Origin of the sequence: Pseudomonas sp. SWRI22, from assembly GCF_014268395.2 — a bacterium.
In the GTDB taxonomy this organism is placed as follows: Bacteria; Pseudomonadota; Gammaproteobacteria; order Pseudomonadales; family Pseudomonadaceae; genus Aquipseudomonas; species Aquipseudomonas paracarnis.
On sequence record NZ_JABWQK020000003.1, the window covers coordinates 113,444 to 168,461 of the forward strand.

Annotated in this window: 55 protein-coding genes, 1 pseudogene and 1 riboswitch (2 of these 57 cut by a window edge); of the genes and pseudogenes, 33 read left to right on the forward strand and 23 right to left on the reverse strand. The window is 61.4% G+C overall.

Annotation, left to right across the window (positions count from 1 at the left end):
* From HU730_RS23455 to madM, 12 genes and pseudogenes are all read left to right on the forward strand, one after another.
* Positions 1-125 carry the 3' portion of an Hpt domain-containing protein gene (locus HU730_RS23455; protein ID WP_186527464.1) on the forward strand. Its footprint begins 5,695 nt before the window's first position, so 125 of the gene's 5,820 nt are visible here — the last part of the coding sequence; its start codon lies beyond the left edge, outside the window; its stop codon occupies positions 123-125.
* Positions 118-573 carry a chemotaxis protein CheW gene (locus HU730_RS23460; RefSeq protein ID WP_003195048.1) on the forward strand — a complete coding sequence of 152 codons (456 nt, stop codon included), beginning with the start codon at positions 118-120 and terminating at the stop codon, positions 571-573. The genes HU730_RS23455 and HU730_RS23460 overlap by 8 nt, the downstream gene beginning before the upstream one ends.
* 130 nt (positions 574-703) lie before the next feature.
* A pseudogene (locus HU730_RS23465) lies at positions 704-882 on the forward strand (chemotaxis protein CheW); the annotation flags it as partial.
* A gap of 275 nt (positions 883-1,157) precedes the next feature.
* A complete protein-coding gene (mdcA, locus tag HU730_RS23470) occupies positions 1,158-2,828 on the forward strand; it encodes a malonate decarboxylase subunit alpha (protein WP_186527463.1) in 1,671 nt (556 codons plus the stop codon).
* Positions 2,829-3,662, forward strand: coding sequence for a triphosphoribosyl-dephospho-CoA synthase (locus tag HU730_RS23475; RefSeq protein WP_186527462.1), 834 nt, complete (start codon positions 2,829-2,831; stop codon positions 3,660-3,662). It begins immediately after the preceding gene.
* A complete protein-coding gene (locus tag HU730_RS23480) occupies positions 3,662-3,961 on the forward strand; it encodes a malonate decarboxylase subunit delta (protein WP_014720312.1) in 300 nt (99 codons plus the stop codon). Before HU730_RS23475 ends, HU730_RS23480 begins: the two co-directional genes overlap by 1 nt.
* Positions 3,954-4,796 (forward strand): biotin-independent malonate decarboxylase subunit beta, encoded by an 843-nt coding sequence (locus tag HU730_RS23485; RefSeq protein WP_186527461.1) that lies wholly within the window; start codon positions 3,954-3,956, stop codon positions 4,794-4,796. The genes HU730_RS23480 and HU730_RS23485 overlap by 8 nt, the downstream gene beginning before the upstream one ends.
* A complete protein-coding gene (mdcE, locus tag HU730_RS23490; protein ID WP_186527460.1) occupies positions 4,793-5,563 on the forward strand; it encodes a biotin-independent malonate decarboxylase subunit gamma in 771 nt (256 codons plus the stop codon). The genes HU730_RS23485 and mdcE overlap by 4 nt, the downstream gene beginning before the upstream one ends.
* On the forward strand, positions 5,557-6,153 hold the full coding sequence (locus tag HU730_RS23495; protein WP_089041469.1) for a malonate decarboxylase holo-ACP synthase: 597 nt from the start codon (positions 5,557-5,559) through the stop codon (positions 6,151-6,153). Before mdcE ends, HU730_RS23495 begins: the two co-directional genes overlap by 7 nt.
* A complete protein-coding gene (gene mdcH, locus HU730_RS23500) occupies positions 6,150-7,049 on the forward strand; it encodes a malonate decarboxylase subunit epsilon (protein WP_186527459.1) in 900 nt (299 codons plus the stop codon). Before HU730_RS23495 ends, mdcH begins: the two co-directional genes overlap by 4 nt.
* Before the next feature lie 67 nt (positions 7,050-7,116).
* Entirely contained in the window at positions 7,117-7,509 is a 393-nt protein-coding gene (gene madL, locus HU730_RS23505; protein ID WP_032894763.1) for a malonate transporter subunit MadL, read from the forward strand.
* Positions 7,510-7,514: 5 nt separating this feature from the next.
* A complete protein-coding gene (gene madM, locus HU730_RS23510) occupies positions 7,515-8,279 on the forward strand; it encodes a malonate transporter subunit MadM (RefSeq protein WP_032897715.1) in 765 nt (254 codons plus the stop codon).
* Positions 8,280-8,403: 124 nt separating this feature from the next.
* Here the strand turns inward: madM and HU730_RS23515 are convergent, their stop codons facing one another.
* On the reverse strand, positions 8,404-9,318 hold the full coding sequence (locus HU730_RS23515; RefSeq protein WP_014720307.1) for a LysR substrate-binding domain-containing protein: 915 nt from the start codon (positions 9,316-9,318) through the stop codon (positions 8,404-8,406).
* 145 nt (positions 9,319-9,463) lie between these two features.
* On the opposite strand from HU730_RS23515, the gene HU730_RS23520 reads away from it, so the two are divergent.
* Positions 9,464-10,081, forward strand: coding sequence for a hemolysin III family protein (locus HU730_RS23520; RefSeq protein ID WP_003195019.1), 618 nt, complete (start codon positions 9,464-9,466; stop codon positions 10,079-10,081).
* Positions 10,082-10,112: 31 nt separating this feature from the next.
* Here the strand turns inward: HU730_RS23520 and HU730_RS23525 are convergent, their stop codons facing one another.
* Positions 10,113-11,015: a LysR family transcriptional regulator gene (locus HU730_RS23525; protein ID WP_186527458.1), complete on the reverse strand. Its 903-nt coding sequence runs from the start codon at positions 11,013-11,015 to the stop codon at positions 10,113-10,115.
* 107 nt (positions 11,016-11,122) lie between these two features.
* Between HU730_RS23525 and HU730_RS23530 the strand changes: the two genes are divergently transcribed.
* Genes HU730_RS23530 through HU730_RS23540 form a run of 3 tightly spaced genes read left to right on the forward strand, consistent with a single transcriptional unit; the run spans position 11,123 to position 13,653 of the window.
* Positions 11,123-12,364, forward strand: coding sequence for a D-amino acid dehydrogenase (locus tag HU730_RS23530; RefSeq protein WP_186527457.1), 1,242 nt, complete (start codon positions 11,123-11,125; stop codon positions 12,362-12,364).
* Between the two features lie 10 nt (positions 12,365-12,374).
* Positions 12,375-12,725 (forward strand): RidA family protein, encoded by a 351-nt coding sequence (locus tag HU730_RS23535; RefSeq protein ID WP_034128923.1) that lies wholly within the window; start codon positions 12,375-12,377, stop codon positions 12,723-12,725.
* A gap of 25 nt (positions 12,726-12,750) precedes the next feature.
* Complete coding sequence (locus tag HU730_RS23540) at positions 12,751-13,653, forward strand: transporter substrate-binding domain-containing protein (RefSeq protein ID WP_054897561.1); 903 nt, start codon at positions 12,751-12,753, stop codon at positions 13,651-13,653.
* Between the two features lie 74 nt (positions 13,654-13,727).
* On the opposite strand, the gene HU730_RS23545 is transcribed toward HU730_RS23540, so the two are convergent.
* A complete protein-coding gene (locus HU730_RS23545) occupies positions 13,728-14,447 on the reverse strand; it encodes a 16S rRNA (uracil(1498)-N(3))-methyltransferase (RefSeq protein WP_060763964.1) in 720 nt (239 codons plus the stop codon).
* 137 nt (positions 14,448-14,584) lie between these two features.
* A complete protein-coding gene (locus HU730_RS23550; protein WP_034128920.1) occupies positions 14,585-15,991 on the reverse strand; it encodes an adenosylmethionine--8-amino-7-oxononanoate transaminase in 1,407 nt (468 codons plus the stop codon).
* 272 nt (positions 15,992-16,263) lie between these two features.
* On the opposite strand from HU730_RS23550, the gene HU730_RS23555 reads away from it, so the two are divergent.
* Positions 16,264-16,815, forward strand: coding sequence for a cytochrome b (locus tag HU730_RS23555; protein ID WP_014720299.1), 552 nt, complete (start codon positions 16,264-16,266; stop codon positions 16,813-16,815).
* Positions 16,816-16,847: 32 nt separating this feature from the next.
* The gene (locus HU730_RS23560) at positions 16,848-17,447 is read left to right on the forward strand and encodes a YceI family protein (protein ID WP_014720298.1); all 600 of its coding nucleotides are present in this window, start codon (positions 16,848-16,850) and stop codon (positions 17,445-17,447) included.
* Positions 17,448-17,589: 142 nt separating this feature from the next.
* Here the strand turns inward: HU730_RS23560 and HU730_RS23565 are convergent, their stop codons facing one another.
* From HU730_RS23565 to ahcY, 5 genes are all read right to left on the reverse strand, one after another.
* Positions 17,590-19,473, reverse strand: a complete 1,884-nt coding sequence (locus HU730_RS23565) for a DEAD/DEAH box helicase (protein WP_034128919.1) — start codon at positions 19,471-19,473, stop codon at positions 17,590-17,592.
* A gap of 222 nt (positions 19,474-19,695) precedes the next feature.
* Positions 19,696-20,499 (reverse strand): transporter substrate-binding domain-containing protein, encoded by an 804-nt coding sequence (locus HU730_RS23570; RefSeq protein WP_034128918.1) that lies wholly within the window; start codon positions 20,497-20,499, stop codon positions 19,696-19,698.
* A gap of 63 nt (positions 20,500-20,562) precedes the next feature.
* Positions 20,563-21,645, reverse strand: coding sequence for a hypothetical protein (locus HU730_RS23575; RefSeq protein ID WP_034128917.1), 1,083 nt, complete (start codon positions 21,643-21,645; stop codon positions 20,563-20,565).
* A 79-nt stretch (positions 21,646-21,724) separates the two neighbouring features.
* Complete coding sequence (gene metF / locus HU730_RS23580; protein ID WP_034129073.1) at positions 21,725-22,570, reverse strand: methylenetetrahydrofolate reductase [NAD(P)H]; 846 nt, start codon at positions 22,568-22,570, stop codon at positions 21,725-21,727.
* A 178-nt stretch (positions 22,571-22,748) separates the two neighbouring features.
* Positions 22,749-24,158, reverse strand: a complete 1,410-nt coding sequence (ahcY, locus tag HU730_RS23585) for an adenosylhomocysteinase (RefSeq protein ID WP_034128916.1) — start codon at positions 24,156-24,158, stop codon at positions 22,749-22,751.
* Between the two features lie 21 nt (positions 24,159-24,179).
* A riboswitch (S-adenosyl-L-homocysteine riboswitch) is annotated at positions 24,180-24,286 on the reverse strand.
* Positions 24,287-24,474: 188 nt separating this feature from the next.
* On the opposite strand from ahcY, the gene HU730_RS23590 reads away from it, so the two are divergent.
* Together HU730_RS23590 and HU730_RS23595 are read left to right on the forward strand one after the other, a co-directional pair.
* On the forward strand, positions 24,475-24,879 hold the full coding sequence (locus tag HU730_RS23590; RefSeq protein ID WP_034128915.1) for a hotdog domain-containing protein: 405 nt from the start codon (positions 24,475-24,477) through the stop codon (positions 24,877-24,879).
* A gap of 76 nt (positions 24,880-24,955) precedes the next feature.
* The gene (locus HU730_RS23595) at positions 24,956-25,843 is read left to right on the forward strand and encodes a formate/nitrite transporter family protein (RefSeq protein WP_034128914.1); all 888 of its coding nucleotides are present in this window, start codon (positions 24,956-24,958) and stop codon (positions 25,841-25,843) included.
* Here the strand turns inward: HU730_RS23595 and HU730_RS23600 are convergent.
* Positions 25,837-27,096: a sodium:proton antiporter gene (locus tag HU730_RS23600; RefSeq protein WP_034128913.1), complete on the reverse strand. Its 1,260-nt coding sequence runs from the start codon at positions 27,094-27,096 to the stop codon at positions 25,837-25,839. The genes HU730_RS23595 and HU730_RS23600 overlap by 7 nt on opposite strands.
* Positions 27,097-27,199: 103 nt before the next feature.
* Here HU730_RS23600 and HU730_RS23605 point away from each other — a divergent pair, with 103 nt between their 5' ends.
* Positions 27,200-28,033, forward strand: coding sequence for an EamA family transporter (locus tag HU730_RS23605; RefSeq protein ID WP_034128912.1), 834 nt, complete (start codon positions 27,200-27,202; stop codon positions 28,031-28,033).
* Positions 28,034-28,062: 29 nt separating this feature from the next.
* Positions 28,063-28,449: an MAPEG family protein gene (locus HU730_RS23610; protein ID WP_034128911.1), complete on the forward strand. Its 387-nt coding sequence runs from the start codon at positions 28,063-28,065 to the stop codon at positions 28,447-28,449.
* Positions 28,450-28,573: 124 nt separating this feature from the next.
* Here the strand turns inward: HU730_RS23610 and HU730_RS23615 are convergent, their stop codons facing one another.
* Complete coding sequence (locus HU730_RS23615) at positions 28,574-29,767, reverse strand: MltA domain-containing protein (protein WP_186527456.1); 1,194 nt, start codon at positions 29,765-29,767, stop codon at positions 28,574-28,576.
* Between the two features lie 128 nt (positions 29,768-29,895).
* Between HU730_RS23615 and HU730_RS23620 the strand changes: the two genes are divergently transcribed.
* Positions 29,896-30,345 carry a cytochrome c gene (locus HU730_RS23620; RefSeq protein ID WP_034128909.1) on the forward strand — a complete coding sequence of 150 codons (450 nt, stop codon included), beginning with the start codon at positions 29,896-29,898 and terminating at the stop codon, positions 30,343-30,345.
* A 6-nt stretch (positions 30,346-30,351) separates the two neighbouring features.
* On the opposite strand, the gene HU730_RS23625 is transcribed toward HU730_RS23620, so the two are convergent.
* The 5 genes from HU730_RS23625 to HU730_RS23645 form a co-directional block, all read right to left on the reverse strand.
* On the reverse strand, positions 30,352-30,747 hold the full coding sequence (locus tag HU730_RS23625; protein WP_034129072.1) for a DUF1090 domain-containing protein: 396 nt from the start codon (positions 30,745-30,747) through the stop codon (positions 30,352-30,354).
* Between the two features lie 37 nt (positions 30,748-30,784).
* A complete protein-coding gene (ligB, locus tag HU730_RS23630) occupies positions 30,785-32,449 on the reverse strand; it encodes an NAD-dependent DNA ligase LigB (protein ID WP_186527455.1) in 1,665 nt (554 codons plus the stop codon).
* A gap of 95 nt (positions 32,450-32,544) precedes the next feature.
* The gene (locus tag HU730_RS23635) at positions 32,545-32,895 is read right to left on the reverse strand and encodes a DUF1090 family protein (protein ID WP_014720281.1); all 351 of its coding nucleotides are present in this window, start codon (positions 32,893-32,895) and stop codon (positions 32,545-32,547) included.
* 212 nt (positions 32,896-33,107) lie between these two features.
* A complete protein-coding gene (metK, locus tag HU730_RS23640) occupies positions 33,108-34,298 on the reverse strand; it encodes a methionine adenosyltransferase (RefSeq protein WP_003194964.1) in 1,191 nt (396 codons plus the stop codon).
* Positions 34,299-34,317: 19 nt separating this feature from the next.
* Positions 34,318-35,313 (reverse strand): metalloregulator ArsR/SmtB family transcription factor, encoded by a 996-nt coding sequence (locus HU730_RS23645; protein ID WP_054899040.1) that lies wholly within the window; start codon positions 35,311-35,313, stop codon positions 34,318-34,320.
* Positions 35,314-35,572: 259 nt separating this feature from the next.
* Here HU730_RS23645 and tkt point away from each other — a divergent pair, with 259 nt between their 5' ends.
* The 6 genes from tkt to fba all read left to right on the forward strand — a co-directional run bounded on the left by tkt (position 35,573) and on the right by fba (position 41,786).
* Positions 35,573-37,570 (forward strand): transketolase, encoded by a 1,998-nt coding sequence (tkt, locus tag HU730_RS23650; RefSeq protein ID WP_034128906.1) that lies wholly within the window; start codon positions 35,573-35,575, stop codon positions 37,568-37,570.
* A gap of 138 nt (positions 37,571-37,708) precedes the next feature.
* Positions 37,709-38,764, forward strand: a complete 1,056-nt coding sequence (epd, locus tag HU730_RS23655) for an erythrose-4-phosphate dehydrogenase (protein WP_003194958.1) — start codon at positions 37,709-37,711, stop codon at positions 38,762-38,764.
* 17 nt (positions 38,765-38,781) lie between these two features.
* Positions 38,782-39,945 (forward strand): phosphoglycerate kinase, encoded by a 1,164-nt coding sequence (locus HU730_RS23660; RefSeq protein WP_003194956.1) that lies wholly within the window; start codon positions 38,782-38,784, stop codon positions 39,943-39,945.
* A 31-nt stretch (positions 39,946-39,976) separates the two neighbouring features.
* Positions 39,977-40,204, forward strand: coding sequence for a hypothetical protein (locus tag HU730_RS23665; protein WP_003194953.1), 228 nt, complete (start codon positions 39,977-39,979; stop codon positions 40,202-40,204).
* A 60-nt stretch (positions 40,205-40,264) separates the two neighbouring features.
* Complete coding sequence (locus HU730_RS23670) at positions 40,265-40,597, forward strand: MliC family protein (protein WP_186527454.1); 333 nt, start codon at positions 40,265-40,267, stop codon at positions 40,595-40,597.
* A 124-nt stretch (positions 40,598-40,721) separates the two neighbouring features.
* Complete coding sequence (gene fba / locus HU730_RS23675) at positions 40,722-41,786, forward strand: class II fructose-bisphosphate aldolase (RefSeq protein ID WP_003177554.1); 1,065 nt, start codon at positions 40,722-40,724, stop codon at positions 41,784-41,786.
* 312 nt (positions 41,787-42,098) lie between these two features.
* Here fba and HU730_RS23680 read toward each other — a convergent pair whose 3' ends face one another.
* On the reverse strand, positions 42,099-42,764 hold the full coding sequence (locus HU730_RS23680) for a polysaccharide lyase family 7 protein (protein ID WP_003194947.1): 666 nt from the start codon (positions 42,762-42,764) through the stop codon (positions 42,099-42,101).
* A gap of 312 nt (positions 42,765-43,076) precedes the next feature.
* Between HU730_RS23680 and HU730_RS23685 the strand changes: the two genes are divergently transcribed.
* From HU730_RS23685 to HU730_RS23695, 3 genes are read left to right on the forward strand one after another with little or no spacing between them, the layout of a single operon-like run.
* Positions 43,077-45,182 (forward strand): EAL domain-containing protein, encoded by a 2,106-nt coding sequence (locus HU730_RS23685; protein WP_186527453.1) that lies wholly within the window; start codon positions 43,077-43,079, stop codon positions 45,180-45,182.
* Between the two features lie 42 nt (positions 45,183-45,224).
* Positions 45,225-45,725 carry a M48 family metallopeptidase gene (locus HU730_RS23690; RefSeq protein WP_186527452.1) on the forward strand — a complete coding sequence of 167 codons (501 nt, stop codon included), beginning with the start codon at positions 45,225-45,227 and terminating at the stop codon, positions 45,723-45,725.
* Between the two features lie 17 nt (positions 45,726-45,742).
* Positions 45,743-46,039, forward strand: a complete 297-nt coding sequence (locus tag HU730_RS23695) for a winged helix-turn-helix domain-containing protein (RefSeq protein ID WP_014720272.1) — start codon at positions 45,743-45,745, stop codon at positions 46,037-46,039.
* 113 nt (positions 46,040-46,152) lie between these two features.
* Here the strand turns inward: HU730_RS23695 and HU730_RS23700 are convergent, their stop codons facing one another.
* Complete coding sequence (locus tag HU730_RS23700) at positions 46,153-46,605, reverse strand: GNAT family N-acetyltransferase (RefSeq protein ID WP_186527451.1); 453 nt, start codon at positions 46,603-46,605, stop codon at positions 46,153-46,155.
* Between the two features lie 197 nt (positions 46,606-46,802).
* On the opposite strand from HU730_RS23700, the gene HU730_RS23705 reads away from it, so the two are divergent.
* Entirely contained in the window at positions 46,803-47,540 is a 738-nt protein-coding gene (locus HU730_RS23705; RefSeq protein ID WP_034128902.1) for a transporter substrate-binding domain-containing protein, read from the forward strand.
* Positions 47,541-47,646: 106 nt separating this feature from the next.
* Here HU730_RS23705 and yccS read toward each other — a convergent pair whose 3' ends face one another.
* From yccS to HU730_RS23730, 5 genes are all read right to left on the reverse strand, one after another.
* Positions 47,647-49,830, reverse strand: coding sequence for a YccS family putative transporter (gene yccS / locus HU730_RS23710; protein WP_186527450.1), 2,184 nt, complete (start codon positions 49,828-49,830; stop codon positions 47,647-47,649).
* Between the two features lie 207 nt (positions 49,831-50,037).
* A complete protein-coding gene (locus HU730_RS23715) occupies positions 50,038-51,216 on the reverse strand; it encodes an NAD(P)/FAD-dependent oxidoreductase (RefSeq protein WP_034129071.1) in 1,179 nt (392 codons plus the stop codon).
* A gap of 145 nt (positions 51,217-51,361) precedes the next feature.
* The gene (gene dbpA / locus HU730_RS23720; RefSeq protein WP_229999345.1) at positions 51,362-52,699 is read right to left on the reverse strand and encodes an ATP-dependent RNA helicase DbpA; all 1,338 of its coding nucleotides are present in this window, start codon (positions 52,697-52,699) and stop codon (positions 51,362-51,364) included.
* 197 nt (positions 52,700-52,896) lie between these two features.
* On the reverse strand, positions 52,897-54,324 hold the full coding sequence (gene mdtD / locus HU730_RS23725; protein WP_034128900.1) for a multidrug transporter subunit MdtD: 1,428 nt from the start codon (positions 54,322-54,324) through the stop codon (positions 52,897-52,899).
* A gap of 36 nt (positions 54,325-54,360) precedes the next feature.
* Positions 54,361-55,018, reverse strand: partial view of an alpha/beta hydrolase gene (locus HU730_RS23730; protein ID WP_096143754.1) — the 3' portion only. Its footprint extends 233 nt past the window's final position; 658 of the gene's 891 nt are visible here — the last part of the coding sequence; the start codon falls outside the window, past its right edge; its stop codon occupies positions 54,361-54,363.

Here is a 55,018-nt window from a genome sequence, read left to right on the forward strand (position 1 = left end):
CACGCACCGGCCAGAAACACCGCGACCGCGCCATGGCCATTGGCGTCAACGACTACCTCGGCAAGCCGTACCAAGAGTCGGTGCTGCTGGAAAGCATCGCCTATTGGAGCAAGTCCCATGCTTGAACACCGCACCAGCCAACTCACCGGCTTGCTACTGCCCCTGGCCGACCGCCACCTGGTGCTGCCCAACGTTGCCGTGGCCGAACTGATCGATTTCCAGCGTGGCGAACCGGCCAGCGATGCGCCGCCGTGGTATCTGCGGCAAGTGACCTGGCGCGATCGGCAAATTCCGTTGATCAGTTTTGAGGCTGCCTGCGGTGAAGCCAGCATGACGGGAGAACGCTCACGCATAGTGGTGTTGAATGCACTGGGCGGGCGACCGACCTTGAAGTTCATTGCCCTGGTGATCCAGGGTATTCCCCGCTCGTACAAGCTCGACAGCGAATTGAGCTACGTGGACGTCCCCCTGTGCCCGCTGGAACTGGCGGCAGTGCAAGTGGGGGAGCAGGTGGCGAAGGTGCCGGACTTGATGGGGCTTGAAGCGCTGCTGGTAGAGTCCGGCCTGGCCTGACTGATCGTTCCCACGCTCCGCGTGGGAATGCCGCCGGGGACGCTCCGCGTCCCGCCAGTCAGCATAAGGGTGACGCAGAGCGTCACAGGATGCATGCCCACGCGGAGCGTGGGAACGATCAGTTATGTGCCGCCAGGTCACGTGGCGCGATCGGCAGATTCCGCTGATCAGCTTTGAAGCGGCCTGCGGCGAAGCCAGCGTGACGGGCGAACGCTCGAGGAGGCGGCGGTGCAAGTGGGGGAGCAGGTGGCGAAGGTGCCGGACTTGATGGGGCTTGAAGCGCTGCTGGTAGAGTCCGGCCTTGCCTGACTGATCGTTCCCACGCTCCGCGTGGGAATGCCGCCGGGGACGCTCCGCGTCCCGCCAGTCAGCATAAGGGTGACGCAGAGCGTCACAGGATGCATGCCCACGCGGAACGTGGGAACGATCAGTTATGCACGACCTACCATCAACGCAGGCAAGCCAGCTCCCACAGTTTGATCTTCGTTACTCCAGGCGTAACGGTTCGTCCTCCAGCTTGATTGATGCCTTAACGCTTCACTCCTAAGGTAAGCCCCACGACAGCAACCCCCCGTGGAGCGACCATGACAACAACCATCACCCCCGACTCGCGCTGGACGCGGCGGCGCGACGAGAAGCAGCGGCGGCTCGGGCTGGTCAAAAAATACGCAGACGGGGCGGTGTTGCCCAGTGACAAGATCGTCGAGGCCCTTGAAGCCTTGATCCTCCCCGGCGACCGCGTAGTGCTGGAGGGCAACAACCAGAAGCAGGCCGACTTCCTCTCGCGCTCCCTGGCCCAGGCCGACCCCGCCAAGCTCCACGATTTGCACATGATCATGCCCAGCGTGGGCCGTTCCGAGCACCTGGACCTGTTTGAAAAGGGCATTGCCCGTAAGCTGGATTTCTCTTTCGCTGGCACCCAATCCCTGCGCATCAGCCAGTTGCTGGAAGACGGCATGCTGGAGATCGGCGCGATCCACACCTACATCGAGCTCTATGCGCGGCTGGTGGTGGATCTGATCCCCAACGTGGTGCTCTCGGCCGGTTTCATGGCCGACCGTGCCGGTAACATTTACACCGGCGCCAGCACCGAAGACACCCCGGCGCTGATCGAACCCGCTGCCTTCAGCGATGGCATCGTCATCGTGCAGGTCAACCAGTTGGTGGACGACGTTACCGACTTGCCTCGCGTCGACATCCCCACCAGTTGGGTGGATTTCGTGGTGGTGGCCGACAAGCCGTTCTACATCGAGCCGCTGTTCACCCGCGACCCACGCCATATCAAGCCGGTGCATGTGTTGATGGCGATGATGGCGATCCGGGGCATCTACGAAAAACACAATGTGCAGTCGCTCAACCATGGCATTGGCTTCAACACCGCCGCCATCGAATTGATCCTGCCCACCTACGGCGAATCCCTGGGCCTCAAAGGCAAGATCTGCCGCAACTGGACCCTCAACCCGCACCCCACATTGATCCCGGCGATTGAAAGCGGTTGGGTAGAAAGCGTGCATTGCTTCGGCACCGAACTGGGCATGGAAAACTACATTGCCGCACGCCCGGATGTGTTCTTCACCGGCCGCGATGGCTCGATGCGCTCCAACCGCATGTTCTGCCAACTCGCCGGCCAATACGCCGTGGACCTGTTTATCGGCGCCACCCTGCAAGTGGATGGCGACGGGCATTCCAGCACCGTGACCCGTGGCCGCCTCGCCGGTTTCGGTGGCGCGCCGAACATGGGCCACGACCCACGCGGCCGCCGTCATGGCACACCGGCCTGGCTGGATATGCGCCACGACGATGCGCCTGAGGCCTTGCTTGAACGCGGCAAAAAACTCGTAGTGCAGATGGTCGAGACCTTCCAGGAAGGCGGTAAACCCACTTTCGTCGACACCCTGGACGCGGTGGAAGTGGCCCGCAAAAGCGGCATGCCCCTGGCGCCCATCATGATCTACGGCGACGACGTCACCCACTTGCTCACCGAAGAAGGCATCGCCTACCTGTACAAGGCGCGCTCCCTGGAAGAACGTCAGGCAATGATCGCCGCCGTCGCCGGGGTGACCGCCATCGGTATGCGCCACAACCCCAAGGACACTGCGCGCATGCGCCGCGAAGGCTTGATTGCCTTGCCCGAAGACTTGGGTATTCGCCGCACCGACGCCACCCGCGAGTTGTTGGCCGCCAAGAGCGTGGCCGACCTGGTGGACTGGTCTGGTGGCCTCTACAACCCGCCCGCCAAATTCAGGAGCTGGTAAATGCGCGCGCTCAAACAGCATGAACTGAGCCTGGCCGATCGCCTGGCGGATATGGCCGTGGATGCGCTGATCGACGAAGCGGATTTGTCGCCTAAACCCGCTCTGGTAGACCGGCGCGGCAACGGCGCTCACAGCGATTTGCACCTGGGGCTGATGCACGCCTCGGCGCTGTCGCTGTGGCCGATGTTCAAGGAAATGGCCGAGGCCGCGCTCGACATCGGCGAAGTCGGCCTGCCCCTGCGCGAAGCGCTCGGTCGTATTGGCCGGGAAGGCGAGCAGGCCATGCTCGCCACCACCCAGGGCGTGAACACCCATCGCGGTGCGATCTGGGCGCTGGGTTTGCTCACTGCTGCGGCGGCCCTGGAGCCCCGCACCATAACCCTGACCGCCGCCAAGCTGGCCCTGCTCAACGACCGCTTCGCCCCGCAGCCCATGAGCCATGGCGCCCAGGTTGCCCAGCGCTACGGCGCACGCGGCGCCCGTGAAGAAGCCCAGCTCGGCTTCCCTTCAGTGACGCAACGCGGCCTGCCGCAACTGCACAAGAGCCGCCGCGAAAACGCCGGTGAGCAGAACGCCCGGCTGGATGCTTTGCTGGCGATCATGACGGACCTGGCAGACACCTGCGTGCTCTACCGCGCCGGTACCGAAGGCCTGGCCACCATGCAACAGGGCGCCCAGGCCGTGCTCGACGCCGGTGGCAGCGCAACCCTGGCCGGACGCCGCCAACTGCATGAACTGGACCTGCAACTGCTGGCCTTGAATGCCTCCCCCGGCGGCGCCGCCGACCTGTTGGCCGCCTGCCTGTTTATCGACCGCCTCGACGGAGCGTTGTGATGGAAACCTTATCCTTTGAATTCCCCGCCGGGCAGCCCCCCAAAGGCCGTGCGCTGGTGGGTTGCGTCGGCTCGGGCGACCTGGAAGTGCTGCTGGAGCCGGGCACGCCCGGCACCTTGACCATCCAGGTGCAAACCTCGGTCAATGGCGCGCAGCAACGCTGGCAGCACCTGTTCGAACGCATCTTCCAGGAGCAGACGCCACCGGCCCTGAACATTGATATCCACGACTTCGGTGCCACACCCGGTGTGGTGCGCTTGCGCCTGGAGCAAGGTTTCGAGGAGATCGGCCATGACTGACTTACTCGCTAAACACAGCTTTGTCGAACTTGGCGCCCGGCAGCGCGCCAAGGCGCTGTTGGATGCAGGCACCTTCCGCGAGTTGATCGACCCGTTCCAGCGGGTCATGTCGCCGTGGCTCAGCCGCCAAGGCGTGGTGCCCCAGGCCGATGACGGTGTGGTGATCGCCAAGGGCAGCCTCGGCGCCAAGCCTGTGGTGATTGCCGCGATCGAAGGTAATTTCCAGGGCGGCAGCCTGGGTGAAGTTGGCGGTGCGAAAATCGCGGGCGCCTTGGAACTGGCCGCCGAAGACAACCGCAACGGCGTCCCCACCTGCGCGGTGCTACTGCTGGAAACGGGTGGCGTGCGCTTGCAGGAAGCCAACCTGGGCCTGGCTGCCATTGCCGACATTCACGCGGCGATTGTCGACCTGCGCCAGTACCAGCCAGTGATCGGCGTGGTGGCCGGCAGTGTCGGTTGCTTTGGGGGCATGTCCATCGCGGCTGGCTTGTGCAGCTATCTGGTGGTGACTCGCGAAGCACGTCTGGGCTTGAACGGCCCCCAAGTGATCGAGCAGGAGGCTGGCCTGGAGGAATATGACTCCCGCGACCGCCCGTTTATCTGGAGCCTTACCGGCGGCGAGCAGCGCTTCAACAGTGGCTTGGCCGACCGTTATGTGACGGACGATGTGGCGCAGATCCAGCAGACTGTCAGCGCACTGTTGCAGCAGGGCGTGCCCGCACAACCGCGCAGCCGGCGCGCTGATTTTTACCTGGCGCGCCTGGCCGAACTGGACGCGAGCGCGCAAATCGAGCCGGCGACGGTTCGCGCGCTGTATCAGGGAGAACGCCCATGAGAGGCTTGCAGTGGTTCAACGCATTGAGCGCCAACGCAACGCCGGTCGAAGGTTTGCCGGGCTCATTGAAAGTGGCTGATGGTGTGTTGGGTGAACAGGCGGTGCGCTATATCGCCGTGGTCCCCGACCCGCACAACCGCTTCCCCCGCGCCCGCAATGGCGAAGTCGGCCTACTGGAAGGCTGGGGCTTGGCCAAGGCGGTGGACGAAGCCATCGCCCGGGGTGACAAGCGCCCCATCATCGCTATCGTCGACGTACCCAGCCAAGCCTATGGTCGTCGCGAAGAAGCTCTTGGCATTCATCAGGCCTTGGCCGCCGCCGCTGACAGCTACGCTCGCGCTCGGCTCGCCGGCCACCCGGTGATCGCCCTGTTGGTGGGCAAGGCCATGTCGGGGGCGTTCCTCGCCCACGGCTACCAGGCCAATCGCCTGATCGCCCTGCGCGACCCTGGCGTGATGGTGCATGCCATGGGCAAAGCCTCGGCCGCCCGGGTGACCTTGCGCAGCGTCGAGGAATTGGAAACCCTGGCCGCCAGCGTGCCGCCGATGGCCTATGACATCGACAGCTATGCCTGCCTGGGATTGCTGTGGGAGACGTTGTCCGTCACCCGGATTGAACAACCTACGACGGATGACGTGGCGCGAGTCAGCGATTGCCTGGTGCGGGCAGTCAAGGATATCGGCAGTACCGACTTGAGCTCACGCCTCGGCGCCACCAACCGAGCCGCCTCCAGCCGAGTGCGCCAGCTGTTGCGGGAGCAATGGTGAACGCCCACGACTTACTCTGGGGCATGACCCTGGCGCATCTGCCTGCCGATGCCCCGGCCTGGGTGCGGGACGCGATCCGTGCCGGGCATCCGGTAGTGGTGCGGCGTGCCATCGCCGAGCCGGGCCATGTGGCGGTCGGTGTGCGTGGGCGTTTGCGTGAGCAGCGTTTTGCCGCCCAGATGCCCGTGGCGGCGGTGCAACGGCGGGTGGCGCCGCAAGCTTTGCGAGCGGCGGTCTCACCACGGGATTTACCGGCGCTGCGGGCCCTCGATCAACTGCGGCCGGTGCTGGCGCCGCAAGATTGGGGCGTCAGCGGCAGTGCCGGGTTTGAATTGGCCAGTGGCATTGAAGCGCTGCATGCCAACAGTGATCTGGATTTGATCCTGTGCACGCCCAAGCCCCTGGATCGTAGCGAGGCGCGAGCGCTGTTGGCGATCCTGGACACCGCGCCTTGTGCCGTCGACCTGCAACTGCAAACCCCTTTCGGTGCCGTCGCGTTGCGCGAATGGGCCGGCCCCTCACGCCGTGTACTGCTCAAGACCGTCAGCGGTGCGCACCTTGTGCTCGACCCTTGGCAGGCCGTGGCATGAGCAGCCTTCTGGTGTTTCCGGGGCAGGGCGCCCAACGCAGCGGCATGCTCCAGGTGTTGCCGGCCGACATTCTGCAAGAGGCCAGCGATGCCCTGGGTGAAGACGTTCGTCGGCTCGACTCGGCGCAGGCGCTTGAATCGACGCGGGCTGTGCAACTGTGCCTGTTGATCGCCGGCGTGGCCCATGCCCGGCGATTAGAGTGCACGCCGGATTATGTGGCGGGCCTGTCCATCGGCGCCTACCCAGCCGCGGTGATGGCCGGGGCCCTGGACTTCGCTGATGCGATAAAACTGGTCAGCCTGCGGGGCGAACTGATGCAGCAGGCTTATCCACAGGGCTATGGCATGACGGCGCTGATCGGCCCTGATCTTTCCAGCGTCGAGGCCTTGCTGGCGGATATCCACAGCCCGCAAACGCCGGTGTACCTGGCCAATATCAATGCCGACAACCAGACCGTCATCGCCGGCAGCAACGAGGCGATGAAGCGAGTTGCCGAGCGCATCACAGGCAACGGTGTCGCCAAGCGCCTGGCCGTCAGCGTGCCGTCTCACTCCCCGTTGCTGGAGCAACCCGCCCAGGCACTGTTCCAAGCCTTCGTCCCACTCAAGGCGCCGCGCATTACTTACCTGAGCAGCACCCGCGCGCGACCTATCCACAACCCCGAACAACTGCGTGACGACCTGGCCTTCAATATGTGCCGCGTCGTCGATTGGCGCGGCACCGTGCAAAGCGCCTACGAGCGTGGTGTGCGCCTGCAAATCGAGCTGCCTCCGGGCGCGGTGCTCACCGGTCTGTCACGCCGTGTTTTTGAACAAGGCACGGTGATCGCCTGCGAAGGCGCCCGCCTGGACACCTTGCAGGCCCTGCTGCAAGAGGAGGAACGCCGCCACCGATAACGCAGTACCCAAGGCTTTCGAAGCACAAAAACAACAATTTCGAACGAGCACTTTGAGGACAACAACCATGATTATCTACGGTGTGGCTTTTTTGGCGTTCTGCACGCTGGCAGGGCTGTTTGTGGGTGAACTGCTGGGCAAGCTGTTGGGTATTCCGGCCAACGTCGGCGGGGTGGGTATTGCCATGCTGCTGTTGATCGGCCTGGGCAGCTACTTGAGCAAACGCGGCCTGTTTACCGGCAAGTCAGAGCAAGGCGTGAGTTTCTGGGCGGCGGTGTATATCCCGATTGTGGTGGCGATGGCTGCCCAGCAAAACGTGTATGGCGCCATCAGCGGTGGGCCTATGGCGATTCTGGCCGGGACCCTCGCCGTGGTGCTCGGCTTTGCCCTGGTGCCCGTGCTGGTGCGTATCGGTAACCGCGAGCCGGTTGCTCCTGTTCCCACCAAAGAAGCCGGGTGATCGCCATGTACGAATCGATGATGAAAGTGATCACCGGCTACGGCTTGATCAGTGGTTTCGCCGTGATCGGCCTGACCATGTGGGTGTCTTATTGGATCTCCGATACCTTCACCAAGGGCCGCCTGCATGGTTCGGCCATTGCCATTCTGCTGGGGTTGGCGCTGTCGTATGTGGGCGGTGCGTTTACGGGTGGTTCCAAGGGCGTGGTGGATATTCCACTGTTGTCGGGCATCGGCCTGCTGGGCGGTGCGATGCTGCGCGACTTTGCCATTGTCGCCACGGCCTTTGGCGTGAGTGTCGATGAGCTCAAACGCGCCGGCTTCGTGGGGGTGCTGGCGCTGTTTGTCGGCGTGGGCTCGTCGTTCGTTGCCGGGGTAGGGGTGGCGATGGCGTTCGGGTACACCGATGCGGTGAGCCTCACCACCATCGGCGCCGGGGCCGTGACCTACATCGTCGGCCCGGTGACCGGCGCGGCGATTGGGGCCAGCTCCGAGGTGATGGCGCTGTCCATTGCCGCGGGGTTGATCAAGGCCATTCTGGTAATGGTGATGACGCCGTTCGTGGCGCCGCTGATCGGGCTGAACAACCCACGCAGCGCGGTGATCTTCGGTGGCTTGATGGGCACCTCCAGCGGTGTGGCGGGCGGCCTGGCGGCGACTGATCCGAAGCTGGTGCCTTATGGGTGTTTGACGGCGGCGTTCTATACGGCGCTGGGGTGTTTGTTGGGGCCGTCGTTGTTGTTTTTGCTGATGCGTGGGTTGGTGGGCTGATAGGGGATGATCGTTCCCACGCTCCGCGTGGGAACGCCTCTTGTGACGCTCTGCGTCACGGTCAAAAAGCGGACGCGGAGCTTCCTAAGCTGCGCTCCCACGCAGAGCGTGGGAGCGATCGTCCTCAGCTTTGGCGATTGGCGTACATCCGACACTCCGCCAACAACGCCAGCAAGTTCGGATCGCGCTCCTTGGCTTTCAGGAACACCACACCGATCTGCTGTTGCAAGCGATACCTGGGCTGCAACGGTATCAGCTTCACGCGGTTCTCATACACCGCTGCGATACGTCCTGGCAGCAGCGCATAACCCACCCCTGAACTGACCATGCTCAGCAAGGTGAAGATATCGTTCACCTGCATCGCCACCTTCGGCTCGAACCCGGCCTGATGGAATACCCGGTTGCCGTCCTGATGCGTGGCGAAGCCCTGGGTGAGGGTGATGAAGGTGGCATCGCGCACGTCGGCCAGGTCGATTTCCTGATCGCGGTCCAGGGGCGAATCGGCCGGGGTGGCGAGGAAGATGTCATCGCTGAACAGCGCGATCTGCTCGCAGTCGGGGTCGTGGGCGTGTTCGTCGAGGGAGATGAGGATCGCGTCCACTTCCATGTTCTTGAGCTTATAGAGCAGGTCGAAGTTGGAGCCCAGGATCAGGTCGATATTCAGTTCGCTGCGCCGGATTTTCAGGCCCATGATCAACTGTGGCACGGTCTTGACCGTCAGCGAATACAGCGAGCCGAGCTTGAAACGTTCGGCCGAGAACCCAGCGGCTTCGCGGGTCAGGCGCACGCTGTCGACCACGTCGGCCACCAGTTTCTGCGCACGCTCTTCGAGCACGTAGGCGCTTTCCAGCGGAGTGAGGTTGCGCCCCTCGTGTTTGAACAGCGGGCAGCGCAGGGCACTTTCCAGGGAGTGAATGGCGCGGTGCACGCTGACATTGCTGGTTTGCAGCTCGGCGGCCGCGCGGGCCAGGTTGCCGGTGCGCATGAACGCCAGGAAGATCTCCAGCTTCTTGAGGGTGAATTCTTCGTCGATCAGCATGGCCTTGGGCTCTTGTTCGATTGCACTCGATTGTGCCCGTAAACGCGGCTGTCGTCGCCGGAACGTCACGTGCCGCTTGCACTCTGATGCGCAAGGCTGGACGCTTGTCCGCCTGTTCTTGAGGGTTACGGGAGGTCAGTGACAGATGTACCACGGGGAACGATTCAACGCCTGGAGCCATTTGCTCGGTGCAGTCGCGGCCTGTATTGGCGCCGTGTGGATGTTGGTAGTGGCGAGCCTGGACGGCAGCCCCTGGAAGATCGTCAGCGTGGCGATTTATGGCTTTACCCTGATGGTGCTTTACAGCGCGTCGACGGTGTACCACAGCGTGCGAGGCCGGCGAAAAGCGATCATGCAGAAGGTCGATCACTTTTCCATTTACCTGTTGATAGCCGGCAGTTATACGCCATTCTGCCTGGTGACCCTGCGCGGGCCGTGGGGCTGGACGTTGTTCGGGATTGTGTGGGGGCTGGCGGTGATCGGCATCCTGCAGGAGATCAAGCCGCGTTCGGAGGCGCGGATTTTGTCCATCGTGATCTACGCCGTGATGGGCTGGATCGTACTGGTAGCGGTCAAGCCGCTGATGGCGGCGTTGGGTACGGCAGGGTTTATCTGGTTGGCGTCCGGTGGGGTGCTGTACACCGTAGGCATTATCTTTTTTGCCCTGGAGGATCGCTTGCGCCATTCCCACGGCATCTGGCATTTGTTTGTGATTGGCGGCAGCCTGCTGCATTTCGTGGCGATCATGCATTACGTGCTCTGATTGTGGGAGGGGGCAAGCCCGGCTCCCACACTTAAAGGCGTTCCAGTAGCACCTGGGCGCGGCGACCAAAAATCTCTAGCAACTTGGCCAGCATATGCGGTGGAGGTTCGTTGGCACGGGTCAGCGCGTAGAGGGTGATCGGCAGCGGCGGGGTGAGCGTTCGGATATGGGTGGTGGCCGTTGAAGCACCCAATGCTGTGAACGGATCGATCACGGTCAGGCCCGCGCCGGATTCGACCATCGCGCGGGCCAGTGAATAGGTCTGCACCGAGATCGTCACGCGTGGTGGCGGGTCGACGCTTTCCAGATAACTCTCCAGCTTGGCGGCCAGCGGGTCAGCGCTGGAGAGGCCGATCAAGGGCGCGCCGGCCAGTTCGGCCAACGGCAGGGGCTGATGCCGTTCGGCATCGGGCCAATAGCCTTTGGACGCCAATGCCACCAACACCCCGTTGGCCAATACTTGAGTGGTAAGCCCCGGATGCCCGGAAAAGTTGAGCGTCAGCGCCAGGTCGATCTCGCGCATCAACAGCTTTTGCACCAGCTCGTAGCTATGGTCACTGGACAGTTCACAGGCAATGTCCGGGTAATCGCGCTTCCATTCCAGGACCGCCGGCGGTAGCAGCGCCAGCGCCAGCGCCGGGATTGCGCCGATGCGAATGCTTTGTCCCGGTTCGCGGCGCAAACTTTTCGCCAGGCGCCGCACGCCTTGCAGGCTTGCGCTGACTTTCTCGACTTCGCGTTCCAGCGCCAGGGCTTCCGGGGTGGGTTGCAATTTACCCCGTACCCGCAGGAATAACGCAAAGCCCAACTGCAGCTCGGCGTGCTGCAGCACTTTGGTCACCGCCGGTTGCGAGACGTGCAGCAACTGCGCGGCGGCACTGATGGAGCCGGTCTGACGGATGGCCTGGAAGATTTCGATATGACGCAAGCGCATGGCGAGTCCCATAACCTTTGTTTATAGGTGAGCCATCTTTATTCATTGTCGGTGACCTGTCACCTGGCTCTACGCTGAGCGCTCTTAATCAACGGTTGGGGGCTGGGATGGCCAGGCAGGTTTGCATCATCGGCGGTGGGGTTATCGGCTTGGCCAGCGCTTATGCGTTGGTGCGGGCTGGCCATGAGGTCACGCTGATCGATGCCCGTGGCACCTTGGGCAGCGAAACCAGTTTTGCCAACGGTGGGCAACTGTCCTATCGCTATGTTGCGCCACTGGCTGACGCGGGCGTGCCCTTGCAGGCAATCGGGTGGTTGCTGCGGGGCGACTCGCCCTTGAAGTTGCGACCTCGCCTCGACCCACAGCAATGGCGTTGGATGGCGGCCTTTATCGGCGCTTGCCGGGGTTCGGTCAACAGGCGTAACGGTGCCCATCTTCTGCGCCTGGCTACCCTGAGCCAGGGCACGTTACAGCAGTGGCGCGAGGATGATCGCCTGGGCGGCTTCGACTGGCGGCGCAACGGCAAGCTGGTGATGTTTCGCAGCGCCAGCACCTTTGAACATGCCCGCGCCAAGGTCACAAATTTCCTGCAGCAACAAGTGTTGTCGTCTGTTGAGTGCGCTCGCCTGGAGCCCGCACTGGCGGCCGGTGGCTTTGTCGGCGGCATCTACACGCCGAACGAGGAAGTGGGGGATTGCCATGCTTTTTGCCAGCAATTGGCGGCCCGGCTTGAGGCGTCGGGGCGTTGCAGGTTCTTGCTCGGGCGCAAGGTCACCGGGCTGCGCCATGCTGGCGGTGCGGTGCAGGCCATCGAACTGGGTGATGAGGTGATGCCAGTCGAGCAACTGGTCCTGGCGGCCGGTTATCGCAGCGCTGAGTTGGCACTGCCGGGGCTGTCACTGCCCTTATACCCGCTCAAGGGCTACAGCCTGAGCGCGCCGATTGGCCCGCAACACAAGGCGCCGAATGTAAGCATCACCGACTACGACCGCAAGATCGTCTACGCGCGCCTCGGCGAGCAACTACGGGTCGCGGCCATGGTGGATATTGTGGGATTCGATGCTGGCCTTGAGCCTTCGCGCCTGGCGTTGATAAAGCGCCAGGCAGTAGAGACATTTCCCCATGCAGCTGACTACGTACACGCGCTCGAATGGGCTGGCATGCGCCCGGCCACGCCAACGGGCGTGCCGCTGATTGGCGCCAGTCGCTATCGCAACCTGTGGCTGAACCTGGGCCACGGCGCGCTTGGCTTTACCCTGGCCTGCGGCAGCGGCCAATTGCTGGCCGAATTGATCGACCAGCGCACCCCTTCCATTGATATGCAGGGCCTGACGCCCCGCGCCGCTTGAGGATGCAGCCGTGACCATTACCCGAATCAACAGCAACGAACGACTCAGCGGTGCCGTGACGTTCAAGGAACTGGTGTTCCTTTCGGGCCAGGTGCCCGGCGACGGCCTGGATGTGGCCACCCAGACCCGGGAAGTGCTGGCCAGGATTGATACGCTGTTGGCCGAGGCGGGCAGCGATAAGGACCACTTGCTCAACGCGACGATCTACCTGAAGGACATCGCTGCCGGTTTTACGCCGATGAATGAAGTCTGGTCCGCATGGCTCTCGCCAGGCATGGCGCCCACGCGCACTACCTTGCAAGCAGAGCTGGCGCGGCCGAGTGTGCTGGTGGAAATCAGCGTGATTGCAGTCCGTAAATAACCTTAAAGACCCACGGAGAATAACAATGAAAACAATCCTGTTGACCGGCTGCGCGCTGGGGCTTTTGTTGAGCGCACAGGCCCATGCAACCGAAGCGCCACTGGAGGGCACTTTGAGCAAGATCGCCAGCGCCAAGTCCATCACCCTTGGCTACCGCGATGCGTCGGTGCCGTTTTCCTATGTGGGGGATAACAGTGGTAAACCGATGGGCTACTCGGTGGACCTGGCAAACAGGATTGTCGAGCGTATTCAGCAGAAAACCGCAGTGGGCGACCTCAAGGTGAAGTACAACCTGGTGACGTCCCAAACTCGCATCCCGCTGGTGCAGAACGGCACTGTCGACCTGGAGTGCGGCTCCACCGGCGTGACGGCTGAGCGCCAGAAGCAGGTGGCATTCTCCTACGGGTTTATCTATGTAAAGGGCCAGTTGCTCACGGCCAAGGACAGCGGGATCAAAGGCTTTGCCGACCTTGCGGGCAAGAATGTGGTGACCACTGCCGGCACCACCAATGAGCGCTTTCTCAAAAGTTATAACGCTGAACACAAAGCCAATATGTTCGTGATCAGCGCCAAGGACCATGGCGAAGCGTTCAAGATGCTCGAGACTGGCCGGGCCGTAGCGTTCTATATGGACGACGCGTTGCTCTACGGCGAGCGCGCCAAGGCCAAGGACCCGCATCACTGGGTGGTCGTCGGCGAGGAGCAGTCGCGGGAGATCTACAGCTGCATGGTGCGCAAGGATGACCCGCAGTTTCTGGCGGTGGTCAACGAAACCCTGGGCGAGCTGTACCGCTCGGGAGAGATCAACGGGATTTACCAGCGCTGGTTCGAGCAGCCGATTCCGCCCAAGGGCTTGAACCTGGAGTTCCCGATGACCAGCGAGTTGAAAGCGATCATCGCCAAGCCGGTGAGTGACCCAGTGGAGTAAGCCTGGGGTAACCCGATAAAACTGTGGGAGCAGGCAAGCCAGCTCCCACAGTTGATTGGGTTTACAGGGTGAGGTTAGAAGTCGCCCCAGAGTTGTTGGGCGACGGAGAGTGCGACGACGGGCGCGGTCTCGGTACGCAACACCCGCGGGCCGAGGCGAGCGGCGTGGTAGCCGGCGCCCTGGGCGGTCTCGACTTCATTGTCGGTGAGCCCACCCTCGGGGCCGATCAAGAACGCCAGGCTCGATGGCTTGGCGTGGCTGATCATCGGTTCTGCCACCGGGTGCAGCACCAGCTTCAAATCCGCCTCGGTTTGCTTGAGCCAGTCTGCCAGCAAGAGCGGGGGGTGAATCACCGGCACCGTCGAACGCCCACATTGCTCACACGCACTGATTGCCACCTGGCGCCAGTGCAGCAAGCGCTTGTCGGCGCGTTCGTCTTTGAGGCGCACTTCGCAGCGCTCGCTGAAGATCGGTGTGATGGCATTGACGCCCAGTTCAGTGGCCTTCTGGATCGCCCAATCCATGCGCTCGCCCCGGGACAGGCCCTGGCCGAGGTGAATATGCAGGGGCGATTCGGCCTGGCCGGCAAAGCTATCCGTGAGTTGCACGGTGACGCGTTTTTTACCGACTTCCAGCAAGATGCCACGAAACTCCTGGCCGGAGCCGTCGAACAATTGCACGGCATCGCCTTCACTCATGCGCAGCACACGGCTGATGTAATGCGCCTGGGCTTCGGGCAGTTCGTGGTCACCGAGACTCAGCGGGGTGTCGGTGAAAAAGCGGGACAGTCTCATGTCTGTTCTCTGAAGAGGTTGTTTATGTAGGAGCGAGGGGGACGCCTAGTTCCTGCTCGCGAAAAATGTACATCCGACGCAGCAGTGCGCCTGGAATGCCTTCGCGAGCAAGCTCGCTCCTACAAGGATTTCGGCAATCAACCCGGATCACGGAAGCCCGGGTGAAAGTCTTTGGGCACCGCCACACTGACCTTGCTGTTGGTGGCGATATCTATCCCCTCGCTGGCCACCTCGGCCAGGAAGTCGATCTGCTCCGGGGTAATCACATACGGCGGCAGGAAATACACCACGCTGCCCAACGGCCGCAACAGCGCACCGCGTTCCAGTGCGTGTTCGAATACCTTCAGGCCACGGCGTTCCTGCCATGGGTAGGCGGCCTTGGTGGCTTTGTCCTGCACCATCTCGATGGCCAGCACCATGCCGGTCTGGCGCACTTCGGACACGTGAGGATGGTCCACCAAGTGCGCGGTGGCGGTCGCCATGCGCTGGGCCAGGGCCTTGTTGTTTTCGATGACGTTGTCTTCTTCAAAGATATCCAGCGTCGCCAACGCCGCCGCACAGGCCAGCGGGTTGCCGGTATAGCTGTGGGAGTGCAGGAAGGCACGCAGGGTCGGGTAGTCGTCGTAGAAGGCGCTGTAGACCTCTTCGGTGGTGACCACGGCTGCCAGCGGCAGGTAACCGCCGGTGAGCGCCTTGGACAGGCACAGGAAGTCCGGGCGGATGCCGGCCTGTTCACAGGCGAACATGCTGCCGGTGCGGCCAAAGCCCACGGCGATCTCGTCGTGGATCAAGTGCACGCCATAGCGGTCGCAGGCTTCGCGCAGCAGCTTGAGGTACACGGGGTGGTACATGCGCATGCCACCGGCACCCTGGATCAGCGGCTCGACGATCACGGCAGCGACGGTGTCGTGATGCTCGGCCAGGGTCTGCTCCATCGCCAGGAACATGTTGCGCGAGTGTTCTTCCCAGCTCATGCCTTCGGGGCGCAGGTAGCAGTCCGGGCTCGGCACCTTGATAGTGTCGAGCAGCAACGCCTTGTAGGTCTCGGTAAACAGCGGCACGTCGCCCACCGACATCGCGGCGATGGTTTCGCCGTGGTAGCTGTTGGTGAGGGTGACGAAGCGCTTTTTGTTCGGCTGGCCGCGGTTGAGCCAGTAGTGGAAGCTCATCTTCAGCGCCACTTCGATGCAGGACGAACCGTTATCGGCGTAGAAGCAGCGGGTCAGCCCTTCGGGCGTCATCGCGACCAGGCGTTCGGACAGCTCGATCACCGGTTGATGGCTGAAACCGGCGAGGATCACGTGCTCCAGCTGATCGACCTGATCCTTGATACGCTGGTTGATCCGTGGGTTGGCGTGGCCGAATACGTTGACCCACCAGGAACTGACGGCATCGAGGTAGCGCTTGCCTTCGAAGTCTTCCAGCCATACGCCTTCACCGCGCTTGATGGGCACCAGGGGCAATTGCTGGTGGTCTTTCATCTGGGTGCAGGGATGCCACAGCACCGCGAGGTCGCGTTGCATCCACTGGTTATTCAAGCCCATCGGTGATCTCCTCGAAGCGGTCCTGCGGCGGGCGCAGGCGAAACAATCGCGCAAGCCTATGCAATGGTGGCTTGGGTCACAAGCCATTGTGGGGAAATTCGCGGTAAATGCAGGACGGTCTGTCACGTTTCCCAGGGATAGTCTTAATCCCTTGTTAATTTATGATGCCTAGCCTCGTTATCGTATTTTTCGATATTTCAAAGCAAAATTTTCCGCTTTAATTCGATAGGTAAAGCGCTAGTCTTGGGCACAGTTCTTACGGGATTAAGTACATGCAGCTACGTAATTCGCCGGCCCGCTATGGTTGGGTCAGCATGGTTCTGCACTGGGGTGTAGCCCTGGTGGTGTTCGGTTTATTTGCCTTGGGCTTGTGGATGGTCGGACTCGATTACTACAGCGCCTGGCGCAAAGATGCGCCCGACTTACACAAGAGCATTGGCATCACGCTGTTCGCCATCATGCTGGTACGGATCGTCTGGCGCCTGGTCAGCCCGCCGCCGCCACCGCTGGCCAGCTATAGCCGCATGACGCGGATCGGTGCCGCATTTGGGCACGCATTTCTTTATGTTGGGCTGTTTGCCGTGATGATTGCCGGTTACCTGATTTCCACCGCAGACGGTGTCGGTATCCCGGTGTTTGGCCTGTTTGAAATTCCTGCCGTGGTTTCCGGTCTACCGGACCAGGCAGATACCGCCGGTTGGGTGCACCTGTACCTCGCCTGGGTGTTGGTGGTCTTCGCTGGCTTGCACGGCGTGGCGGCACTGAAACACCATTTTATCGATCGTGATGCGACCCTTGCGCGAATGCTGGGACGCAAAGCCTGATGTTCAACCTCGACTCACAAGGAATAGAAAGCATGTTGAAAAAAACACTCGCTGCGCTGGCAATCGGTTCTGCCCTGCTGTCCGCAGGTTCGGCGATGGCCGCTGACTACGTGATCGACAAGGAAGGCCAGCACGCCTTCGTCGATTTCAAAATCAGCCACCTGGGTTACAGCTACATCACCGGTACCTTCAAGGACCTGGATGGCAAGTTCAGCTTTGACGCCGCCAAGCCCGAAGACGCCAAGATTGAAGTCAACGTGCGTACTGCCAGCGTGTTCTCCAACCACGCCGAGCGCGACAAGCACGTCAACAGCAAGGACTTCCTGGAGTCGGGCAAATTCCCTGATGCCAAGTTCGTTTCCACCAGCGTCAAGCCAACTGGCAAAAATGCTGATGGCAAGCTGACTGCTGATGTGACCGGGGACCTGACCTTCCACGGCGTGACCAAGCCGATCCTGGTCAAAGCCACGTTCCTGGGCGAAGGCAAGGATCCATGGGGCGGCTACCGTGCCGGCTTCGAAGGCACCACCAACATCAGCCGCAAGGAATTCAACAAAGACGGCATGGACGTAGGTCCACAGTCTGACAACGTGCAGTTGTACATCACGTTTGAAGGTGTGAAAGCGAAGTAATGCTTCGTATGTAGGAGCGAGCTTGCTCGCGAAGGCCGCAAGGACACCGCGTTAAACCAGGATGCCCGCGTTATCGTTGACGACCTTTGCGAGCTAGCTCCTACAGGCAAAAAAAACCCGTATCTCACGATACGGGTTTTTTTTATGCTTCGCGGTTGCGAGTCAGCAGCGCTGGTTTCTCACCACGAGGGCGGCCTGGCAGTTGATCCAACTGCTCAGGTGTCGGGAAGCGATCCGCTTTCGACTCCTTGTGGATGATCTTCGGCGCCGGGCCACCCCGTGGGTTTTGTACTGCAGGCTCGGACGAGCGAGGCTGATCGTCACGGGCAGGGCGGCGGTTGTTGCTGCGTGAATCTTCGCGACGGGCCTGGCCGTCACGCGGTGCGCCATTGCGCGGGCCGCTGCGCTTGGCAGGCGGGGTACCGGTGGTGCCGCCGCTGCTGTTGCGCGGGGCGTTCTGGCGACCGCCCTGTGGCTGGCCGCTACGTGGAGCGCCTGTGCCCTGGGCAGGAGCCCCTGGACGACGGCCACGGCCCTGGGCCGGTTTGGCCTGGGGCACGTAGTCGACGCGGTTACCGAAGTTATCGATATCGTCGTCAAGGAACTCGTCCGGGGCGCGGTCGGCCGCGGCGCGTGGCGGCTGGCTCGGCTGGCGCTGTTCGCGGGCCGGGGTGCCTTCACGGGGCTTCTGCTCACGGGCCGGGCGTTCGCCACGGCTGCTGGTCGCGGATTTTTCCTTGCCCTTGTCCTTGCCTTTGTCGCGACGACCACCGCCACCACCGCCGCCGTTCGGGCCATCGCCCTTCGGACCCCGTGGGTTGCGAGGGTTGCGCACATCCGGACGCTCGCGCGCTTCTGGCTTCTCGGCCTCCACGGCGCTGGCATCGAAGCCCATCAGGTCGCCATCGGCGATTTTCTGCTTGGTCATGCGCTCGATGCTTTTCAGCAGTTTTTCTTCGTCCGGCGCGACCAGCGAAATGGCCTCGCCCGAACGACCGGCACGGCCCGTACGGCCGATACGGTGCACATAGTCTTCATCGACGTTTGGCAGCTCGAAGTTGACCACGTGTGGTAACTGGTCGATATCCAGGCCGCGTGCGGCGATATCGGTGGCCACCAGGATACGCACGCTGCCGGCCTTGAAGTCGGCCAGGGCTTTGGTGCGCGCGTTCTGGCTCTTGTTGCCGTGGATGGCGACGGCGGTGAGGCCGTGCTTGTCCAGGTACTCGGCCAGGCGGTTGGCGCCGTGCTTGGTGCGGGTGAATACCAGCACCTGTTCCCAGGCACCCTGGGTGATCAGGTGCGCTAGCAGCGAGCGCTTGTGGCTGGCGGCAAGGCGGAACACGCGTTGCTCGATACGCTCGACCGTGGTGTTGGGCGGCGTGACTTCGATGCGCTCCGGGTTGTGCAGCAGCTTGCCGGCCAGGGCGGTGATGTCGTTGGAGAACGTTGCCGAGAACAGCAGGTTCTGACGTTTGGCCGGCAGGCGGGCGAGGACCTTTTTCACGTCATGGACAAAGCCCATGTCGAGCATGCGGTCTGCTTCGTCCAGCACGAGGATTTCCACGTGGGACAAATCGACGCTGCCTTGGCCGCACAGGTCGAGCAAGCGACCCGGGCAGGCCACCAGTACATCGACGCCACGGGACATGGCCTGAACCTGAGGGTTCATGCCGACGCCGCCGAAGATGCAGGCGCTGACGAACTTCAGGTCGCGGGCATACAGCTTGAAGCTGTCGTGCACTTGAGCGGCGAGTTCGCGGGTTGGGGTCAGGACCAGTACACGCGGTTGGCGCGGGCCGTGACGTTGGGATTTGTCCGGGTGACCGTTGGGAAACAACCGCTCCAGGATCGGGAGGGCGAAACCGCCGGTTTTACCAGTACCTGTCTGAGCCGCGACCATCAGGTCGCGACCTTGCAACACGGCGGGAATGGCCCGCTGTTGCACCGGAGTAGGCTCGGTATAGCCCGCTGCCTCGATGGCGCGGACTAAAGCCTCGGAGAGACCGAGGGAAGCAAAGGACATGAGTAATCCTGTTTTAGTTAGGGCTTGGCCCAAAGGGATAATCTTGCCGGGCGTGAATGGCGCTTAGGGGAGCGCAACCCCGTCCGGTCCTGCTGCGTCTGGCGGGCACTCCACCGGCTCGCGCGGGCTGCAAAGCTGCGCAGTAGCTGGGTTGGGTGCCGTTTTCAAGACCCGAGCGGCCGGGCGTAAGCCTGGCGGAAAGGCCGCAGTATAACAGAGCAATCACTGCGCGCTGCTTTCCTGCTGCTCAACGGCGTGTTCGGGGGCTGGTATGGGTGCCGTTTGCTCGTGCATCCGGCCATATTTGGCGCTCAATGTGGCATAGGCGGGCTCTTGCTTGAAGCGCTTGAGCTCGGCGGCAAAGCGTTGCACCAGCAGGTCCATGCCTGCGCCACGGCGTACCGCAAGAAATTGCTGCTGGCGGCTGACCACCACCGATGCCTGGCTGACTTTACCTTCCAGGCCCAGGGCCTTGAGCACGTGGTGCCCCACGCGCCGGTCAGTCACCACCATATCGACGCGCCCCAGCATGAGTTTGCCAAAGTTGGCTTCATGGCTGGGGGCGGGTTCGCGCTGGAAGGTGTTGGACTTACTGAACGCGTCGCCATAAAGGTAGCCAGGGGAAACGCCAACGGTCAGGCCGCGCAGGTCGTCGAGCGTGGCGGCGGGGTGAGGGCGTTCGTTGGCATAGAACAAGACAAATTCGACTTCCGACAACGGCTCGCTGGGATAGAGCAGCAACGCGTCGCGCTCCTGGCTGTGAAAGATATCCAGCGCGCCGTCGGCGTGGCCCTGCTCGAGCATCGCCAAGCAGCGCTTCCAGGGCAGGAACTGCCATTGCACCTCCACCCCCAGGCGCTGGAACACGATCAGGGTGGTTTCATAATCCAGGCCGGCCATGGTGCCGTTGTCTTCGTAGACATAGGGCGCCCAGGGTTCGGTGACAATGCGCAGTTTCTCGCCATGAGCGGCCAGGCTCAGGCAAGAAAACAGCACAGCGGTCAACAGCTTGAAGAGGACGGGCATACCCTGAGGTTACGACGCTCCCCGAAGAAAGAGAAGCTCTGGCACGCGCATTGGCGGGCGGTCTTACTTCGCGGGAGCGTTCAGCAGGTGTTCGTGGATCGCGGCCCGGCGCTCACCCAGAATCAAACGCACCACGGGGTTGGCGAACCAGTGTTCCAACTGGTGGGCATCAATCGGGCGCTTCTGGCGTTCTTCCTGGTTTTGTCGGGCCTTGTCCCACCAAACCGGGCCGCACGCCTGGTCGAACTCGTTTTCGTGTTCGTAGCAGCCGTAGAGAATCTCGCGGATGAACTGTTGCTGATGCTTGGGCAGCAGCAGGGTGATCAGCTTGTACATCAAACGCTGCAAACGCGGCGGGCGCGGCAGGTGCGAGGAGACTTGGCGCGTATCGGCCAGGGCTTGCACACTGGTGGGCGCGCTGGCGTGCTTGGCGATCCACGCCTTGACCTTGGCCCGGAACAGCTGTTTGCGGCTCCAGTAGTGGTGGATCAGGTCCGGGCACTCGCGCACCTTGAGGGTACGGTAGGCGGCGATGGACAGGCAGAACTCTTCCAGGGTGTAGGCGCCCTGGGCGTGGGGGAACAGTTCATCCATCAACTCGATGGAGTGGTCGAGGATGTGCGCATCCTGTTGGGTCAGGCCCATGACGCCGGAGTTGAGGGTCATCATGTCATCGTCGGCCACGCCCATGTCCAGCAGGCGCTGGCGCAGGGCGGTGTAGAGGATGCTTTCGTGATTGTCGCCGTACTTGGTGTAGAAAGCGTTGCACAGCAGGGTGCCGGGCTGTACGCGTTCGAACAGGGCCATGGGCGAATGATGGAAGAAGGTGTCGGTGTCGATGAGCAATGCTACCGGGGATTCTTGCAGCACCTGGCGCAGCACCACGTGTTTGGTGCGAAAGTGATAGCCGTGGGGCTCGCTCCAGCGTTTGCGGGTGGCCTCGTCCAGCGGGCGGACGCGCACCGGCAGCAAGCGATAGGGTTCGGGGTTGTCGCTGAATACCTGAATGTCGATGTTCGCGTCCGGCGTGTCCTGCAGGAATGCCAGTGCGCTGGCGATGCTGAATACGGCTTCCTGATGGTAGGTGTCGGCGCCGAAGACCAGGTAGACCAGTTGCGGGCGGGACGTCGAGGGCACTGTATTCATGGACTGCGGGGTTCCGTGGGTAACGTAAAACGACAAAGGCCCTCGTCAGAACGAGGGCCTTGGTACAACCGGTCAAGCGTTAACGTGGCAGCTTGAGGTTGTTCCAGATGGCAAGGCTGGGTTCAGCCTGGTTCAGGGTATAGAAATGCAACCCTGGTGCACCACCTTGCAACAATTGCTCACACATCTCGGTGATGACCTGCTCGCCGAACGCCTGGATGCTTTTGACGTCATCGCCATAGGCTTCCAGTTGCTTGCGCACCCAGCGCGGGATCTCGGCACCGCAGGCGTCGGAGAAGCGCGCCAGCTTGCTGTAATTGGTGATCGGCATGATGCCCGGCACGATCGGGATGTTCACGCCCATCGCCCGTACACGCTCGACGAAGTAGAAGTAGCTGTCGGCGTTGAAGAAATACTGGGTGATCGCACTGTCGGCGCCGGCATTGGCCTTGCGCACGAAGTTCTGCAAATCGTCTTCGAAATTGCGCGCCTGGGGGTGCATCTCCGGATAAGCGGCTACTTCGACATGGAAGTGATCGCCACTTTCTTCGCGGATGAAGCTCACCAGATCGTTGGCGTAGCGCAGCTCACCGCTGGCCATGCCCATACCCGATGGCAGGTCGCCACGCAGGGCAACGATGCGCTTGATGCCGGCGGCTTTGTATTGGGTCAGCAGGCTACGCAGGTCGGCCTTGCTGTCGCCCACGCAGGACAAATGCGGAGCGGCGGGAACTTTGACTTCACTTTCAAGCTGCAACACGGTGTTGATCGTGCGATCACGGGTCGAACCGCCAGCGCCGTAGGTGCAGGAGAAGAAGTCAGGGCTGAAGCTGGCCAACTGCTTGGCAGTTGCCATCAGTTTTTCATGCCCAGCATCGGTCTTGGTCGGGAAGAACTCGAAGCTGTAGCGACGGTCTTGGGACATGGTAATACCCTTGGAAACTCGAAAGCCTGGAAGGCATACGCAATCGATGCGGGTGCCTGGCTTTCTGTGGGAGCTGGCTTGCCTGCGATAGCATCCGCTCGGTGTTACTAGAACACCGAGGCGTCTGCATCGCGGGCAAGCCCGGCTCCCACAGAAGAGCCGGCGCCAGCAAGGCCGATCAGTAGCGGTAAGCGTGCGGCTTGAACGGGCCTTCAACCGTCACGCCGATGTAGTCGGCCTGGGTCTTGGTCAGTTGAGTCACCACGCCGCCGAAGCCGCGGACCATTTCCAGGGCCACTTCTTCGTCGAGTTTCTTCGGCAGTACTTCCACAGTCAGGCGCTCGGCTTTCTGGGCTGGCGACAGGTCGGCGTACTTCTGTTCGAACAGGAAGATCTGCGCCAGCACCTGGTTGGCGAACGAGCCATCCATGATGCGGCTTGGGTGACCAGTGGCGTTGCCCAGGTTCACCAGGCGGCCTTCGGCCAGCAGGATCAGGTAGTCATCGTTCTGTGGGTCGAAATCACCAGCGCCGGTACGGTGAACCTTGTGTACCTGCGGCTTCACTTCTTCCCATGCCCAGTTCTTGCGCATGAAAGCGGTGTCGATCTCGTTGTCGAAGTGACCGATGTTGCAGACAACGGCGCGCTTCTTCAGGGCTTTGAGCATGTTCGCATCGCACACATTCACGTTACCGGTGGTGGTGACGATCAGGTCGATCTTGCCCAGCAGGGCTTTGTCGATGCTGGCTTCGGTGCCGTCGTTCTGGCCGTTGATGAACGGCGAAACCACTTCGAAACCGTCCATGCAGGCTTGCATGGCGCAGATCGGGTCGACTTCGGAGACCTTGACGATCATGCCTTCCTGACGCAGGGACTGGGACGAGCCCTTGCCCACGTCACCGTAGCCGATCACCAGGGCTTGCTTGCCCGACAGCAGGTGGTCGGTGCCGCGCTTGATCGCATCGTTCAGGCTGTGACGGCAGCCGTACTTGTTGTCGTTCTTGCTCTTGGTCACCGAGTCGTTGACGTTGATGGCCGGGATTTTCAGCTCGCCCTTGGCCAGCATGTCCAGCAGGCGGTGTACGCCGGTGGTGGTCTCTTCGGTCACGCCGTGGACGCGGTCGAGGATCTGCGGGTATTTCTTGTGCAGCAACTCGGTGAGGTCGCCGCCGTCGTCAAGGATCATGTTGGCATCCCAAGGCGCGCCATCTTTGAGGATGGTTTGCTCCAGGCACCACTCGTACTCTTCTTCGGTCTCGCCTTTCCAGGCGAATACCGGGATACCGGCAGCAGCGATAGCGGCAGCGGCCTGGTCTTGAGTCGAGAAGATATTGCAGGACGACCAACGCACTTCGGCACCCAGGGCAACCAGGGTTTCGATCAGCACGGCAGTCTGGATGGTCATGTGGATGCAGCCGAGAATCTTGGCGCCCTTGAGCGGCTGCTCAGCGGCGTACTTGCGACGCAGGCCCATCAGGGCTGGCATTTCGGATTCGGCGATAAAGGTTTCGCGACGGCCCCAGGCAGCAAGAGACATGTCGGCGACTTTGTAGTCGTTGAAATCTGCAGGCGTCATTACAGCGCTCATAGAGAGCCTCCATTCGTAGTGTGCGAATGGGCGCCGTTGTGCGTTTAGTATCAGGCCAGGGCAACCAGGCCGGACAACGCCCCATCCGAGCCTGACAGGTTGAACCTGCTGCAGCGCCCCTCGGACAGGTGGCGGGAGAACGGTGGTGGCCGTTCTGAATCGGGGGCGATTATAACGGCCTATGACCGGCAAGTGGCAAGTGGCAAGCTACAAGCGGCAAGTTAAAGCGAATCGGCTTTTACTTGCAGCTTGTCGCTTGAAACTTGAAGCTGGGGGGTGAAATCTATCGTTCAAACACCTCGGAGCTCGTCCCCCCATGAACTTCCACACCCGCAAATGGGTAAAACCCGAAGACCTCAACCCCAACGGCACACTGTTCGGCGGCAGCCTGTTGCGCTGGATCGACGAAGAAGCGGCCATCTACGCCATTGTCCAACTCGGCAACCAGCGCGTGGTCACCAAGTACATCTCGGAAATCAACTTTGTCAGCGCCTCGCGCCAGGGCGACATCATCGAGCTGGGGATCACGGCCACCGAGTTTGGTCGTACCTCTATTACCCTGACCTGTGAAGTGCGTAACAAGATCACGCGCAAAAGCATCCTGACGGTAGAAAAAATGGTCTTCGTCAACCTTGGCGAAGACGGTTTGCCAGCGCCTCACGGCCGTACAGAGATCAAGTACGTCAAGGATCAGTTCCAGGAAGACGGCCTCAGCGAGTAATCCCGCGCAGGACCAGTGAACGCTCTTCCTCAACCATAGGTCGTACCTGAACATCGCCCCCCGTTCAGGTATCACCATGGCTACGCAAGAAGACGGCAAGACCCCCAACCTGTCCCAGGAAGAGCAGCAGGACGTCGACAAGAACCAGCCGCCCCGCGCAGCGGTATTGCACGAAATCATTCGTACCCAGGGCGACCAGGAGCTGGAGCGCAGTGTCGCCGCGTTGTGGTGGTCGGCATTGGCAGCCGGGCTGACCATGGGTTTGTCACTGATGGCCATGGGGCTGCTCAATTCACGCCTGCCTGAGGGCGAAGCCTTCAAGGTAATTGCCAGCTTCGGCTACTGCGCGGGCTTCCTCGCGGTGATCCTGGCACGCCAGCAACTGTTTACCGAAAACACCCTGACCGCCGTGCTACCGGTGATGAGCAAGCCAACCCTGGCGAATGCCGGGCGTCTGTTGCGGCTGTGGTCAGTGGTGCTGGTGGGCAACCTGTGTGGCACCTTGCTGGTGGCTTACGTGATGCTGCACCTGCCGATCTTCGATACCAAGACCGACCTGGCCTTCCTCGAGATCGGGCGCAAGGTCATGGAGAACGACCCCGCGCAGATGTTCGCCAAGGGCATTGTCTCCGGTTGGATGATCGCCACCATGGTCTGGATGATCCCGTCGATGGAGAGTGCCAAGCTGTGGATCATCATTCTGATCACCTACTTCATGGCTCTGGGTGACTTCACCCATATCGTCGTCGGTTCAGCCGAAGTGTCCTACCTGGTATTTGCCGGCGAGTTGCCATGGAAGGATTTCTGGCTGGTCTTCGCCGGGCCGACCCTGGCCGGCAACATCATCGGCGGCAGTTTCATCTTCGCGTTGATCAGCCATGCGCAGGTTCGCAGCGAAAGCAGCCTGCCAGGTAAAAAGGCTGCGGACCCGAGGCATCCGCAGCAGATCAACAAGGATCAGTGATGCTCAGGCGTGGCCTGGGGTTCGTCCCGGGTCACGTGCTTGACCAGCTTGCCGATGCTCAACCCCTGCAACAGGATCGAAGACAGCACCACGATGTAGGTGATGCTCAGCAACAAGTCACGCTCCGGGCCCAGAGGCAGGGCCAAGGCCAGTGCCACCGAAACCCCGCCGCGCAGGCCACCCCAGGTGAGGATGCGGATAGTGCCGCGTGGCACCGTGCGCCAACGGCGCAGCAACAGGATCGCCGGGGCCACGGTCAGCAGGCGCGAGAGCAGGATCGCCACTGCCAGCAGGCTGGCCGCGAACACGTGCAGCCAGTTGAATGGCAATAGCAGCAGCTCCATGCCGATCAGCGCAAACAGCAAGGCGTTGAGCATGTCATCGAGCAATTCCCAGAAGCCATCCAGGTAGCGGCGCGTCATGTCGTTCATCGCCAGTTTGCGCCCCAGGTTGCCGATGATCAGCCCCGCGACCACCATCGCAATCGGTGCGGACACATGCAGCTCCGAGGCCATGGCCGAGCCGCCGATCACCAGGGCGAGGGTCAGCATGACTTCGATCTGGTGCTGTTCGATGCTCTTGATCATCAGGTACACGAGATAGCCGATCAGCCCGCCAAACAGCACGCCGCCAATGGCTTCGTGGGCAAACAGCATGGCCGTGGCGCTCACGGTGGGCGTCTCACCCAACTGCGCGATACCCAGCAGCACGGTAAACACCACCACGGCGGTGCCGTCATTGAACAGCGACTCGCCGACGATGGTGGTTTTCAGCGGTTTGGAGGCATTGGCGGTCCGTAGCACGCCGAGCACCGCAATGGGATCGGTAGGGGATATCAGGGCACCGAACAGCAGGCAGTAAAGGAAACTCACGTGCCAGCCAAACAGGGCGAAGATGTAGTACGCCAGGCTGCCGATGACCACGGTGGCGATCAATACGCCAAAGGTTGCCAGCAGGCCGATGGGCCAGCGGTAGCTGCGCAAGTCGTTCAAGTTGACGTGCAAGGCGCCGGCGAACAGCAGGAACGACAGCATCCAGTTCATCAGCAAATCGCCGAAGTCGATCTGGCCGATCAACTGCTGGATACGTTCTTCCAGGCCTGGGTAGCCGAGCACGCTCAGGCCTTGCAGGATCAGCGAGAACAACAGTGCGGTGACCATCACGCCAATGGTGGGCGGCAGGCCGATAAAGCGGAAGTTCACATAAGTGAGCAGGGTGGTGAGGCAGATGAAGGCGGCGACAAGTTCAAGCATCCGGGGTCCTTGGAGCAGGGAAATATAGGCGCACGGGGTGCGTCGAATCGGTAGTTAGTATAAACAGGTGCTGTTACATGACGTATCAATTAAGGAGGTTCTGGTGGTAGCGACAGCCCTGGTGCTGGTAGCGGCGCTGTTGCATGCGACGTGGAACACCTTGATCAAGTTCAGCGGCGAGCGCCTTTTAGTCATTGCCTGCATGGACAGTGTGGCGCTGCTGTTCGTGGTATTCGCGGTGGGCTTCGTGTCCTTGCCGCCGCTGGACATCTGGCCGTGGATCATTGCTTCTGCGTTGTTTGAGTTGCTCTATCGCTATTTGTTGATCCAGGCCTATCGGGTGGGTGACCTGGGCCTGGTGTATCCGTTGATGCGCGGTTTGTCGCCGCTGGTGGTGCTGGTGCTGACCCTGGTGTTTGCCGGCGAAGTGTTGAGTAGCCAGCAGATTCTGGGGATTCTGCTGATTCCGTTCGGCATGGTGTGCCTGCTGTGGCAGGGCGGCGGCGGTGACCGGTTGCCCTGGTCGATGCTACCGGTGGTGGTGTTGATTGGTCTGTGCATCGGCTGCTACACCTTTCTGGACGGGCAGGCGCTGCGGCGCTGGTCGCATCCGCTGGATTACCTGGTGTGGCTGACCCTGATCAGCGCCTGGCCGTTTCCGTTGCTGGCGCTGGTGCGCGAGCGTGCAGCCTTCAGCCTGTTCTGGCGCACCCAGTGGCGGTTGGGCTTGAGCGTGGGGCTGTGCGTGTTGTTGAGCTACGCTTTGGTACTTTGGGCCATGCAGTTGGGCTCGATTGCCGAAGCCGCCGCGCTGCGCGAAGTCAGTGTGATTCTGGTGGTGCTGTTCGGTATGCGTTACTTGAAAGAACCTTTTGGCCGTCCACGGCTCATAGCCTGTGGGGTGGTGTTGATTGGCATGTTGGTGATGAAACTCTAACCGTCGGATAAAACTAAAAGGAATCGGTGATGACAGTCGCTTTATGGTGTGTATTGATCGCAATCTTTCTGCCGTACATTTGCACCGGTGTGGCCAAGTTCAGCACAGGCAAGTTCGGGCCACGGGATAACCACGACCCGCGTGCCTTCCTCGATAGCCTGGAAGGCGTCGCCAAGCGTGCTCATAGCGCGCAACTCAACAGTTTCGAAGTGACCCCGGCGTTTGCCGCTGCAGTCATCATTGCGCACCTGGCCGGCAACGCCGAACTGGTGACGATCAACGTGCTGGCAGTGCTGTTTATCACCAGCCGCCTGCTGTACATCATCTGCTACCTGGCGGACTGGGCGATCTTGCGTTCGCTGGTGTGGGCCGTGGGTATGGCGTTGATTGCGAGTTTCTTCTTCGTTTCGATGTAAGGGGTGTTGTAGGAGCGAGCTTGCTCGCGAAGAACGTCAACGATAACGCGTGCTTCCTGAGTAAGCGCGGCGCCTGTGCGTTTTTCGCGAGCAAGCTCGCTCCTACAAAAAGCGCCAGTGATTGTCAGGTTCCGGCAGGCGCATCCGGCACCTGGGGCAATGCCGTGCCTTTGGGCCACAGCATCCAGATCTGCCCTTGCTGTTTCATATTCCCCGCCAACTCGCCTGCGGCATTGCCTGTGCCCCAGAACAGATCTGCGCGCACTTCTCCGGTGATTGCGCCGCCGGTATCCTGCGCGGCGACGGGGCGTGCCAGTGGCGTGCCGTCTGGTTTGGTGGTCGACAACCACAACAGGCTGCCCAGCGGAATCACCTTGCGATCCACTGCCACACTGTAGCCAGCGGTCAATGGCACGTTCAGCGAACCGCGCGGGCCTTCGTTGCTGTCGGGGCGGGCGCTGAAGAATACGTAGCTGGGGTTGCTCGCCAACAGTTCTGGAATGCGCTGCGGATGGGCCTTGGCCCAGGCGCTGATGGCGCCCATGGTCACGTCTTCTTTTTTCAGTTCGCCTTGTTCCACCAGCCAACGGCCAATGGGGCGGTACGGGTAGCCGTTCTGGTCGCCGTAACCCACACGCAGTTGACGCCCGCCGGCCAGTTGAATACGCCCCGAGCCCTGGATTTGCAGGAACTGCAGGTCCATCGGGTCGGTCAGCCAGGCGATCGGCTTGGCGGTGGAGCCTTGGCTGTTGAGAGTGCTGGCGTCGTCATACGGCTTGAGCACACGGCCTTCCAGGCGCCCGCGCAGGCGCTTGCCCTTGAGCTCCGGATAGATGCTGTCGAGGTTGACGACAATCAGGTCGTCCGGCACCCCGTATACCGGCACGTGGGCGGTGGCGGTCTTGGTCAGGCTGCCGGGGTAGACCGGCTCGTAATAACCCGTGATCAAGCCGTTTGGCGTGTTGTTGGCCGAACGCAGGCCGAAGACATCCAGGTGTTCCTTGAGAAAGCTACGAACCGCTACGGCATCGCCCGGTACGCTGGCCGCTGTCGCGCAGGTCGGGCCCCAGATCGGGTCGGCCTTGAGGCGCTGGCAGGCGCTGCGCCAGGATTCAAACCCGGCGAGCAAGTCGCTGTCGGAAACGCTCGGCAGGGCTTCCCACGGTGCGCTCACATAGGTGGCAACGGCGTGAGGTTTGGTTGGCTCCTGGGCAACTTCTTTATCGGTGTCTTTACCGGCATCGCAGCCGGCCAGTAGCGCGAACAATGGCAGAGCCCAAGCCAGGCGGCGGCCCCAGGGTTTGAAGGTGACATTCATGCAAGCAATTCCTGAAACGATTGCCCGCGCTTCACTGCATCCGGGCAACCTTGTTATTAATAGGGCTATTGGTCTTTGTGGGCGGTGCGAGGATACTGGCCGCCGTTTCCCGTGACCTTGAAGCCATGATGATGTTAAAAAAACTGACCGTTGTATTGCTGGCCTGCCTGGCTTTGTCTGCCTGTGGCGGTGTTGATCCCAATTCCCCCCTGGGCCAGCGCAAGGCGATCTTCAAGCAGATGCTCAAGACCGGTGAAGACCTGGGCGGCATGCTGCGCGGACGTATCCCATTTGATGGCGCCAAGTTCGCCGAGGGTGCGGTCAAGCTGGATGCGTTGTCCCATGAACCGTGGAAACATTTCCCGAGCGTACGCGAAGAAGACCACACCAGTGCCAAAGATGATGTGTGGCAAAAACAGGCGCAGTTCCAGCAACTGGCCCGCGAACTTGAGGCGGCCACCGGTGAATTGGTGATCGCCAGCCAGGTGCAGCCTTATAAAGCCAGTAGCCTTCAACCTGCGGTGCAAAAAGTTGAAGATGCCTGCAGCGCCTGCCATAAACAGTTCCGCGATCATTGATCGGTTTTACTGGTCGAGTTCTTCCACTGCGTCCTGCAGCTCTTTACGCGAGTCGGCCAGTTTCTCCTTACGCTTGTTGATCTTGTCCGGGTCGCCTTTTTTCATGGCCTTGTCGAGGTCGGCCTGACGGCGGCTGACTTCGTGCTTGGCGTCGAGCACCTTGTTTTCACGTTCTTTCTTCAAGCCGGCATCGGTGCAGTGGGCGGTAACTTCGGCCAGGGCTTTTTCCAGGCCAGCCTGTTGCGCGCTGTTGCCGTGGGCCTTGGCTTGTTCGATCTGGCTGCTGATGGCCTGGCGCTTGGCGGCGCAGCCGGTGAGGGGTTGTGCGTCTTCGGCGGCCAACAGCGGCGTGGCCATGAAGCTCGCGAAGGTCAGCAAGGCAAAGGGGGCGAGAAATTTCATATAAGACTCCAGGTTCGCAATCAGGTGGCGGAGGGGATCAAAACCCATCTATCCCGGCTCCGCGTAATGTTTCAGCCAAGGCTTGTACCTGCGGGTCGCGAAAAAAAGCGCTGAGTTGCGCCGCGCGTCCCGGGCCGATGCCATCTGAGGCCAGCCAGGCTTGAGTGTCTTTGGCGACCAGCGTCTGCCAGTCTCCTTCCAGGTTGTTGCGCGCCGCCGGCGGCACGCCCAAGGCCTTGAGCCATAGTGAAAAAGGGCGTTGCCGGGCGCTTTGAATACTGTCGAGCACCCGCGCACGGGTACGCTCGCCTAAGCCCTCAATGGTAGCAAGCTCGGCCGCATCAAGTGTCAACCAATCGAGAAAGCCTGCGATTAGACCGGCCTGGATCAATACGTTCCAGGTTTCGCGCCCCATGTGGGGCAAGGCCAGGCCGTGTTTACCGCTCAGCCAGGTGAGGCGGGCGAGCAGTTGGTCTTCGCAGCCAGGGTCCAGTTGCCAGCAGCTCAAGGCGTGGAAGTCTTGAGCGTTGGGTACCTCCACGTCCACACGTGTCTCGTTGCGCAGGATCACCTCGTCCAGTCGCGGTATGACCTGGCCCGCCAGGCTGATCGACACGTGATCGCCGGGGCGGATATCCAGGGCTTGCCAGCGTTTCAGGGAGCCGACGCTCACTCGGCTGATCTGCCGATCATCCAGCCGTACGGGCTCCAATTCGAGGATAGGTGTAATACGCCCGGTACGTCCCACCCTGAACTCGACCTTGCGCACCAGGGCCAGTGCCTTGATAGCCGGGTACTTCCAGGCAACCGACCAGTAGGGCGCACTGGCTTGCCAGCGCTCGGCGGGCGCTCGCGCAGCCTGGTGCAGCACCACGCCGTCGCTGGCGAAGGGTAATGGCGCGTTGTACCAATGCGTGCGCCAATGCGCAGCTTCGCTGATGGTGCCCACGGGTTGGCTGTACTGTTGGCTATCGGTGAAGCCCCAGCGCGCCAAGGTGGTCAGGTGTTCGGTGAAGTCCGTCGGGCCGTCTGGCCACGCCCAGACGAACAGGCCGATCCCGACAGCCTCGGCATCGCTTAACTGACGACGGTTCATCAGGCCAGCCACTTTGCTGCGCGCATTGAGCCCGCCCTTGAGCGATTGCACATGGTGGTTGAGGCGCCAATAGAGTTCGCCTTGCAGCACCACATCAACGGCGTCGGGCAACTGTTGGACAATGCCGGGGATCTTGGCGGCGGAGGCTGACCAATCGTGGCCCAGCAGGCCGTCGCCCCGACTGATGAGCTGATGCAAGCGGCCCTGGCGATACACCAGTGTCACCGCAACGCCATCGACCTTGGGTTGGACCCAGACATCCTGTCGAGTGCTGAGCCAGTCACTGACGGCGGGCTCGCTCGGCAGCTTTTGCAGGCCAGTGTGTGCGACCGGGTGAGGTAAGGTACCGCGCGCACTGGCCAGCGGGTTATCAGGCTTGGGTGTCTGCTCGCGAGTGCATTCTTGCCAATGCGCCAGGCGTCTGCGGGCCTGGTCGTAGAGCTCATCGCTGATCAGGGCTTGGCCCTGTCGATGGTAGCTGTCGTCCCACTGCTGGATTTGCCTGGACAGGGTTTCCAGCTGTGAGTGAACGTCATCGGGGCAGGTTTCGGCCCAGGCCCAGGCTGGTACGGCGCTTATGAGAACAGCCAGTAATACGTGCATCATGAGCATCCTTGCTCGAAAAGGGGGGCCAGCCTAAGTGATCCGCGCGCCCACAAAAAAGCCCCGACCGAGCGGGGCTTTTTACCGGGTATTTCTGTTTACTTGAACAGGCCGCCCAAGGCCTTCACAGCATCATTGTTTTCAGCCTTGGCCTGCTGCTTCTGCTGCTTGGCGTCGACTTTTGCCTGGCTGTCGGCGAGTTTGTTGCAAGCTTTGTTGACCTGCTCCAGCGCAGCCTCATACGCCCGCACTTTCAGCAGATCGTTCTTGGCATTGGCCGCGTCGATCTTGGCTTGCAGGTCTTTGGGTTGCTGCTGGCAGTCGCCGGCATTGCCGCCACCGAGCTGGGCGCTCAGGGCGCCGCTCAAAGCGTTCAGGTCAGCGGCCTGGGCCGACAGGGTGAACAGGCTGAGCAGAAGGGCGGCAGGGGCGAGCGTGGAAATGCGCATGAAAACCTCAATGTTCGATTGCCTGCGCGCTTATCCATCCCGGGCGGGCGCAGTGCAATATCCAAATAAGGTGAAGGGCCCGAGAGGGCGCGGATTCTAGTGGGCCATCATTTGGCCTGCAAGCCTTGGATCCAAAAAAGCCCGAAGTGGTCCTGCAGGCAACAAAAAGCCCCGCCAGGCAGACCTGGCGGGGCTCTATTTGCCGCGAACGATTACAGGCCGGCGGCGGTACGCAGGTCGTTGGCGCGGTCGGTTTTTTCCCAGGTGAAGGTGCTGAAGGTGTCATCACCCACAGTCTTCTGCGCAGGGGTGCGGCCGAAGTGGCCGTAGGCTGCGGTTTCCTGGTACATCGGGTGCAGCAGGTCGAGCATGGTGGTGATTGCGTAAGGGCGCAGGTCGAAGATCTCACGCACCAGCTTGACGATCTTGTCATCGCTGATCTTGCCGGTGCCGAAGGTGTTCAGCGAGATCGACGTAGGCTGGGCCACGCCAATGGCGTAGGAAACCTGGATTTCGCAGCGCTCGGCCAGGCCGGCAGCCACGATGTTCTTGGCCACATAACGACCGGCGTAAGCCGCAGAACGGTCAACCTTGGAAGGGTCCTTGCCGGAGAATGCACCACCGCCGTGACGGGCCATGCCGCCGTAGCTGTCGACGATGATCTTGCGGCCGGTCAGGCCGCAGTCGCCCACGGGGCCACCGATGATGAACTGGCCGGTCGGGTTGATGTGGAACTGGGTGTCCTTGGTCAGCAGTTCGGCAGGCAACACGTGCTTGACGATCAGTTCCATCACGCCTTCACGCAGGTCGGCGTAGGACACGTCTGGGTTGTGCTGGGTCGACAGTACGACGGCGTCGATGCCCACGACTTTGCCGCCTTCGTAGCGGCAGGTCACCTGGGACTTGGCGTCAGGGCGCAGCCATGGCAGTACGCCGGATTTACGCGCCTCGGCCTGGCGTTGTACCAGCTGGTGCGAGAAGGTGATCGGCGCGGGCATCAGTACGTCGGTTTCGTTGCTGGCGTAGCCGAACATCAGGCCCTGGTCGCCGGCGCCCTGGTCTTCAGGCTTGGCCCGGTCAACGCCCTGGTTGATGTCCGGGGACTGCTTGCCGATGATGTTCATCACGCCGCAGGTTGCGCCGTCAAAGCCGACGTCGGAGCTGTTGTAGCCAATGTCGGTGATCACGTCACGCACGATCTGCTCCAGGTCGACCCAGGCAGTGGTGGTAACTTCGCCGGCGATGATCGCCACGCCCGTTTTCACCAGCGTCTCGCACGCCACACGGGCGAACTTGTCTTCAGCGATGATAGCGTCCAGCACCGCGTCAGAAATCTGGTCGGCGATTTTGTCCGGATGCCCTTCAGACACGGACTCGGAGGTGAAAAGGGAGTATTCGCTCATCTCGATGTTTTCCTGATATTTACCGATGGTGAGTGTCGCCAGCCGGTCGCTGAAAATGGCGGACCTGAATCTGGAAACCATTACGTAAACCTACATAGAGGCTTTCCCCGGGAACGAGTCCCGCAGCGGTGGCCCAACGGGCCAGATCGTCCTGTTCAAAACCCAGCCAGAGATCACCGCAGGCCTCCTTGGCCCAATTCTGGTTGTGGCTGCATAAATCCGTAACCAGCAGGCTACCGCCGGGGTGCAGCAACCCGGCCATTTGCTTGAGAGCTTCTGCCGGTGCGGCGAAATGGTGCAAGACCATGTTCAGCACCACGCAATCGGCTCGCAGGCCGGTGTCACTCAGGGCGTCGGCCAGCTGCAGGCGCACATTGCCCAAGGCTTCGCGCTCACAGAGTTGACGCGCCAGTTCAAGCATCGCCGGGCTGTTATCCAGCGCGGTCACCTGCTCGAAGCGACGCGCCAGTTCGGGCAGGAAACCGCCGTCGCCAGGGCCGACTTCCAAGGCCGTGGCCTCTTCACTGAAGCTCAGCTTGTCCAGCAGCGCCAGTACGCTTTCGCGGTACTGGGCCAAGCCGGCGATCAGATCCTGCTGGGCGCGAAACTTATCGGCCACCCGTGAGAAAAAATCCTGGCTGGCGGCGGCGCGTTGACCGTGCACCTGGCCGATACGCGATTGCACATCGCCGGGCAGGCACAAGTTATCCACTTCTTCGAGCAGGGCAGCGTGCAATTTGCCGCCAAGCAGTTCGGTATGGGGCAGGGCACGCCGGTAGAAAATCGCATTGCCTTCGCGACGGGTAGCCACCAGGTCGGCCTGGGCCAGCACCTTCAAATGGTGGCTCATGCCGGACTGGCCGATGGCGAAGATCTGCGCCAGCTCCAGTACCCCGAAAGAATCGTTGGCCAGTGCGCGCAGTACGTTCAAGCGCAACGGATCGCCAGCGGCCTTGCACAAGGCAGCCAGTTCATCGCCGTCGTCAGGACGCAGGGAGGGCACGGGTAGGTTCATAAGGCCAGCAGTCTAGTGACGGGTGTAGATCCTCGCAAGGCCAATATCAAAAAGTTTTGATATTGAACGATAAGTGGCGGTTATAAGCCGTCGCTATAACCTTAAGACGAACCGGTTAAAGGTTTCTGCAAGGGATTGATGCCCAAAGCACAGGAAAAACGCCCTCAAGTGACTATCTGTCATTGCCCGCAGGCGGTGGCTGAGGGAAAATGCCGGTCCTTTTTTCCGTTTCTTTTCAGCAAACTCCAGGAGATCAGCGATGCCCAGCCGTCGTGAGCGTGCCAACGCCATTCGTGCCCTCAGCATGGATGCCGTGCAAAAAGCCAACAGCGGCCATCCCGGTGCCCCGATGGGCATGGCGGATATCGCCGAGGTACTTTGGCGTGACTACCTGAAACACAACCCGAGCAACCCGTCGTTCGCCGACCGTGACCGCTTCGTGCTGTCCAACGGCCACGGCTCGATGCTGATTTATTCGCTGCTGCACCTGACCGGCTACGATGTCACCATCGACGACCTCAAGAGCTTCCGTCAGCTGCACAGCCGCACCCCGGGCCACCCGGAATTTGGCTACACCCCGGGCGTCGAGACCACCACCGGTCCCCTGGGCCAAGGCCTGGCCAATGCGGTTGGTTTCGCCCTGGCGGAAAAAGTCCTGGGCGCGCAGTTCAACCGCCCCGGCCACGACATCGTTGACCACCACACCTACGTATTCCTGGGTGATGGCTGCATGATGGAAGGCATCTCCCACGAAGTCGCTTCCCTGGCCGGTACCCTGGGCCTGGGCAAGCTGATTGCCTTCTACGATGACAACGGCATCTCCATCGACGGTGAAGTCGAAGGCTGGTTCACCGACGACACGCCAAAGCGTTTCGAAGCCTACAACTGGCAGGTGATCCGCAACGTCGACGGCCACGATCCGGAAGAAATCAAGATCGCCATCGACACCGCTCGCAAGAGCGCGCAGCCAACCCTGATCTGCTGCAAGACCACCATCGGTTTCGGCTCGCCGAACAAGCAAGGTAAAGAAGATTGCCACGGCGCCCCGCTGGGTGACGCGGAAATCGCCCTGACCCGCGAAGCGCTGAAGTGGAACCACGGCCCGTTCGAAATCCCGGCCGACATCTACGCCGAATGGGATGCCAAGGAAAAAGGCCTGGCGGCTGAATCCGAGTGGGACCAGCGTTTCGCTGCGTACTCCGCCGAATTCCCTGAATTGGCCAACGAGCTGGTACGCCGCCTGGCCGGTGACCTGCCTGCCGACTTCTCGGAAAAGGCCTCGGCCTACATCGCTGAAGTCGCGGCCAAGGGCGAGACCATCGCCAGCCGTAAAGCCAGCCAGAACACCCTGAACGCCTTTGGCCCGTTGCTGCCTGAGTTCCTCGGCGGTTCGGCTGACCTGGCCGGTTCCAACCTGACCCTGTGGAAGGGTTGCAAAGGTGTCTCGGCCGAAGACGCCAGCGGCAACTACATGTACTACGGCGTGCGCGAGTTCGGCATGAGCGCCATCATGAACGGCGTGTCCCTGCACGGCGGCCTGGTGCCTTACGGCGCGACCTTCCTGATGTTCATGGAATACGCACGTAACGCCGTACGTATGGCGGCGCTGATGAAGAAGCGCGTGATCCACGTCTACACCCACGACTCCATCGGCCTGGGCGAAGACGGCCCGACGCACCAGCCGGTCGAGCAACTGACCAGCCTGCGCACCACGCCGAACCTGGATTGCTGGCGCCCAGCCGATGCGGTGGAATCCGCCGTGGCCTGGAAGCACGCCATCGAGCGCAAGGATGGCCCTTCGGCGCTGATCTTCTCGCGTCAGAACCTGCAGCACCAGGTGCGTACCGACGCGCAGATCGCCGACATCAGCCGTGGCGGTTATGTGCTCAAGGACTGCATCGGCGAGCCGGAGCTGATCCTGATCTCCACCGGTTCCGAAGTGGGCCTGACCGTTCAGGCGTACGACAAGCTGACCGAGCAAGGCCGCAACGTTCGCGTTGTGTCCATGCCGTGCACCAGCGTGTTCGAAGCCCAGGACGCCGGCTACAAGCAATCGGTGTTGCCGTTGCAGGTCAGTGCGCGTATCGCCATCGAGGCGGCTCACGCCGACTACTGGTACAAGTACGTGGGCCTGGAAGGCCGTGTGATCGGCATGACCACCTACGGTGAGTCGGCGCCGGCGCCAGCGTTGTTCGAAGAGTTCGGTTTCACCCTGGAAAACATCCTGGGTCAGGCTGAAGAGTTGCTGGAAGACTAAAGCAGTCTGCGTTGTCTGTACTGGCGCCATCGCGGGCAAGCCCGCTCCCACATTTGGATCGCGGTCCACTGTGGGAGCGGGCTTGCCCGCGATGGCGCCAGTACATTCATCACTGAACTAACCTTGATCGAGAACCCCATGCCCCAACCGCGTCCCTACAAAGTTGCACTCAACGGCTACGGCCGCATTGGTCGTTGCGTCTTGCGTGCTCTGTTCGAGCGAGGGGCGGCGGCCGGGTTTGAAATTGTCGCGATCAACGATCTGGCCGACATGGCCAGCATCGAATACCTGACACGCTTTGACTCCACCCACGGCCGTTTCCCTGGCGAAGTGCGGGTTGAAGGCGATTGTCTGCATATCAATGGCAACTGCGTGCAAGTGTTGCGCAGTGCCACCCCCGAAGGCATCGACTGGAAAGCACTGGGCGTCGACCTGGTGCTGGAATGCTCCGGTGTTTATCACACCCGTGCCGATGGCCAGCGTTTTCTCGACGCCGGCGCACCGCGTGTGCTGTTTTCCCAGCCGATGGCCAGCGAGGCGGATGTCGACGCCACCATCGTCTACGGCATCAACCAGGACTGCCTGACCGGCGATGAGCTGCTGGTGTCCAACGCGTCGTGTACCACCAACTGCAGCGTGCCGTTGCTGCGCCTGCTGGACCAGGCGATCGGCCTGGATTACGTGTCGATCACCACGATTCACTCGGCGATGAACGACCAGCCGGTCATCGACGCCTATCACCACGAAGACCTGCGGCGCACGCGTTCGGCGTTCCAGTCAGTGATTCCGGTGTCCACCGGCCTGGCGCGTGGCATCGAGCGACTGCTGCCGGAACTTGCCGGGCGAATCCAGGCCAAAGCCGTACGGGTGCCGACGGTGAATGTGTCTTGCCTGGATATCACCATGCAAACCGTCAGTGACACTGATGCCGCCGAGGTCAACCGAATCCTGCGCGACGCCGCCACCAGCGGCCCGCTCAAAGGTCTGCTGGCCTACACCGAGTTGCCCCACGCCAGTTGCGATTTCAACCATGACCCGCATTCGGCGATTGTCGATGCCAGCCAGACCCGCGTTTCCGGCCCCAGGCTGGTGAACATCCTGGCCTGGTTCGACAACGAATGGGGCTTTGCCAACCGCATGCTGGATGTTGCCGAACACTATCTGCACATCGCTTCTAAACAACCTCAACAGTAATTCAGGAACTGCGACCCATGACCGTGTTGAAGATGACCGACCTCGATCTGCAAGGTAAGCGCGTACTGATCCGCGAAGACCTCAACGTCCCCGTCAAGGACGGTGTTGTCACCAGCGATGCGCGAATCCTGGCCTCGCTGCCGACCATCAAGCTGGCCCTGGAAAAAGGCGCGGCCGTGATGGTCTGCTCCCACCTGGGTCGCCCGACCGAAGGTGAGTTCTCTGCCGAAAACAGCCTCAAGCCGGTCGCCGAGTACCTGAGCAAGGCCCTGGGCCGTGACGTGCCATTGGTCGCAGATTACCTGGGCGGCGTGGACGTGAAAGCCGGCGATATCGTGCTGTTCGAAAACGTGCGCTTCAACAAGGGCGAGAAAAAGAACAGCGACGAACTGGCCCAGCAATACGCCGCCCTGTGTGACGTGTTTGTGATGGACGCGTTCGGCACCGCCCACCGCGCCGAAGGTTCGACCCACGGCGTGGCCAAGTTCGCCAAGGTCGCCGCGGCGGGCCCGTTGCTGGCTGCCGAGCTGGATGCGCTGGGCAAGGCCCTGGGCGCTCCGGCCCAACCGATGGCGGCCATTGTTGCCGGCTCCAAGGTATCCACCAAGCTGGACGTGCTCAACAGCCTGAGCCAGATCTGCAACCAACTGATCGTCGGCGGCGGCATTGCCAATACCTTCCTGGCCGCTGCCGGCCACCCGGTGGGCAAGTCCCTGTACGAGCCAGACCTGCTCGACACCGCCCGCGCCATCGCCGCCAAGGTCAGCGTGCCGTTGCCAGTGGACGTGGTGGTTGCCAAGGAATTCGCTGAAAGCGCCGCCGCCACCGTCAAGCTTATCGCTGACGTGGCCGACGACGACATGATCCTGGACATCGGCCCGCAAACGGCAGCCAACTTCGCCGAGCTGCTCAAGGCATCCCAGACTATCCTGTGGAATGGCCCGGTGGGCGTGTTCGAGTTCGACCAATTCGGCAACGGCACCAAAGTACTGGCTAAAGCGATCGCTGAAAGCTCGGCGTTCTCCATCGCTGGCGGTGGCGATACCCTGGCGGCTATCGATAAATATGGTGTGGCTGATCAGATCTCCTACATTTCTACCGGTGGCGGCGCTTTCCTCGAGTTCGTCGAGGGCAAGGTGTTGCCCGCTGTGGAAGTGCTGGAAACCCGAGCCAAAGGTTAAGGCTCGCGTGATCAGGAAAAGGAGCGTTCCCATGATCAAGTCGTTGGCACTGGTGATCGCAGCGGGCCTGTTGGCCGGCTGCGGCAGCACACCCAGCGCGGCGCCGGAAGCGGATAACGCCAAGGCACCGTTGAGAAAAAGCTGTTACCAGGCTGACTGGCAAGCCGAGACCATGCCGGTGATCAACAAGCGCATCGGCAACGAACGGCTGGAGAAATACGACTCCGCGCCCAACGGTCAGGAACAGGGTTGCCCATGACGGGTCTGATCCACTAACCGATAGCAACGGTGGCCCCAGGTCGCCCTGCGAGGATTGGCAATGAAAGGCGTTTTCGCCCTGGCAGCCCTGGCCCTGTTGGCCGGCTGCAGCAGCATGAACCTGTTCGACAAGGCAGAGCCAGCCGACAAATGGACCACCTGGACCTGCGACAGCAAAGCCGAGGTCAACTGGCGCTTTGCCAACCAGACCCGCTCCGAAGTGGATGTACGCCTCGGCGGTTCGGACCAGGTTTACCGTCTCAAGCAAGAGGTAGCCGCTTCGGGCGTGCTGTACAGCGACGGCCAGTTGGCGTTTCACACCAAGGGTGAGGAAGGCCTGGTTTACTGGGTAGCGACGGATGATTTGATTGGGCGCGGCTGCAAAGCCAACTGAACCCAACAGCAATAACGATTCAGCAGCACAAGGCTCAACCCCTTGATCTGCAATAACTTGAATAGCAGCCGCCGCTACGGCAGGCTTGCACGATTAACGACCCTCGACCGGGAGAGACAACACAATGGCACTTATCAGCATGCGTCAAATGCTGGACCACGCAGCCGAGTTCGGCTACGGCGTCCCAGCCTTTAACGTCAACAACCTTGAGCAGATGCGCGCCATCATGGAAGCCGCTGACAAGACCGACTCCCCAGTGATCGTCCAGGCTTCGGCCGGTGCGCGCAAATACGCTGGCGCCCCGTTCCTGCGTCACCTGATCCTTGCTGCCATCGAAGAATTCCCGCACATCCCGGTGTGCATGCACCAGGACCACGGTACCAGCCCTGACGTGTGCCAGCGCTCGATCCAACTGGGCTTCAGCTCGGTGATGATGGACGGCTCCCTCGGTGAAGACGGCAAAACCCCAACCGACTACGAGTACAACGTACGCGTGACCCAACAAACCGTGGCCATGGCCCACGCCTGCGGCGTTTCGGTTGAAGGCGAGCTGGGCTGCCTGGGTTCGCTTGAAACCGGCATGGCCGGCGAAGAAGACGGCATCGGCGCCGAAGGCGTGCTGGATCACAGCCAGATGCTGACCGACCCGGAAGAAGCCGCCGACTTCGTCAAGAAGACCCAGGTCGACGCCCTGGCTATCGCCATTGGCACCAGCCACGGCGCCTACAAGTTCACCAAGCCACCTACTGGCGACGTGCTGGCCATCGACCGCATCAAGGAAATCCACAAGCGCATCCCCAACACCCACCTGGTGATGCACGGTTCTTCCTCGGTACCGCAAGAGTGGCTGGCGATCATCAACCAGTACGGCGGCGACATCAAAGAAACCTACGGCGTACCGGTTGAAGAAATTGTCGAAGGCATCAAGTACGGCGTGCGCAAGGTCAACATCGACACCGACCTGCGCCTGGCATCCACCGGTGCGATGCGTCGCCTGATGGCGACCAACCCGAGCGAGTTCGACCCACGTAAATTCTTCGGCGCCACTGTGACGGCGATGCGTGATGTGTGTATTGCGCGTTATGAAGCCTTTGGTACTGCGGGTAATGCTTCGAAGATCAAGCCGATCTCGTTGGAAGCGATGTACCAGCGGTATTTGAAAGGTGAGTTGAACGCTAAGGTGAACTAAGCCTCAAGTGTTAATAAAAGCCCGCAGCGATGCGGGCTTTTTTACGGACACCATTTAATCAACTTGCAGATGAAGCGCCGAAACCACGGCGTTCTTTGGCTTGTCGCAACGGTGCTGTAGCACCCACACCGGACCTTGAGCCGACGCACGGTCAATGTGGGAGCCGGGCTTGCCCGCGATGGCAGTGTGTCAGGCGCCGAGGATATTGGCTGATACGCCGCCATCGCGGGCAAGCCCGGCTCCCACAGGGTGCAACGGTGTGTTTAAGACTTTGGGTTTATCTGGGAAAAATCCTGTGTCTCACGGGACGATTCACTCGTGATCAATATCCAATTTCGCAAACGTCACCCGCGCACCCTCATTGGTGTCGCCCGTATTGTCCTGCACATACACCCCCGCCTTGAAGTACAGCGGCTTGTCACCCCATGCCGCGCCAATCCGTTCATTCCACTCACTGTCAGCGGCATACACGCTCAGCAGCCCGGCTTTGTTGAGGTTGATCACGTAGGTGAAGCTCTTCTGCAGTGGCACATTGGAGGCGACGATGATCACCTGGCTTTCGGCCTCGTCCGGGCGCATGCGCACTTTGGCGACGATGTTGCCGGTCTGGGTTTTCTCCTTGAATTGGTACTCCAGCTTGATCAGCGGTTTCTGGCTGTCGTAGGCATGGATCTGGCCGATCACGATCTTGCCGGAGGAGGGCACCTGGTTGACGGTGAGGGTGGCGCGCAGGAAGTTGTCGGCCTCGGGGTAGGTCCAGTTACGCAGGCGGCCGTCGGCGTAGGTTTCGCGCAGTTCGCTGCGTGGGTAGATGGCGTTTTCGGTGCGCGAGCCCGTCACAGGTGTCCAGAACTGCACGTCGCTGCCTTCGGCCTGGAAGTATTGATCGTTGAAGCCGCTCAGCAGCCTCGGCGTTTCAATGGTCGTGGGTGGGGAGCCGACCGGAATGCTCAGGTTCCAGGTGGAAAGGTCGATCATGGTGTTGGCCTTTTTACAGAGGGTGTAGGCATTGGCCCAAAGGGCCTTCCAGGTTCTTTATAGGCCGTGCTGGTGAGATTGTTAAACAATTGCTGGCAATTTATTGGCGTCAGCTAAATGTCAAAAAGCCATGTCGCCCGTGAACCGCGGGCTACAGGGCCTTACCGTTAGTCGGCTTCCTGGCCTTTGGCACAATGAGGGCACCCACGTCACTTCTGCTTTTTTGGCCGCGCGGCTAGAGTGAGCCCTCAGTGTTTATCCGGCCTTGGTAGCAAAAGTGACCGGTGCAGCTCCCTAAGGAAGAGACGTAGCATGGATGGCGCTCCACAACACGACGATGCAATTTCGGTTCTGTTGGTGGTCGATGACTACCCGGAAAACCTCGTCAGCATGCGTGCGCTGTTGCAGCGTGACGACTGGCGGGTGATAACCGCCGCGTCTGGCCTGGAAGCCTTGGAGTTACTGCTGGCCCACGAGGTCGACCTGGTGCTGCTGGACGTGCGCATGCCGGGCATGGACGGTTTCGAGGTGGCGCGCCTGATGCGTGGCAGCCAGCGTACACGCATGACGCCGATTATCTTTCTGACAGCCACCGCCCATTCGCCCGACGCGGTGCTGGAAGGCTACGCCAGCGGTGCGATCGACTACCTGTTCAAGCCCTTTGACCCGCACATCCTCAAGCCCAAGGTGCAGGCGTTGCTCGAGCATCAGCGCAATCGCCGTGCCTTACAGCGCCTGAGCCATGACCTGGAATTGGCCCGCGCTTTTAATGCCTCGGTGCTGGATAACGCCGCCGAGGGCATTCTGGTGGTGAGCGAAAACAGTGTGATCGAGTATGCCAACCCGGCCATTTCCCGGCTGTTGAATGCAACGATGGCTGAGTTGCAGGGCGAAAGTTTCCTCAGTTTCCTGCAAAAGCCCCATGTGCCAGCCTGGTTGGGCTTTCCCATGTACGAGGCGTATCGCCGGGGTGAGACGTGGCGCCAACACGATGCCATTTTGCGCACCGGTCGGGGCCAGCAAGTGCCGGTAGCGTTGTCCTGCGCGCCTTTGCCTGCGGAGCAGAAGGCAATGGTGGTAACGGTGCTGGACATGTCTGAAGTGCGTCACCTGCATCAGCAACTGGAATTCCAGGCCGTGACCGACCCGCTGACCGGGCTGCTGAACCGGCGCGGTTTCCATCAGGCGATGGAGAATACGTTGCTGCGCAGCGAACGTAGCGAGCAGGCGCTGGTATTGCTGTACCTGGACCTGGATGGCTTCAAGCGGGTCAACGATACGTTGGGCCATGACGCCGGGGATCGCGTGCTGCGTTGGGTGTCGGAGCAGATGCAAGCATGCCTGCGTTCCTACGACATTCTGGGGCGCATGGGCGGGGATGAGTTCACCGCGTTGCTGGAGCTGGAGTTTCCCGAACAGGCGGCGAAGATCGCGGAAAAGCTCATCGAACGGGTATCTGTGTGCCAGCAGGTCGATGGGCTGGAGGTGATGCTTGGGGTCAGTATCGGCATCGCGACCTTCCCGGATTGCGGCTCGGACTTGAGCGGCCTGCTGCGGGCGGCGGATATTGCCATGTACGAAGCCAAGCGCGCCGGCCGTCAGCAGTATCGTTACTACGACCAGGAAATGAACGGCCGCGCCCGCTCGCGGTTGATGCTGGAAGACAGTGTGCGTACCGCCATTGCCAACAAGGACTTCACCTTGGTGTACCAGCCTCAGGTTTGCCTGGAAGACGGGCGTTTGCGCGGCGTCGAAGCGCTGTTGCGCTGGCAGCATCCCAGCGTCGGCGATGTGCCGCCGGGCCTGTTCTTGCCGCTGCTGGAAGAGGCGCGGTTGATCAACCAGTTGAGTGCCTGGATCTACCAGCAAGTCGCTGCCCAGCGCCAGGCCTGGCAAGCCACCTTCGACCCCGAACTGGTGTTGAGCGTGAGCCTGAGCAGCAGCCAGTTCAACATGCCCAACCTGGCCAACCAACTGCAGCAGATGCTGGAGCGGCATGGATTACAGGGGCGGCAACTGGAGGTGGAAATCGGCGAGGACTGCTTGATGAGTAATCTTGCCGAGTCTACCAAGCAACTCCAGTTACTGCGCCGGATCGGGGTGCGGATTGCCCTGGACGACTTTGGCTGCGGCCAGTGCTCCCTGGCCCATTTGCGCGACCTGGCATTCGATACCCTCAAGCTTGACCCTCAATTAGTGGCGCGCCTGCCTGGCTCGGCGCGGGATGGGGCGATGGCGCGCAGCATCATCCAACTGTGTGAGCATTTTGGTGTACTGGTGATCGCCGAAGGCGTGGAGACTCTTGAACAAACACAGTGGCTCAAGGCCAATGGCTGCGCCCATATCCAGGGGCCGTGGGCGGCGCTACCGTTGATGGCCGAGAACGTTGCCGGCTGGTCGTACCCTCGCGCGCTTTGAATTCGCTACACTGGCGCCCGTCCCAATTGCGTTGCAGAGCCCATGACCGCGTTGAAATACCTCCAGGCATACCCCGCCGCGCTCCAGGAGCAAGTGCGCCAACTGATCGCCAAGGACCAGTTGAGGGCTTACCTGGACCAGCGTTACCCCGAACGCCATGCGGTGCAGAGCGACAAGGCCCTGTACGCCTATGCCCTGGCCTTGAAGCAGGAGCACCTGCGCAACGCGCCGTCTATCGACAAAGTGCTGTTCGACAACCGCCTGGACCTGACTCATCGTGCCTTGGGTTTGCACACCACGATTTCCCGGGTGCAGGGCGGTAATCTCAAGTCCAAGAAAGAAATCCGCATCGCTTCGCTGTTCAAGGAGGCGGCCCCGGAGTTTCTGCGCATGATCGTGGTGCATGAGCTGGCGCACTTCAAGGAATCGGACCACAACAAGGCGTTCTATAAACTCTGCCAATACATGATGCCGGGCTACCATCAGGTGGAATTCGACCTGCGTGTGTACCTCACCTGGCGCGATTTGCAGGGCAAGCCCTAACCCCAAGGCGACTGACCATGGATGTGAGCAAGACCAAAAGCAGCTTCTACCGCCGCCTGTACGTGGCGTACTTGATCGACAGCCAACTGGCCAGCAGCGTCCCGGCGCTGACCGAGGCCACCGGCATGCCTCGGCGTACCGCCCAGGACACCATTGCGGCGTTGGCCGACCTGGATATTGTGTGTGAGTTCGAGCAGGAGGACGGTGCGCGTCACCATGCCGGGCGCTATCGGATTCGGGACTGGGGGGCGATTGATCGGGGGTGGATCGAGGCTAATCTGGCGTCGATCAAGCAGGTGTTGGGCTATCCCTGAGGCTTGTGGTGGATCGTCTGGCGCCTTCGCGAGCAAGCCCGCTCCCACATTCGACCGCATTTCAAAGTATGTACGCGGTTAATGTGGGAGCGGGCTTGCTCGCGAAGAGGCCCTCAGCTACGCCGCATGCCGATATGTGGAATATCATCTTCCAGGTATTCCTCACCCGCCACCACAAACCCATATCGCCCGTAATACCCCTGCAAATGCGCTTGGGCCGAGAGAAAAATCGGCGTTTGCGGCCAGATATCCTCAATGCGCTCAAGCGCCTCCTCCATCATGTGATGCCCCAGCCCGGTGCCCCGTGCCGCTGGCGAAACGATGACGCGACCAATCACCACATCGCCGCCCTGGGACTCCGGGTCCAGCAGGCGCAGGTAAGCCAATAGCTCATTATCTTGCCAGGCCATCAGGTGATGGGTGTCACCCGCCAGGTCCTGCCCGTCGATGTCCTGATACGCGCATTTCTGCTCGACGACGAATACCTCGCTGCGCAAGCGCAGGACGGCATACAGCTGGTCCTTGCCCAAGTCGTCGTGATGTTTGCAAATCCAATCAACCGTCATGATGTGTGCTCTTGTAAAGACGTGCCTGGATAGTAAGCGCGGCGGGCGCTGCTGTCTAAAATTGGCAAATGTGTGAATGGCGTCAATTTGCCATCATTGAGTGCGTGCGCTGCTGGCTGCTTTGTGTAATCTGCAATGCAGGCTCATTGATGAGCTACTGTTATCAGGCCACCGCCTGCCCGCCAAGGACTTTGAGCATGCCGAGATTGACTCGTGCCGTTGCTTTGATCGCAGTGCTGCTGCTGGCCCAGCCGGTGCTGGCACAGCGTCTGCGTCTGGTGGCGGATGGCTGGCCGCCCTTCACCGATGCCACCTTGATCAATGGCGGTTTGGCCACGGATATCGTCAGCACGGCCCTGGCCCGTGCGGGGTACGCCAGTGACTTTGAGCAGGTGCCCTGGGCCCGTGCGCTCAAGGGCGTGGGCGATGGGCGCTACGATGTGCTGATCAACGCCTGGTACGACGAGGCCCGCACGCAGTTTGGCCAGTTTTCTGCTGAGTACCTGCTTAATCGTGTGCGCTTTCTCAAGCGCAGCGACGATGACATTGTTTATCACAGCCTGGCCCGACTGCACGACGAGACCATCGCCGTGGTACGCGGTTACGCTTACTCGGCGGCGTTCGATCAAGACTCCCAGCTACAGAAAGTACCCGTGCACAACTTCGCCATGGCGGTGCGCATGCTCGCTGCGCGGCGGGTGCGGTTGACGCTGGAAGACGAATACGTAGCGCGTTATTACCTGGCTCGGGAGTCGCCGCGGGTGCGCAATGCGGTGGCGTTTGTGGGCAAGCCGTTGAGCGAGAACAGCCTGCACATTCTGGTCAGTTTGAAGAACCCCGAGCATGCGCAGATTGTCGCCAGCTTTGATCGGGAGATTGCCAGGATGAAGGCTGATGGCAGTTATGCGCGCTTGATGAAGGCGCATGGGATGTAGCGTGCTTGCGGGCCTCATCGCGGGCAAGCCGGGCTCCCACATTTTGCCCGCATTCTTATGTTGGAACTCGGTCAAATGTGGGAACTGGCTTGCCTGCGATAGCGGACTAAGCCGCACCGGTATCCTTGATCAGATGCGCCGCCAACGTACGCAACGGCCCCAACTGCCGGCAGATCAACGCCAACTGCGTCTGCACCAACCGCTGCGCCTCATCGATCTCATCGGGCATTTGCTCCAGCTCGGCTGCCAACCCCTCCTCGGCATCACTCTGGATCGCAATCGACTGTTTGTTGGCCAGGCCCGTAGCAATCTCATCGATACTCGCCGCCAGGCTGTTGCCCGCGCCTTCGATCAAGTGCTCGCGCACGTCGGCCGGTAACTGAGTATCGCGGTGCGCACCCAACCCCGACAAATAGCTGAGCAAGGTGTGAGACAGCACCAGGAACCGAAAACCCACGTCGGCTTCCTTACGAAAGTGCCCCGGCTCCATCAGCATATTGGCCAGGGTGGTGGACAACGCGGCGTCGGCGTTGTGCGCGTTGCGGCGGGCCAGGCGGTAAGCCAGGTCGTCGCTCTTGCCGGCGGCGTATTGCTGCATGATCTGGCGCAGGTAGATGCTGTTGCAGGTCAGGGTGTTGGCCAGCACTTTGTTCAAGCGCCGGCCTTGCCAGTCCGGCAGGAACAGGAATACCGCCAGGCCAGCGATCAGGCTGCCGAGCAAGGTATCGAACAGGCGTGGCAGGAACAGCCCGTAGCCATCACCCACCTGGTTGAAGCAGAACAGCACCATCAGCGTGATCGCCGCCGTCGCCAGGGTGTAGCGGGTGGTGCGGTTGATAAAGAACACCAGGCCCGCGGCGATAGCGAACATCGACTGCACCACCGGGTTGGGGAACAGATCGAACAGCGCCCAGGCCACGGTGAGGCCGATGGCGGTGCCGATAATCCGCTGGCCGAGCTTGCGCCGGGTGGCGCCGTAGCTCGGTTGGCAGACGAACAGGGTGGTGAGGATGATCCAGTAACCCTGGGACGCGTGGATAGCGTGCAGGGTGGCGTAGCCGACGGTCAACGCCAGGGACAGGCGCAGGGCATGGCGAAACAGCAGCGAGGTGGGTGTGAGTTGGGTGCGCAGGCGCGTCCACATTTCCTTGAGGTTGCGCGGGGCGCGGTCCAACAGGTTACTGTCGGTGGCGTCCGCCAGGGCATCGGGGTTGCTGGCATCGCCCAGCAGGCGGTCGAGTGTGGACAGGTTGGCCGCCAAGGCGCGCAATGAACGCAGCAGGCCGCGCCAGGCCGGGTTGCTCTGGATGCGCAGATGCTCCAGGGACGCGTTGAGGTCGCTCAGGGCCTGGGCAAAACTGTCGTCATAGATGAACGGTTGGCGCAGTTGGATCGACTCGGCCAGGGTCTGGCAGGCCTTGCCTTGCTGGCGCAGCAAGCGCTGGCAACGAAACAGCACATCGCTATGGAAGAAGGCTTCAGTGAGGGCGTTGTAGGGGTAGTGGGAGGAACTGGCGCGCTCGTGGATGTCCTGGGCCAGGAAGTACAGTTTCAGGTAGCGGCTGACCTTCGAGCCCGGTCGCCCATTGCCGACGCGGTGCAGGATGATTTCCTTCGCGGCATTCAGCGCAGCCACTACCCGGCCATTTTGCTGGGCCAATTCCAGGCGCCGCGCTTCCACGTCCAGCTGCCGGATCGGTTCGAACAACGATGACTTGAGCTTGAGGTAACGCCCCAGCTCGCGGAACAATCGCGCTAGGCTCTGCTGCACCGGCTGGTTGGAAAACAGCGCCTGCCATAGTACGGACAACACACCGTACCAGGCGGCACCGGCCACCAGCAGCAGCGGCTCATGCCAGAAATCCGTGACGGCGCCACCGCGCTGGTCCACGCCGATCATGGTGTAGACCGACAGAATCAAGGTGGCCGAAGCAATCGCGCCATAGCGTTCGCCCAGTGCGCCGAGCATGGTCAGGCCGAAACTGGCCAGGGCCAGGGCGATGGCAAATATCCAGGGGTAAGGGAACAGCAGCTCCACCGACAGCGCGGCAATGCTGAAACACACCAGTGTCACCGCCAGCGCGTTGAGGCGGCCTTGCCAGCTGTCATCGGTCTCGGCCAGGGCGCTGGCGATAATCCCCAGGAAGAGCGGGATCAGCAGCGTCATTTCATCCTGGTACCAACACAACGCCATGCTGCCGGTGAGGGCGATGAACACCCGTACGCTGTAGCTGAATTTATCCAGCGCCCACAGGCGCCGCATGGACTGCTTGAACGAGGTCGATGACATGAAGTCTGGAGTCTTCCGGGACGTTGTCGCTAAATTGAGCCAGTAATGACGCCACGGCAAGCGTAGCGATCACATCGGACAGCAAAATTTTCAGTATCACTGCAAAACCAATGTGGGAGCGGGCATGCCTGCGATAACGATGTGGGATTCACTGCCGCTATCGCAGGCAAGCCAGCTCCCACAGGGGATTGCATCTCAAGGTGCACGTCAGGCGTATTGCGCGGCCGCGTAGCCCGAGGCCCACGCCCACTGGAAGTTGAACCCGCCCAGGTGGCCGGTCACGTCTAGCACTTCGCCGATAAAGTACAGGCCGGGGCTTTTCAGCGATTCCATGGTCTTGGAGGACACTTCCCGCGTATCCACCCCGCCCAATGTTACCTCGGCGGTGCGATAACCCTCGGTGCCGGCCGGTACCAGTTGCCAGCTCCCCAGCTTTTGCGCGATATCGGCAATTTCAGCGTGGGTGTACTGCTTCATAGGCTTGGATTCGAACCAGCTTTGGGCCAGCAGGTTGGCCATCTTCTTGGTGAAGATCTCACCCAACAGGGTTTTCAATTCGCTGTTGGGGTGTTCGGCCTGTTGCTGTTGCAGCCAGGCATGGGCGTCGTGGTCGGGCAGCAGGTTGATTTCTACCGTGTCGCCGGAGTGCCAATACGAGGAAATCTGCAAAATCGCCGGCCCGCTCAGGCCGCGATGGGTGAACAGGATATTCTCGCGAAAGCTCTGGCCGTTGCAGCTCACCAGGCAGTCGACCGAGGTGCCGGACAACTCGCCGCACAGCTCCTTGAGCTGGTCGGTGATGGTGAACGGCACCAGCCCGGCGCGGGTCGGCAGCAGTTCATGGCCGAACTGCCTGGCCACTTGGTAGCCGAAACCGGTGGCGCCCAGCGTCGGGATCGACAAGCCGCCAGTGGCGATCACCAGGGATTCACAGCGCAGCTCACCCAGGGTGGTTTGCAGTTGATAGCCGCTTTCGAGCTTGGCGATTGCCTCGATGGAGGTGTCCAGGTGCAGGCTCACGCCGGTCTGGATGCACTCGTCGAGCAGCATGCCGAGGATGTCGCTGGACTTGTTGTCGCAGAACAGCTGGCCGAGTTTCTTCTCGTGGTATGGCACGCCGTGCTTGGCCACCAACCCGATGAAGTCCCACTGGGTATAGCGGGCCAGGGCGGATTTGCAGAAGTGCGCGTTGTGCGAGAGGAAGTTGGCCGGCTCGGTGTACATGTTGGTGAAGTTGCAGCGGCCGCCACCGGACATCAGGATTTTCTTGCCGGCCTTGTTGGCGTGGTCGATCAACATCACCTTGCGCCCACGCCCGGCGGCGGTCAGCGCGCACATCAAGCCTGCGGCGCCGGCGCCAATGATCACAACTTCGGTCGAGCGCACAGCCATGTCCTCACAAAACTATTGATTTGAAATGCAATCAACACTGTGGGAGCTGGCTTGCCTGCGATGGCGGTAGTGGATTCACCGTCGCTATCGCAGGCAAGCCAGCTCCCACAGTGATTCGGTCCTTGCAGTCACTATGTTGTTACAGGATCCGCACGCGCAGCGAGCGACCTTTGATCTTGCCGTCATTCAAACGCTGCAACGCCTGCTTGGCGATGCCGCGTTCCACGGCCACGAAAGCCTGGAAGTCAAAGATCGCGATCTTGCCGACCTGGGCACCCGGAATGCCGGCTTCACCGGTCAAGGCACCGAGGATGTCGCCTGGGCGAACCTTATCTTTACGCCCGGCGGCGATGCACAGGGTGCTCATCTGCGGCAGCAACGGGCCACCGCTTTGCGGTTTGAGGTTGTCCAGTTGGTCCCAGTTCAGCGGCGACTTCTGCAGTTGCTCGATGGCCTGGGCGCGGTGGGCTTCGGACGGCGCTACCAGGCTGATGGCGATGCCGGTCTCACCGGCACGGCCGGTACGGCCTACACGGTGGATGTGAATTTCCGAGTCGCGGGCCAGTTCGACGTTGATCACCATGTCCAGGGCGTCGATGTCCAGGCCTCGGGCGGCGACGTCGGTGGCCACCAGCACCGAGGTGCTGCGGTTGGCAAACATCGCCAGTACCTGGTCACGGTCGCGCTGTTCCAGGTCACCATGCAGGCCAACGGCGGAAATGCCTTTGGAGGTCAGGTGGTCGACGGTTTCCTGCACTTGCTGCTTGGTAAAGCAGAACGCCACGCAGGAGGCCGGGCGGAAGTGCGCCAGCACCTTGGTCACGGCGTCCATGCGCTCTTCCGGGGAGATCTCGTAGAAGCGTTGTTCGATCTGGTCGTCGGAGTGGAACGCTTCGGCTTTCACTTGCTGAGGCGCACGCATGAACTTGGAGGCCAGTTGCTTGATGCTCACCGGGTAAGTGGCCGAGAACAGCAGGGTCTGGCGGCGCGGTGGGGTCTTGCTGATGATGTCTTCGATGGCGTCGTAGAAGCCCATGTCGAGCATGCGGTCGGCTTCGTCGAGGATCAGGGTGTTCAAGCCGTCCAGCACCAGTGAACCTTTACGCAGGTGCTGCTGGATGCGGCCCGGGGTGCCGACGATGACGTGGGCGCCGTGCTCCAGGGAGGCAATCTGTGGGCCGAGGGACACGCCGCCGCACAGGGTCAGCACCTTGATGTTGTCTTCGGCACGGGCCAGGCGACGGATTTCCTTGGCGACCTGGTCGGCCAGTTCGCGGGTCGGGCACATCACCAGCGCCTGGCACCCGAAGTAGCGCGGGTTGATCGGGTTCAGCAGGCCGATGCCGAATGCGGCAGTCTTGCCGCTGCCGGTCTTGGCCTGGGCAATGAGGTCCAGCCCTTTGAGGATCACCGGCAAGCTTTGCGCCTGGATCTGCGTCATCTCGACGTAACCCAGCGAGTCGAGGTTAGCCAGCATGGCGGCGGACAGGGGCAAAGTATTAAAAGCGGTGGCGATGGTAGTCACGGGACTGGCTCTGCAAAACAAAATGTCGCGCAGTGTAACAGGCCCCCTTGGGTTTCTTTGTATGTTCTCGACGAGGAGTAGGGGGGCGCGGCAAGTTATCAGCTGCAAGCCGCAAGCTTGAGGCTTACAACTTGAAGCTTGCAGCTGCTTCAATGCTCGATATCGTGCTCGCGGCTGACCACCCGTTTGCCGTCCTTGGGCGACAGCTGCAGGAAGATCGCCGCCGCCAGCATCGCCATGAGGCCCACGGTGAGGAAGGTCAGTTGGAAGGCGCCCAGCACGGTATTGACCCCGTCATTGCCGGCTTCGGCGGTAAAGCCGCCGAGCAATGCGCCGGCACAGGCCACGCCCAGGCTCAGGGACAATTGCGCCACTACCGACAGCAAGCTGTTGCCACTGCTGGCCTGGGCGTCGTCGAGGTCGATCAGGGTGACAGTGTTCATGGCGGTAAATTGCAGGGAGTTGATGGCCCCCAGTACCGCCAGCATGGCCAACAGCAGCGGGTAGGGCGTTTGTTCGCTGACCAGGCCCATGCTCGCCAGCATCAGGCCCAGGGCCAGGGTGTTGCCGGTCAGGACGATGCGGTAGCCGAGGCGCTCGATAAGCGGGCGTGCGATGGACTTGGCGAACATCGCCGCCGCCGCCAGTGGCAACATGCTCATGCCGGCTTCCGACGGCGAATAGCCCAGCGCCACCTGCAGCAGCAGCGGTACCAGGAACGGCAATGCGCCGCTGCCCAGGCGCGCAAACAGATTGCCCAGGATCCCCACGGCAAAGGTGCGCGTCTTGAACAGCACCGGCGAGAACAGCGGGTTATCGATATGCCCGGCGCGCAGCCAGTACGCCGCCAGGCAGGCAAACCCGCCGAACAGCAGCAATATCACGCGCAGATGCGGCAGGTGCAGTTCGCCCAGGCCTTCCATGGCGATGGTGATCAGCACCATCGCCGCGCCGAACAGCAGAAAGCCCAGGCCGTCGAAGCGCGTGCGCTCGCTGCCGCGCAGGTCGGGGATGAATTTCCACACGGCGTAGCAGCCGATCATGCCCACCGGCAGGTTGATCAGGAAGATCCAGTGCCAGGTCAGGTATTGCACCATCCAGCCGCCCATTGTCGGGCCAAGCAAGGGGCCGAGCAGGCCTGGAATAGTGATGAAGCCCATGATCCGCACCAACTCGGAGCGCGGATAAGCCCGCAGTACCACCAGCCGTCCGACCGGCAGCATCAGCGCACCGCCCAGGCCCTGGATCACCCGTGCGCCCACCAGCATGCTCAAGCTACTGGACAGCGCACACAGCAGCGACCCGATGCTGAACAGCATGATCGCGCCAAAGAAAATTTTCTTGGTGCCAAAGCGGTCAGCGATCCAGCCCGACGCCGGAATCAGCAAGGCAACGGTGAGCATGTAGGCGATCACCACCCCTTGCATGCGCAGCGGGTTTTCCGCGAGGTCCTGCGCCATGGCCGGTAGCGCGGTGTTGAGAATCGTCCCGTCCAGCGACTGCATGAAGAAGGCAATCGCTACCACCCAGGGGAGCCAGCGGGCGGTCTTGGCATCGAGAGGGGCACGATTCGGCATGGGATCCCTTTTAATTAGCAGGCTATGTGTTGGCGATTATGCGCCATCCGTCGCCGCTTTTCCCACTGGCGGTTCGTCTATATCTGACAATGTCACATGCTCGCCCACCAGGAAATCCAGCAACGCCCGATGCACTGCCAGCGCGGCTTCGCGGGACTCCAGGTCCAGCAGATGGCCGGTGTGTTCGGCCACCGCAAAGCTGCTGCGGCCTACGTAGTGTTTGAACAGCTGGGCTTCGTCGGCCGGCGTGTATTCGTCCAGCGCGCCGTTGAGAAAGTGCACCGGTGTTTCAATCTGCCGCAGTGCCGGCAAGTAGTTGCCATCGCCCAAGCCCAGCACCTGATGGATATGAAAGCGCGCCTGGCGGTATTCGGTAGTGGCCATGGTCGACAGGTGTCGATGGTTGTTGCGCTTGAGGCGCGGCGACAGGTATTTGCCAACCGTTTCGTTGAGCAGATGGCCGACCGCCGACTTGTCATCGGCCTCGATCAGCACACGCACGCGCTCGACATATTCCAGCATCGCCTGGTTGAGGTTGGGCGCCAGGGCCATCACCACCGAGCTTTCGATGGAGGGCGGGTTGTGCGCCAGGGTCAACAGCGTGGAGATGCCGCCCCATGAGGCCGAAACCAGATGGTTGACCGCAAAGCGCGCTACCAAGGCACGCAGGATTTGCACCTCGTCGTCCTTGGTG

What these genes read in the sequence shown, in the direction of transcription:
- HU730_RS23460 (WP_003195048.1), top strand. Translation starts at nt 118, where the DNA reads ATGCTTGAACACCGCACCAGCCAACTCACCGGCTTGCTACTGCCCCTG.
- mdcA (WP_186527463.1), top strand. Translation starts at nt 1,158, where the DNA reads ATGACAACAACCATCACCCCCGACTCGCGCTGGACGCGGCGGCGCGAC.
- HU730_RS23475 (WP_186527462.1), top strand. Translation starts at nt 2,829, where the DNA reads ATGCGCGCGCTCAAACAGCATGAACTGAGCCTGGCCGATCGCCTGGCG.
- HU730_RS23480 (WP_014720312.1), top strand. Translation starts at nt 3,662, where the DNA reads ATGGAAACCTTATCCTTTGAATTCCCCGCCGGGCAGCCCCCCAAAGGC.
- HU730_RS23485 (WP_186527461.1), top strand. Translation starts at nt 3,954, where the DNA reads ATGACTGACTTACTCGCTAAACACAGCTTTGTCGAACTTGGCGCCCGG.
- mdcE (WP_186527460.1), top strand. Translation starts at nt 4,793, where the DNA reads ATGAGAGGCTTGCAGTGGTTCAACGCATTGAGCGCCAACGCAACGCCG.
- HU730_RS23495 (WP_089041469.1), top strand. Translation starts at nt 5,557, where the DNA reads ATGGTGAACGCCCACGACTTACTCTGGGGCATGACCCTGGCGCATCTG.
- mdcH (WP_186527459.1), top strand. Translation starts at nt 6,150, where the DNA reads ATGAGCAGCCTTCTGGTGTTTCCGGGGCAGGGCGCCCAACGCAGCGGC.
- madL (WP_032894763.1), top strand. Translation starts at nt 7,117, where the DNA reads ATGATTATCTACGGTGTGGCTTTTTTGGCGTTCTGCACGCTGGCAGGG.
- madM (WP_032897715.1), top strand. Translation starts at nt 7,515, where the DNA reads ATGTACGAATCGATGATGAAAGTGATCACCGGCTACGGCTTGATCAGT.
- HU730_RS23515 (WP_014720307.1), bottom strand. Translation starts at nt 9,318, where the DNA reads ATGCTGATCGACGAAGAATTCACCCTCAAGAAGCTGGAGATCTTCCTG.
- HU730_RS23520 (WP_003195019.1), top strand. Translation starts at nt 9,464, where the DNA reads ATGTACCACGGGGAACGATTCAACGCCTGGAGCCATTTGCTCGGTGCA.
- HU730_RS23525 (WP_186527458.1), bottom strand. Translation starts at nt 11,015, where the DNA reads ATGCGCTTGCGTCATATCGAAATCTTCCAGGCCATCCGTCAGACCGGC.
- HU730_RS23530 (WP_186527457.1), top strand. Translation starts at nt 11,123, where the DNA reads ATGGCCAGGCAGGTTTGCATCATCGGCGGTGGGGTTATCGGCTTGGCC.
- HU730_RS23540 (WP_054897561.1), top strand. Translation starts at nt 12,751, where the DNA reads ATGAAAACAATCCTGTTGACCGGCTGCGCGCTGGGGCTTTTGTTGAGC.
- HU730_RS23545 (WP_060763964.1), bottom strand. Translation starts at nt 14,447, where the DNA reads ATGAGACTGTCCCGCTTTTTCACCGACACCCCGCTGAGTCTCGGTGAC.
- HU730_RS23550 (WP_034128920.1), bottom strand. Translation starts at nt 15,991, where the DNA reads ATGGGCTTGAATAACCAGTGGATGCAACGCGACCTCGCGGTGCTGTGG.
- HU730_RS23555 (WP_014720299.1), top strand. Translation starts at nt 16,264, where the DNA reads ATGCAGCTACGTAATTCGCCGGCCCGCTATGGTTGGGTCAGCATGGTT.
- HU730_RS23560 (WP_014720298.1), top strand. Translation starts at nt 16,848, where the DNA reads ATGTTGAAAAAAACACTCGCTGCGCTGGCAATCGGTTCTGCCCTGCTG.
- HU730_RS23565 (WP_034128919.1), bottom strand. Translation starts at nt 19,473, where the DNA reads ATGTCCTTTGCTTCCCTCGGTCTCTCCGAGGCTTTAGTCCGCGCCATC.
- HU730_RS23570 (WP_034128918.1), bottom strand. Translation starts at nt 20,499, where the DNA reads ATGCCCGTCCTCTTCAAGCTGTTGACCGCTGTGCTGTTTTCTTGCCTG.
- HU730_RS23575 (WP_034128917.1), bottom strand. Translation starts at nt 21,645, where the DNA reads ATGAATACAGTGCCCTCGACGTCCCGCCCGCAACTGGTCTACCTGGTC.
- metF (WP_034129073.1), bottom strand. Translation starts at nt 22,570, where the DNA reads ATGTCCCAAGACCGTCGCTACAGCTTCGAGTTCTTCCCGACCAAGACC.
- ahcY (WP_034128916.1), bottom strand. Translation starts at nt 24,158, where the DNA reads ATGAGCGCTGTAATGACGCCTGCAGATTTCAACGACTACAAAGTCGCC.
- HU730_RS23590 (WP_034128915.1), top strand. Translation starts at nt 24,475, where the DNA reads ATGAACTTCCACACCCGCAAATGGGTAAAACCCGAAGACCTCAACCCC.
- HU730_RS23595 (WP_034128914.1), top strand. Translation starts at nt 24,956, where the DNA reads ATGGCTACGCAAGAAGACGGCAAGACCCCCAACCTGTCCCAGGAAGAG.
- HU730_RS23600 (WP_034128913.1), bottom strand. Translation starts at nt 27,096, where the DNA reads ATGCTTGAACTTGTCGCCGCCTTCATCTGCCTCACCACCCTGCTCACT.
- HU730_RS23610 (WP_034128911.1), top strand. Translation starts at nt 28,063, where the DNA reads ATGACAGTCGCTTTATGGTGTGTATTGATCGCAATCTTTCTGCCGTAC.
- HU730_RS23615 (WP_186527456.1), bottom strand. Translation starts at nt 29,767, where the DNA reads ATGAATGTCACCTTCAAACCCTGGGGCCGCCGCCTGGCTTGGGCTCTG.
- HU730_RS23620 (WP_034128909.1), top strand. Translation starts at nt 29,896, where the DNA reads ATGATGTTAAAAAAACTGACCGTTGTATTGCTGGCCTGCCTGGCTTTG.
- HU730_RS23625 (WP_034129072.1), bottom strand. Translation starts at nt 30,747, where the DNA reads ATGAAATTTCTCGCCCCCTTTGCCTTGCTGACCTTCGCGAGCTTCATG.
- ligB (WP_186527455.1), bottom strand. Translation starts at nt 32,449, where the DNA reads ATGATGCACGTATTACTGGCTGTTCTCATAAGCGCCGTACCAGCCTGG.
- HU730_RS23635 (WP_014720281.1), bottom strand. Translation starts at nt 32,895, where the DNA reads ATGCGCATTTCCACGCTCGCCCCTGCCGCCCTTCTGCTCAGCCTGTTC.
- metK (WP_003194964.1), bottom strand. Translation starts at nt 34,298, where the DNA reads ATGAGCGAATACTCCCTTTTCACCTCCGAGTCCGTGTCTGAAGGGCAT.
- HU730_RS23645 (WP_054899040.1), bottom strand. Translation starts at nt 35,313, where the DNA reads ATGAACCTACCCGTGCCCTCCCTGCGTCCTGACGACGGCGATGAACTG.
- tkt (WP_034128906.1), top strand. Translation starts at nt 35,573, where the DNA reads ATGCCCAGCCGTCGTGAGCGTGCCAACGCCATTCGTGCCCTCAGCATG.
- epd (WP_003194958.1), top strand. Translation starts at nt 37,709, where the DNA reads ATGCCCCAACCGCGTCCCTACAAAGTTGCACTCAACGGCTACGGCCGC.
- HU730_RS23660 (WP_003194956.1), top strand. Translation starts at nt 38,782, where the DNA reads ATGACCGTGTTGAAGATGACCGACCTCGATCTGCAAGGTAAGCGCGTA.
- HU730_RS23665 (WP_003194953.1), top strand. Translation starts at nt 39,977, where the DNA reads ATGATCAAGTCGTTGGCACTGGTGATCGCAGCGGGCCTGTTGGCCGGC.
- HU730_RS23670 (WP_186527454.1), top strand. Translation starts at nt 40,265, where the DNA reads ATGAAAGGCGTTTTCGCCCTGGCAGCCCTGGCCCTGTTGGCCGGCTGC.
- fba (WP_003177554.1), top strand. Translation starts at nt 40,722, where the DNA reads ATGGCACTTATCAGCATGCGTCAAATGCTGGACCACGCAGCCGAGTTC.
- HU730_RS23680 (WP_003194947.1), bottom strand. Translation starts at nt 42,764, where the DNA reads ATGATCGACCTTTCCACCTGGAACCTGAGCATTCCGGTCGGCTCCCCA.
- HU730_RS23685 (WP_186527453.1), top strand. Translation starts at nt 43,077, where the DNA reads ATGGATGGCGCTCCACAACACGACGATGCAATTTCGGTTCTGTTGGTG.
- HU730_RS23690 (WP_186527452.1), top strand. Translation starts at nt 45,225, where the DNA reads ATGACCGCGTTGAAATACCTCCAGGCATACCCCGCCGCGCTCCAGGAG.
- HU730_RS23695 (WP_014720272.1), top strand. Translation starts at nt 45,743, where the DNA reads ATGGATGTGAGCAAGACCAAAAGCAGCTTCTACCGCCGCCTGTACGTG.
- HU730_RS23700 (WP_186527451.1), bottom strand. Translation starts at nt 46,605, where the DNA reads ATGACGGTTGATTGGATTTGCAAACATCACGACGACTTGGGCAAGGAC.
- HU730_RS23705 (WP_034128902.1), top strand. Translation starts at nt 46,803, where the DNA reads ATGCCGAGATTGACTCGTGCCGTTGCTTTGATCGCAGTGCTGCTGCTG.
- yccS (WP_186527450.1), bottom strand. Translation starts at nt 49,830, where the DNA reads ATGTCATCGACCTCGTTCAAGCAGTCCATGCGGCGCCTGTGGGCGCTG.
- dbpA (WP_229999345.1), bottom strand. Translation starts at nt 52,699, where the DNA reads ATGCTGGCTAACCTCGACTCGCTGGGTTACGTCGAGATGACGCAGATC.
- mdtD (WP_034128900.1), bottom strand. Translation starts at nt 54,324, where the DNA reads ATGCCGAATCGTGCCCCTCTCGATGCCAAGACCGCCCGCTGGCTCCCC.